Origin of the sequence: Marinobacter sp. F3R11 (assembly GCF_003318275.1) — a bacterium.
GTDB lineage: Bacteria > Pseudomonadota > Gammaproteobacteria > Pseudomonadales > Oleiphilaceae > Marinobacter.
Genome location: NZ_QOCH01000010.1, coordinates 115,344 through 173,014, shown reverse-complemented (window position 1 = coordinate 173,014; position 57,671 = coordinate 115,344). Strand labels below are relative to the sequence as shown.

Annotated in this window: 49 protein-coding genes (1 of these 49 only partly in view); 14 read left to right on the top strand and 35 right to left on the bottom strand. The window is 52.7% G+C overall.

The features are described 5' to 3' along the window. The first annotated feature begins 141 nt into the window (after positions 1-141). Positions 142-348, top strand: a complete 207-nt coding sequence (locus tag DS878_RS04790) for a cold-shock protein (protein WP_071266268.1) — start codon at positions 142-144, stop codon at positions 346-348. Positions 349-405: 57 nt separating this feature from the next. Here the strand turns inward: DS878_RS04790 and DS878_RS04785 are convergent, their stop codons facing one another. Further along, complete coding sequence (locus DS878_RS04785) at positions 406-1,464, bottom strand: GGDEF domain-containing protein (protein ID WP_113814838.1); 1,059 nt, start codon at positions 1,462-1,464, stop codon at positions 406-408. A 289-nt stretch (positions 1,465-1,753) separates the two neighbouring features. Between DS878_RS04785 and DS878_RS04780 the strand changes: the two genes are divergently transcribed. Then, positions 1,754-1,930 (top strand): CCGSCS motif protein, encoded by a 177-nt coding sequence (locus tag DS878_RS04780; RefSeq protein ID WP_113814837.1) that lies wholly within the window; start codon positions 1,754-1,756, stop codon positions 1,928-1,930. Between the two features lie 87 nt (positions 1,931-2,017). Here DS878_RS04780 and DS878_RS04775 read toward each other — a convergent pair whose 3' ends face one another. Further along, positions 2,018-2,527 (bottom strand): copper chaperone PCu(A)C, encoded by a 510-nt coding sequence (locus DS878_RS04775; RefSeq protein WP_113814877.1) that lies wholly within the window; start codon positions 2,525-2,527, stop codon positions 2,018-2,020. A 154-nt stretch (positions 2,528-2,681) separates the two neighbouring features. After that, positions 2,682-3,020 (bottom strand): zinc ribbon domain-containing protein YjdM, encoded by a 339-nt coding sequence (locus tag DS878_RS04770; RefSeq protein ID WP_113814836.1) that lies wholly within the window; start codon positions 3,018-3,020, stop codon positions 2,682-2,684. A gap of 129 nt (positions 3,021-3,149) precedes the next feature. Between DS878_RS04770 and DS878_RS04765 the strand changes: the two genes are divergently transcribed. Together DS878_RS04765 and DS878_RS04760 are read left to right on the top strand one after the other, a co-directional pair. Next, entirely contained in the window at positions 3,150-3,596 is a 447-nt protein-coding gene (locus DS878_RS04765; RefSeq protein WP_113814835.1) for a YaiI/YqxD family protein, read from the top strand. Between the two features lie 250 nt (positions 3,597-3,846). Next, on the top strand, positions 3,847-4,938 hold the full coding sequence (locus DS878_RS04760) for a PQQ-dependent sugar dehydrogenase (protein WP_113814876.1): 1,092 nt from the start codon (positions 3,847-3,849) through the stop codon (positions 4,936-4,938). Here DS878_RS04760 and DS878_RS04755 read toward each other — a convergent pair. Next, the gene (locus DS878_RS04755; protein ID WP_113814834.1) at positions 4,932-5,345 is read right to left on the bottom strand and encodes a GFA family protein; all 414 of its coding nucleotides are present in this window, start codon (positions 5,343-5,345) and stop codon (positions 4,932-4,934) included. The genes DS878_RS04760 and DS878_RS04755 overlap by 7 nt on opposite strands. 297 nt (positions 5,346-5,642) lie before the next feature. Here DS878_RS04755 and dacB point away from each other — a divergent pair, with 297 nt between their 5' ends. Beyond that, positions 5,643-7,211: a D-alanyl-D-alanine carboxypeptidase/D-alanyl-D-alanine-endopeptidase gene (dacB, locus tag DS878_RS04750; RefSeq protein WP_113814875.1), complete on the top strand. Its 1,569-nt coding sequence runs from the start codon at positions 5,643-5,645 to the stop codon at positions 7,209-7,211. Positions 7,212-7,230: 19 nt separating this feature from the next. Here dacB and DS878_RS04745 read toward each other — a convergent pair whose 3' ends face one another. The 6 genes from DS878_RS04745 to DS878_RS04720 all read right to left on the bottom strand — a co-directional run bounded on the left by DS878_RS04745 (position 7,231) and on the right by DS878_RS04720 (position 12,337). Further along, the gene (locus DS878_RS04745) at positions 7,231-7,497 is read right to left on the bottom strand and encodes a DUF2798 domain-containing protein (protein ID WP_113814833.1); all 267 of its coding nucleotides are present in this window, start codon (positions 7,495-7,497) and stop codon (positions 7,231-7,233) included. Positions 7,498-7,714: 217 nt separating this feature from the next. Further along, on the bottom strand, positions 7,715-8,485 hold the full coding sequence (locus tag DS878_RS04740; RefSeq protein ID WP_113814832.1) for an SDR family oxidoreductase: 771 nt from the start codon (positions 8,483-8,485) through the stop codon (positions 7,715-7,717). 17 nt (positions 8,486-8,502) lie between these two features. Further along, a complete protein-coding gene (locus DS878_RS04735) occupies positions 8,503-9,192 on the bottom strand; it encodes a histidine phosphatase family protein (protein ID WP_113814831.1) in 690 nt (229 codons plus the stop codon). Then, on the bottom strand, positions 9,192-10,256 hold the full coding sequence (locus DS878_RS04730) for a phosphotransferase family protein (protein ID WP_113814830.1): 1,065 nt from the start codon (positions 10,254-10,256) through the stop codon (positions 9,192-9,194). The genes DS878_RS04735 and DS878_RS04730 overlap by 1 nt, the downstream gene beginning before the upstream one ends. Before the next feature lie 31 nt (positions 10,257-10,287). Further along, on the bottom strand, positions 10,288-11,109 hold the full coding sequence (locus DS878_RS04725) for an SDR family oxidoreductase (protein ID WP_113814829.1): 822 nt from the start codon (positions 11,107-11,109) through the stop codon (positions 10,288-10,290). 13 nt (positions 11,110-11,122) lie between these two features. Beyond that, a complete protein-coding gene (locus tag DS878_RS04720) occupies positions 11,123-12,337 on the bottom strand; it encodes an acyl-CoA dehydrogenase family protein (RefSeq protein WP_113814828.1) in 1,215 nt (404 codons plus the stop codon). 147 nt (positions 12,338-12,484) lie between these two features. Here DS878_RS04720 and DS878_RS04715 point away from each other — a divergent pair, with 147 nt between their 5' ends. Then, the gene (locus DS878_RS04715) at positions 12,485-13,378 is read left to right on the top strand and encodes a LysR family transcriptional regulator (protein ID WP_113814827.1); all 894 of its coding nucleotides are present in this window, start codon (positions 12,485-12,487) and stop codon (positions 13,376-13,378) included. Here DS878_RS04715 and DS878_RS04710 read toward each other — a convergent pair. After that, positions 13,372-13,728, bottom strand: coding sequence for a hypothetical protein (locus DS878_RS04710; RefSeq protein WP_113814826.1), 357 nt, complete (start codon positions 13,726-13,728; stop codon positions 13,372-13,374). The genes DS878_RS04715 and DS878_RS04710 overlap by 7 nt on opposite strands. Before the next feature lie 185 nt (positions 13,729-13,913). On the opposite strand from DS878_RS04710, the gene DS878_RS04705 reads away from it, so the two are divergent. Beyond that, positions 13,914-15,080 carry an isocitrate/isopropylmalate dehydrogenase family protein gene (locus DS878_RS04705; protein WP_113814825.1) on the top strand — a complete coding sequence of 389 codons (1,167 nt, stop codon included), beginning with the start codon at positions 13,914-13,916 and terminating at the stop codon, positions 15,078-15,080. A gap of 61 nt (positions 15,081-15,141) precedes the next feature. On the opposite strand, the gene DS878_RS04700 is transcribed toward DS878_RS04705, so the two are convergent. Genes DS878_RS04700 through DS878_RS04690 form a run of 3 tightly spaced genes read right to left on the bottom strand, consistent with a single transcriptional unit; the run spans position 15,142 to position 17,191 of the window. After that, the gene (locus tag DS878_RS04700) at positions 15,142-15,711 is read right to left on the bottom strand and encodes a DUF1439 domain-containing protein (RefSeq protein WP_113814874.1); all 570 of its coding nucleotides are present in this window, start codon (positions 15,709-15,711) and stop codon (positions 15,142-15,144) included. Between the two features lie 52 nt (positions 15,712-15,763). Then, positions 15,764-15,955, bottom strand: coding sequence for a CPXCG motif-containing cysteine-rich protein (locus DS878_RS04695; RefSeq protein ID WP_113814824.1), 192 nt, complete (start codon positions 15,953-15,955; stop codon positions 15,764-15,766). A 9-nt stretch (positions 15,956-15,964) separates the two neighbouring features. Further along, complete coding sequence (locus DS878_RS04690) at positions 15,965-17,191, bottom strand: pyridoxal phosphate-dependent aminotransferase (protein ID WP_113814823.1); 1,227 nt, start codon at positions 17,189-17,191, stop codon at positions 15,965-15,967. A gap of 253 nt (positions 17,192-17,444) precedes the next feature. Between DS878_RS04690 and DS878_RS04685 the strand changes: the two genes are divergently transcribed. The 3 genes from DS878_RS04685 (at position 17,445) to DS878_RS04675 (ending at position 19,442) form a co-directional block, all read left to right on the top strand. Further along, on the top strand, positions 17,445-18,425 hold the full coding sequence (locus DS878_RS04685) for a D-2-hydroxyacid dehydrogenase (protein WP_113814822.1): 981 nt from the start codon (positions 17,445-17,447) through the stop codon (positions 18,423-18,425). A gap of 193 nt (positions 18,426-18,618) precedes the next feature. After that, positions 18,619-19,119, top strand: coding sequence for a hypothetical protein (locus DS878_RS04680; protein WP_113814821.1), 501 nt, complete (start codon positions 18,619-18,621; stop codon positions 19,117-19,119). 2 nt (positions 19,120-19,121) lie between these two features. Further along, complete coding sequence (locus DS878_RS04675) at positions 19,122-19,442, top strand: hypothetical protein (RefSeq protein WP_148707064.1); 321 nt, start codon at positions 19,122-19,124, stop codon at positions 19,440-19,442. Here the strand turns inward: DS878_RS04675 and DS878_RS04670 are convergent. From DS878_RS04670 to DS878_RS04615, 12 genes are all read right to left on the bottom strand, one after another. Beyond that, a complete protein-coding gene (locus DS878_RS04670) occupies positions 19,430-20,644 on the bottom strand; it encodes a DUF3322 domain-containing protein (RefSeq protein ID WP_113814819.1) in 1,215 nt (404 codons plus the stop codon). The two genes, DS878_RS04675 and DS878_RS04670, sit on opposite strands and share 13 nt — an antisense overlap. Further along, positions 20,637-24,014: an ATP-binding protein gene (locus DS878_RS04665; protein ID WP_222837438.1), complete on the bottom strand. Its 3,378-nt coding sequence runs from the start codon at positions 24,012-24,014 to the stop codon at positions 20,637-20,639. The genes DS878_RS04670 and DS878_RS04665 overlap by 8 nt, the downstream gene beginning before the upstream one ends. A 3-nt stretch (positions 24,015-24,017) precedes the next feature. After that, entirely contained in the window at positions 24,018-24,917 is a 900-nt protein-coding gene (locus DS878_RS04660) for a DUF4194 domain-containing protein (RefSeq protein WP_113814818.1), read from the bottom strand. A gap of 13 nt (positions 24,918-24,930) precedes the next feature. Beyond that, positions 24,931-26,391 (bottom strand): DUF3375 domain-containing protein, encoded by a 1,461-nt coding sequence (locus tag DS878_RS04655; RefSeq protein ID WP_113814817.1) that lies wholly within the window; start codon positions 26,389-26,391, stop codon positions 24,931-24,933. Positions 26,392-26,400: 9 nt separating this feature from the next. After that, positions 26,401-29,364, bottom strand: coding sequence for a DEAD/DEAH box helicase family protein (locus DS878_RS04650; protein ID WP_113814816.1), 2,964 nt, complete (start codon positions 29,362-29,364; stop codon positions 26,401-26,403). 11 nt (positions 29,365-29,375) lie between these two features. Further along, the gene (locus tag DS878_RS04645; protein ID WP_113814815.1) at positions 29,376-31,289 is read right to left on the bottom strand and encodes a site-specific DNA-methyltransferase; all 1,914 of its coding nucleotides are present in this window, start codon (positions 31,287-31,289) and stop codon (positions 29,376-29,378) included. Further along, positions 31,286-32,533, bottom strand: a complete 1,248-nt coding sequence (locus DS878_RS04640) for an RNA-binding domain-containing protein (protein WP_113814814.1) — start codon at positions 32,531-32,533, stop codon at positions 31,286-31,288. Before DS878_RS04640 ends, DS878_RS04645 begins: the two co-directional genes overlap by 4 nt. Positions 32,534-32,551: 18 nt before the next feature. Next, complete coding sequence (locus DS878_RS04635) at positions 32,552-35,392, bottom strand: SNF2-related protein (protein ID WP_113814813.1); 2,841 nt, start codon at positions 35,390-35,392, stop codon at positions 32,552-32,554. A gap of 153 nt (positions 35,393-35,545) precedes the next feature. Next, positions 35,546-36,211, bottom strand: coding sequence for a response regulator transcription factor (locus DS878_RS04630; protein WP_113814812.1), 666 nt, complete (start codon positions 36,209-36,211; stop codon positions 35,546-35,548). Between the two features lie 40 nt (positions 36,212-36,251). Then, positions 36,252-38,201, bottom strand: a complete 1,950-nt coding sequence (acs, locus tag DS878_RS04625; RefSeq protein WP_113814811.1) for an acetate--CoA ligase — start codon at positions 38,199-38,201, stop codon at positions 36,252-36,254. Positions 38,202-38,364: 163 nt separating this feature from the next. Beyond that, on the bottom strand, positions 38,365-39,903 hold the full coding sequence (locus tag DS878_RS04620; RefSeq protein ID WP_113814810.1) for a fatty acyl-CoA reductase: 1,539 nt from the start codon (positions 39,901-39,903) through the stop codon (positions 38,365-38,367). 103 nt (positions 39,904-40,006) lie between these two features. Further along, positions 40,007-41,305, bottom strand: coding sequence for a MinD/ParA family protein (locus DS878_RS04615; RefSeq protein ID WP_113814809.1), 1,299 nt, complete (start codon positions 41,303-41,305; stop codon positions 40,007-40,009). A gap of 207 nt (positions 41,306-41,512) precedes the next feature. Here DS878_RS04615 and DS878_RS04610 point away from each other — a divergent pair, with 207 nt between their 5' ends. Both DS878_RS04610 and DS878_RS04605 read left to right on the top strand, forming a co-directional pair. Next, complete coding sequence (locus tag DS878_RS04610; RefSeq protein ID WP_113814808.1) at positions 41,513-43,495, top strand: HDOD domain-containing protein; 1,983 nt, start codon at positions 41,513-41,515, stop codon at positions 43,493-43,495. A 19-nt stretch (positions 43,496-43,514) separates the two neighbouring features. Further along, positions 43,515-45,692, top strand: a complete 2,178-nt coding sequence (locus tag DS878_RS04605; RefSeq protein WP_113814807.1) for an EAL domain-containing protein — start codon at positions 43,515-43,517, stop codon at positions 45,690-45,692. Between the two features lie 98 nt (positions 45,693-45,790). Here DS878_RS04605 and murI read toward each other — a convergent pair whose 3' ends face one another. Then, positions 45,791-46,633, bottom strand: coding sequence for a glutamate racemase (murI, locus tag DS878_RS04600; protein WP_113814806.1), 843 nt, complete (start codon positions 46,631-46,633; stop codon positions 45,791-45,793). Further along, positions 46,630-47,457, bottom strand: coding sequence for an NAD(+) diphosphatase (gene nudC, locus DS878_RS04595; RefSeq protein WP_113814805.1), 828 nt, complete (start codon positions 47,455-47,457; stop codon positions 46,630-46,632). The genes murI and nudC overlap by 4 nt, the downstream gene beginning before the upstream one ends. Before the next feature lie 139 nt (positions 47,458-47,596). On the opposite strand from nudC, the gene plsB reads away from it, so the two are divergent. Next, positions 47,597-50,065 carry a glycerol-3-phosphate 1-O-acyltransferase PlsB gene (plsB, locus tag DS878_RS04590; protein WP_113814804.1) on the top strand — a complete coding sequence of 823 codons (2,469 nt, stop codon included), beginning with the start codon at positions 47,597-47,599 and terminating at the stop codon, positions 50,063-50,065. 32 nt (positions 50,066-50,097) lie between these two features. Here the strand turns inward: plsB and DS878_RS04585 are convergent, their stop codons facing one another. The 6 genes from DS878_RS04585 to ppc all read right to left on the bottom strand — a co-directional run bounded on the left by DS878_RS04585 (position 50,098) and on the right by ppc (position 57,057). Continuing rightward, the gene (locus DS878_RS04585; RefSeq protein WP_113814803.1) at positions 50,098-50,955 is read right to left on the bottom strand and encodes a class I SAM-dependent methyltransferase; all 858 of its coding nucleotides are present in this window, start codon (positions 50,953-50,955) and stop codon (positions 50,098-50,100) included. Continuing rightward, entirely contained in the window at positions 50,955-51,314 is a 360-nt protein-coding gene (locus tag DS878_RS04580) for a UDP pyrophosphate phosphatase (RefSeq protein ID WP_113814802.1), read from the bottom strand. Before DS878_RS04580 ends, DS878_RS04585 begins: the two co-directional genes overlap by 1 nt. A 78-nt stretch (positions 51,315-51,392) precedes the next feature. Continuing rightward, entirely contained in the window at positions 51,393-52,091 is a 699-nt protein-coding gene (gene tsaB, locus DS878_RS04575) for a tRNA (adenosine(37)-N6)-threonylcarbamoyltransferase complex dimerization subunit type 1 TsaB (RefSeq protein WP_113814801.1), read from the bottom strand. Between the two features lie 33 nt (positions 52,092-52,124). Beyond that, positions 52,125-52,778: an adenylate kinase gene (adk, locus tag DS878_RS04570; protein WP_113814800.1), complete on the bottom strand. Its 654-nt coding sequence runs from the start codon at positions 52,776-52,778 to the stop codon at positions 52,125-52,127. Positions 52,779-52,980: 202 nt separating this feature from the next. Beyond that, a complete protein-coding gene (locus DS878_RS04565) occupies positions 52,981-54,354 on the bottom strand; it encodes an HDOD domain-containing protein (RefSeq protein WP_113814799.1) in 1,374 nt (457 codons plus the stop codon). A gap of 57 nt (positions 54,355-54,411) precedes the next feature. Beyond that, the gene (gene ppc, locus DS878_RS04560) at positions 54,412-57,057 is read right to left on the bottom strand and encodes a phosphoenolpyruvate carboxylase (protein ID WP_113814798.1); all 2,646 of its coding nucleotides are present in this window, start codon (positions 57,055-57,057) and stop codon (positions 54,412-54,414) included. 103 nt (positions 57,058-57,160) lie between these two features. On the opposite strand from ppc, the gene DS878_RS04555 reads away from it, so the two are divergent. Then, the gene (locus DS878_RS04555) at positions 57,161-57,394 is read left to right on the top strand and encodes a hypothetical protein (protein ID WP_113814797.1); all 234 of its coding nucleotides are present in this window, start codon (positions 57,161-57,163) and stop codon (positions 57,392-57,394) included. A gap of 30 nt (positions 57,395-57,424) precedes the next feature. On the opposite strand, the gene DS878_RS04550 is transcribed toward DS878_RS04555, so the two are convergent. Continuing rightward, positions 57,425-57,671, bottom strand: partial view of a pilin assembly protein gene (locus DS878_RS04550; RefSeq protein WP_113814796.1) — the 3' portion only. Its footprint extends 98 nt past the window's final position; the window shows 247 of its 345 coding nt (coding positions 99-345); its start codon lies off the right edge, out of view; its stop codon occupies positions 57,425-57,427.

Genomic DNA, 57,671 nt, shown 5'->3' with positions numbered 1-57,671 from the left:
CAATAAGACGCATTTTTGTACCCGCAAGTAGTGCATCGTCCTGTTTTTGATCACGCCAGTTTTTTGTTTCCGCATATCGCTGACCAGCCATCAACATGATGAACTGGCGGCACATTAAATGATTGAACTCAGGATTATATTATGTCTACTGTTACCGGTACTGTTAAGTTTTTCAATGAAGCAAAAGGTTTTGGCTTTATCACTCGCGAAGGCGGCCCCGACGTATTCGTTCACTACAGCGCTATTCAAGGTGGCGGTTTCAAGACTCTGGCTGAAGGCCAGCAAGTCGATTTCACCGTGACCCAAGGTCAGAAAGGCCCTCAGGCCGAGAACGTTGTTGCTGTTTAATTAACAGACGACGTTTAAAAAAAGGCAGCTCCGGCTGCCTTTTTTATTACATCAGATTTACGCCCGCTCCACTCGATCCCTGCCCCCGGCTTTACCGCAATACAGCGCCTGATCTGCACGGCTGACGACAGACGCCATGTCATCACCTTCACGAAGTTCGCTGACACCCGCACTTACAGTGACATTCAACACTCTGCCAGTGACGCTTTCCCAGTTGTGATTCCGAAGTGCATCCCCTACTCTTTCTGCGCTTACCATAGCACTATCAATTCCTGTCCCCGGAAGAATAATCAAAAACTCCTCACCACCCCAGCGGGCAACAATGTCCTGGGTTCGCAGCTGAGCCGGAATCAAATTCCCGATTTCAGCAAGGACTCTGTCACCAGTCTCATGGCCATAACGGTCATTGATTGATTTGAAATGATCCACATCAACCAGCATAAATGACACTGGATGCCCGGTTCGACGGAAACGCGCGATTTCATTTTCCGCGAGATAACTCCCATGGCGACGATTGAACAGCCCTGTCAGCGAATCGACAGTAGCCAATCTTCGAAGCTTGCGTTGCGCCGAAACAACCATATTCATGTAGAAGAATGACAGGTAACTGAACATCGCAAACACAACGCTCAGATTGAACAAATGAACTCCCAGCAGAGCCGAGGACGAAATTGGCTGAATGGGCTCGATGAACCACATGAGGATATCAAGGGTTACGTAATATCCCCAGAGTGCCACAACCGACAACAGAATAACGTCGCGACGTACCGAACTGACACACAGGGCCGGGATGAACAACAGCAGATAATAGTGAAAACCGCTGTCCCACCCAATCACCAGGGTCCCGAGCGCAGAGTGAATAATGGCCTCAAGCCAGATCAGAGTAATGGCCAAACGGTTATGTCTGCGTTTAAGCGCATAATAAGCGCCCACATACATCGTAACGCTGCCAATGTTTATCCACGCCAGAATCGGCGATCCAAGAATATGGAACAGGAAAAAAAAGGAAATATCGACGGCCACCGCGAGCTGACATACCCGGAGAGTAACCTGCCAGAATTGCGCCCCGCTCTCACGCCGTGATACGGGCGTTACAGCCCTTTTATTGTTATTCATTTACGGCAAAGCCCCCTACAGCAGCACGGTTTGAGCGGCCTCACATACTGTATCGAAAATCCAGGACGAAAGCCCAACACGCTCGGTTGGCACACAAATACCCGTACAATGAGTACTATTACCTGTGACTTTAGCACAAAAGGCCCGTCCGGATTGCTTTTCGGAGAACCCTGGATTTTCTCCGGCAGCAACTCTCACTGCTCACCACAACACCCGTTGACTAATCTATAAACAGACAATAAGATCTATTTTAAATGAATCTTATCGAAAGAAAACAGGTCGGCTTATTATGATGAATCTATTTAAAGAAGTGAGCAGTGCGAAAAGTGCCGAAAAGACAGAAACAGCAAAACCTGAAGACGAGACTATGGAGCAAAATGGCAAGGCCCCTGATAGCGTTGGGAAAGGCACGATAAAGGAAGATAAACATGGAGACCCGGGCACCTGTTGCGGCGGGTGCTCATGACCGGAGGCCCCGGACACACTGCCAGTGGCACTTTCAGCACATCCAGCTAAAGCACCGGAAGCGCACTGGCGGCCCAGGCTGAAACGATCAATGATCCATCTTGTGCCCGGAGTGGTCCATTTCCGGCATTTCCATATCCGCATCCAGAGACTGGACGCTTAACTCTACGTCAATAGCTTCCGCGCCTTCAAACTCCAAAGTCACAGGAATCAACTCACCCTCTTTCAGCGGCGAAACAAGCTCTTCCAGCATTAAATGGTAACTATGGGGCTTAAGCTCAACAGCTCCACCCGCCGGCACTGCCAGGCCATTTTTAACTGGCTGCATACGCATGACCCCATCTTTCATAAGCGTTTCATGAATCGAAACATGATCTGCTCTGGGCGTACTTGCGCTAACCAGTATCACATCCTTGTTGCCATGATTTCTGATAACCAGATAACCCACTCCCATAGGCGTGCCAGGTGGCGTTGGCCGGCTCCATGGGTGATCGATTTCAATATCCCCGTGGGAGTATTCATGGGCCATCGCAGTATTTGCAAAAGCCAATGCGATCAATGCGCTACTGGCGAACAGCAGTGTGGTTAGTTTTTTCATGGTGTCTCGCGTCGCTACGGTTGAACCGAAAATGATTGATATCACGCTTTATGCGTCGTAACGCCCACAGTGTTGCTTTCAGGCCAGCCCTGCGCAAGAAAAGGCATGCGACCAATAGTCGCATGGGGCCAGCCTGAGCTCTGCATTCGGGATATCAGATTTTTTTCACGAACTCGGACTTAAGCTTCATGGCACCAATGCCGTCAATCTTGCAATCAATATCGTGGTCGCCATCAACCAGACGAATACTCTTCACCTTAGTACCCACCTTAACCACAGAACTGGAACCTTTTACTTTCAGATCCTTGATTACAGAAACACTATCTCCGTCCTGAAGTTCATTACCGTTGGCATCGCGCACCACTTTACCCGCCTCTTCTGCGGCAGCTTCTGCTTCTGTCCATTCGTGGGCGCACTCCGGACAAACAAGCTGAATACCATCCTCATAGGTATATTCAGAACCGCACTTGGGGCAAGGTGGAAGTTGGGACATTGGCGTTTCCTCATAGTTGAATTTACGGGGATTATACCACCAACATTCCAGCAATGGCCGCCAAGTGGAAGGCAAGGGCCAACAACAGGTAAACTGCGCCACGAAACCAAACTGCCTGAGGAAACCGCCATGCCAATCTGGGTCGACGCCGACGCCTGCCCCGTTCCCATTCGGGAGATTCTCTGCCGGGCAGCCACGCGCTGGCAGATCCAGACCACATTTATTGCCAACCATGTCATAAAACTGCCACCCAGCCCCTATATCAAGGCCAGACAAGTTATGCAGGGTTTCGACGTAGCAGACAACGAGATCATGGACCAACTGAACCCCGGCGACCTTGTCATCACTCAGGATATTCCTCTGGCGGCAGAAGCCATTGAGAAAGGAGCTGACGTATTTAATCCAAGGGGACAGGCTTTCACCCGGGAAAATATCCGCCAGCGACTTGCCATGAGAAATTTCATGGAAGAAATGCGTAACGCCGGGCAGGTTACCGGCGGTCTGGCTCCGTTCAGCCAGACCGACAGAAAAGAATTTGCTGACAAACTGGACCGCTGGTTACAGCGCAATCGTTAACCCGACTACAACCAAAGCAATAAAGAGACCGGCGCCCGCCGCGATCTTCAGACCCTCAATCATTTCCTGTTCTGCCGTCATGATGGCGTCTTCCCTGGTCTATGATGTAAACAGTTCTGATGAAGAACTCCCAGCCTGCATACCTCTTAAGTCAGGCTTATAGGATATACTAATAGAATTGATTATCATTTGCAATAACTGGAGGAAGACAACCGTGTTCCCGTTCCGCGCTCTGCTTTTAATACTTTGCATGCTGCCACTACCGGGACTATCCCTCGCCGCAGAAACACAAACATTCAGCTCCGGAACAGGTCAGTTCAAATTGCAAACCGTTGCGGACAACCTTGAGCACCCATGGAGTCTTGCCTTTCTGCCTGATGGTTCGATACTCGTTACGGAGCGAGCCGGCAGGCTACGCGTCATTCAGAACGGAAACTTGTTACCCCAGGCTGTACCCGGCCTTCCCTCACTCGCTGTATCAGGCCAGGGAGGGCTATTCGACGTTGTTCTGCATCCGGACTTTGAAGAAAACCGCACCCTGTTCCTTAGCTACGCACATAGTTCCAGTGAAGGCATGACAACCCGGGTTGCCCGCGCCTCATTTGAGAACGGGCAGCTAAAAAATGTAAACACCATATTTGAAGCGCTCCCGCGTTCACGCACATCAAGGCACTTCGGCGGAAGAATGGCATTCGACACCTCCGGCTACCTTTATATTTCCGTAGGCGATCGCGGTGATATGGACAGAGCTCAGGACACAAAAGACGATGCCGGAGGAGTTCATCGTATTACGGTTGATGGCAAGCCGGCACCGGGTAATCCGGGCCTGGATGACCCAAACATCAATAACACCCTGTTTACCTGGGGAAACCGCAACATTCAGGGCATGGTTCTTCACCCCACCACCGGTGATATATGGACCCATGAACACGGCCCTCGGGGCGGAGATGAAATAAACATTCTGGAAGCCGGCACTAACTATGGCTGGCCTGTAATAACCTATGGCATTGACTACTCCGGACTCCCGATCTCTCTGAAGACTGAAATGAAAGGGATGGCGCAACCCCTTCATTACTGGGATCCGTCCATAGCGCCTTCGGGAATGGCATTTTACACGGGCTCCGACTTCTCTGAATGGCAAGACAACTTGTTTGTAGGTGCGCTGAAACTGCGAAAACTGGTTCGTATGGCAATAACAAACGGACAGGTAACCGAGGAAGAGGATTTACTTACCGGCCTGGGAGAACGCATACGTGATGTGAGAGTTGGTCCCGGCGGAAACTTGTGGCTACTGACAGACTCCCCCAGAGGGAGAGTCTATCAGGTTGTGCCAGTTCAGTGAGGGTCGCCCGTACGTTCAGTTTTTTCGTACTGGGGTACTGAGTCAGTGATTTCATACCAGTCTGACTTCGAACCTGTGTAAATGTGCTGTGCAGGCCCCCTGCCCAACGGTTCGTTGATAACGCCGATCCGCAACCGGAGAATACCCGGAATCGCGTCCACGCGACTGTATAGCTGGCTCCCGCAGCGACTACAGAAGGCCCGGTATTTGCCCGGGCGCGATTCGTATTCAGACACCTGATCTTGCCCCGACAGAAACCGGAAGCGTACTTTCTGCACAGGGGAACTGGCAGAAAATGCACTGCCATGGGCACGGCGGCACTGGCTGCAATGGCACAGCGAGATTGGCCCCAAAGGTCCTTCATATTCAAATGTTACGTCACCACACAGACACTGGCCGGTATACATAGACTTCCTGCTTATCATTTCATGTTCCGAGTGCTCAAAAATACACTCAACCGGGCTTCAGGATACCCATCAGGGTGCCCGTAAAACCAGAGCACTATAACGCATGGCTTATAATTCCCGTCTCCACCGCCTTACACTCCCTCACAAAACCCCAATACAAACAAGCAGTCTACTGGCATTTTTTAACGTCATGTAGAGGTTTTCTGCATAGTACAAACCCCAAAGATGAGCTATTGTTAATCAAGCAGGTTTTCTTCGCACACCTTATATCAAGCAACCATCATGGTGATTCCGGGCATGCCGTATTCTAACAGCGCAGGAAAAGTCACTTTTCGACAAAGGCGCCCAGCGCTGGCTTTCGCAGCAGCTCTTGCATTGTCCCCTGCCCTGGCCAACCTGCCACCCGCAATGGCGGCCGATGAGCATGGCTCGGGCTACACCGACAGCCACCTCTGGTCCAGCCAGATGCGCGACTACGCCCTGAAATCGCTTAAAAGTGAAGAAGCGCTTAGCATGGCTGCAGTACCGCTGAACGGGCCGGGGATTGATCAGAGCATCAATGCCGACGTACCCATGAGCCCGGGCTCGATAATGAAGGTGCTCACCACCTACGCAGCTCTCGAAATTCTTGGCCCCACCCACCACTGGGACACAGATTTTCTGACCGATGGTGAAATGGTAGGCGACACACTCAAAGGCAATCTCTACGTGCGCTTTGGTGGTGACCCCAAACTTACGTTTGAAAGACTCTGGACAACGCTGCGGGAACTCCGTGACATGGGGATTACCCGAATTGATGGTAACCTCGTACTTGATGGAAGTTATTTTGAAATAGACGGTGGTTTCCCGGAATTTAAAGATAACGGGAACAATCCATATGCACCGTTTCTGGTTGAGCCATCAGCCTACCTCACCAACCTCAACCTCATACATTTCCAGGTTCGGGCAGATGAACGCGGGACCCAGGCCTGGAGTACCCCGGCGCTGAATGAAATTGTTATTGATAACCGGGTAACGGCAGTGGCCGAAGGATCCTGTCCGTCACGCCGCAGTTTTGAGTGGGAACCGGTATTTCAGGAAGGAGGAAGAGTAACCGTCCGTGTAACCGGCGAGTTACCACAAGGCTGTCGCACTACGGCCTACCTCTCTTTGCTGCCCCACGAGCAATACACTGGTTCAGTGATTCGTTCCCTGCTTGGAGAAATGGGGGTCATCGTTTCCGGTGGAAATCTGAAGGGCTTGACTCCGGAAGATGCCCGGCTGGTGATGAAAACCACATCACCAGACCTGGTGACCATGGTGCGGGATATTAATAAGTGGAGCAGTAACGTAATGGCGCGGCAGTTGTTGCTGACCATCGGCGCTCAAAACCGCCTGGACAATGAGAACGACGACCGGGTTGCCGGCATCCGCGTTATTTATGAATGGCTGGAGCAAAAGGGAATCGATACCACCGGAATGGTCATCGACAACGGCGCGGGCCTGACCCGCCACGGCAGAATCACTGCCCGGCAAGGCACAAAGATTTTGCAACACGCGTGGAATAGCCCCTATGCGTCTGACCTTATGGCCTCCATGCCGATTATCGCCATGGACGGAACCATGGCCCGCCGGCTGCGCAATTCAGGTATGGATGGAGAGGGTCGGATCAAGACCGGCTATCTGGAAAACGTGCGCTCTATTGCTGGTTTTACAAGAGATGAGAACAACACAACCTGGGCAGTAGTAGGCATGGTGAACAATGATCCTGCCTGGAATGGCCAGGCTGTTCTGGACCGGATTCTTTACTCGCTGCATTTCCGGCCGCCTACGGGCACCGCGCTGTCTCAAGCGGACTCTGGCTCTTCCGGCAGAGCCATCCAATAGTAACGGAGTCGTATGTCGTTCAGTTTGTGGGGGTTGGTTTATCTTCCTTGTCCAGCCGCCCCACGGTCATTTCAGTGAGCTTGACGGCGATGGGAGCAATGAAGGTAATCAATGGAAAAGCGACCGCCCACGCAACAAGGAACGCGGCCATCCAGCGAGAAAAGAATTCACTGTCAAACCCCGTACTGACCAGCGTAATTACTCCTGACATCAGCAGCGACATCATCCCGGACATGTAAAATCCGAACACAAACTGGCGCACGCGTGCAGGTTTAATTCGGCTCATGTGCTCTCTTCCTCCGGTTGCAGGTCTTCGAATAGCCACAGCTGAAAACCCCAGGGCGATCGCAGACTGTCAAAGTACAAGCTCGCTATGATAATGAGCTTGCAAACTTTATTCGATAGGTTTTTTACCGGGGCCGGTTCGATATGAACACAAAAGAACTGAGCGGTGACTTCAAAGCCCTAACCTTTCACCAGAGCTCCGAAGTCACCTCAGACAATTAAATCGTGAGATAGCCACCATCTGCATTAATGCACGCACCGGTGGTGTAACTGGAAGCCTCAGAAGCCAGATACAGTACTGTACCAGCCATTTCACTCGGATCGGCAACGCGCTTCATGGGAATGTGCGCCATAGCCTGCTTCTTGATCGATTCGTTGGTGGTGAGGGCGCTGGCAAACTTGGTGTCCGTCAGGCCTGGCAGCAACGCATTTACACGAACATTCTGCTGGCCCAGTTCCATGGCAAAGGATTTAGTCATGGAAATCACGGCAGCTTTGGTGACGGAGTAAATACCCTGGAAGTGCCCCGGGTTTACACCATTAACCGATGCCACATTGATGATTGAACCTCCGCCATTTTTCTTCATCAACTGCGCTCCACGGGCACACATGAAGAAATACCCACGAATATTCACATCGACAGTTTTCTGGAATGCACCGGGATCAGTGTCCTCAATCGGGCCAAAATACGGATTGGCTGCTGCATTGTTAACAAGAATATCCAGCCTGCCATGCTCTTTTTCAATATGAGCCCAGATAGCTTCGATCTGCTCCATTTCGCCAATATGGCAGGCATAGGCCTCGGCGCTACCCCCGGCATCACGGATGCTGCTGGCCACAGCTTCACAAGCATCAATCTTGCGACTGGTTACAATTACATGAGCACCATAGTCCGCCAGCGTCCGGGCAATGCTCTCGCCAATGCCCCGGCTGGCACCGGTAATCAGGGCAATCCTGCCCGTCAGATCAAACAGGTTTTTCTTGCTCATTCGTTTACCTCAATTCGTTATCGAAACGTCACCAGAGCGGGATCTTCCGCTTCCAGATGGCTGTAATTATTAAAAACAGAAAGGCTGCGACGGCCAGCGGAGTATAAAACCCGCGTAACGCTGGTGTTGGCAATGACTTCATTCAGCCCCAACGTGCGCTCATCTTCCAGACCAAGAAGTTGCTGACACACAACCGCGACAGGGCCACCGGAAGTCGACACCAGTACATCACCACCATCTGCGTACTCGATCATTTCATCAAATGCAGCAAGCACCCGGGTTTTAAAGCCTGTCCATGTCTCGTCATATTCTGAGTCATAGTCCCCTGAAGCCCATCGACGCACTGCATTGACGAAAGCCTGCTGGAACGCTGCCGCTGGTTTAGGAACCGCCGCCAGATCTCTTGCCATAACCTGGCGGTCACTCCACTCGGGCCGGTAACGGTTAACGACAGAAATGTGGTCGAACTCATTGAAGCCGGGAGTTACCTGCATATCCGGTAACTTTGTACCGTAGCCGGTCGTAATAGCTTCAACGGTTTCACGGTGCCGCTGCAGGTTGCCACCAAAAACAGCCGCCAGCCTTACCTTATCGGCCATCCAGCGACCAAGAACCTTACCCTGCTCCCACCCCCGCGGAGATAGCTGGTCATAGTTTTCTTTTCCAAAGCTCGCCTGGCCGTGCCGCACAAGGTAAACAGTAGCCATTACAGGGAACTCGCGGCAATCAGGCGCTGACAGCGCTTTTCAAGATAGTTGGCTGCATGGCCGAAGGCAGCAAAACGCTTGTCACTGGTCTGACCGTGATAGAAGCGGTAATAGATCTGCTGGACAATGACTGCCAGACGGAACAACCCGTATATCTCATAAAAATCGAAATTATCTGCCCGAAAACCGGACTTATCCATGTAGTAGGCCACCACTTCCTTGCGTGTCAGCATGCCGGGGCGGTGAGTAGGCTGGCGGCGCAGCATCTGGAACGGACCTTCGTCACCGGCTTCGATCCAGTATGCAAGCGTGTTGCCCAGATCCATCAGAGGGTCGCCGATTGTAGCCATTTCCCAGTCCAGCACCCCGATTACCTCAAAAGGGTTGTCCGGATTCAGCACAACATTGTCAAAGCGAAAATCGTTATGGATAACAACCTGTGCAATGTCCCCCGGCATCTTGTTGCTCAGCCAGGACATAACAGTCTCGAAATCGCCAACATCGTCTGTATGGGCCTTACGAAAACGATCGCTCCAACCGCCAATCTGACGCTGAACATAACCCGCTCCTTTGCCCAGATGATCCAGCCCCGCCGATTTGGCATCGACACGATGTAACTCCACGAGTTTATCGATCACATTCAGGCAAAGTTTGCGTGTATCGGCCTCATTCAGATCCAGATCTTTGGGGAAATCCTGACGCAGGATGATGCCCTTCAGTCGTTCCATCACATAAAAATCGCATCCCAATACATTGTGATCATCACAAATAGCAATAATATCGGGCACATATGGATATACCGGCTTCAACGCCTGCATCACCTTTGCTTCGCGCAGCATGTCGTGCGCAGACTTTGCAATTTTGCCAAAAGGTGGTCGACGCAAAACAAACGAACGGTCTCCGTAGTCCACCTGATACGTCAGGTTGGACGCGCCACCAGGATACTGGCGGATCTCCGGCTCACCAGTAAGGGCCGGGATAGCGCCTTTCATAAACCGGTCGACCGCCGAAAGATCCAGTTCCTCACCTGCGCGGATGTCTTCCGCCTGATCAATCTGGGTCATTCATGGCTCTCCTTTTATTCCAGCGTTCCGGTCAGGCCTTAGCCTTACCGCCCATTTTCTTCATCCAGCGCTTGCTCTCTTCAAACATAAGTTTGTCAAAAGCCCAGGGAGCGTAACGCTTGAGTATCCACAAGCGGCGCTCTTTCACATGGGGCAGCACCCAGAAATTCCTGTTCTTGACCGAACGCACAATGTCTTCTGCAACATGATCTGCAGAGATATTGGAGCGTTTCATCAATTTACCCACGTTCTGCTGAATACCCGGTATATCCGAACGCATGCTGCTGGCAAGGTTAGTCTGAAAAAATGCCGGGCACACGCAGCTAACGTGAATACCGTCGCCCCGTAATTCCTGGCTCAAGGTTTCCGACAAAGCAATGACACCCGCCTTGGACACGTTGTAGCTATCCATAAGCGGCGCCAGCATCAGGCCTGCCATGGAGGCAATATTCACAAACGCGCCCGAACCCTGCTTCTTGAACAGAGGTGTAAACGCTTTACAGCCTCTGACAACACCCAGGACATTGATATCAATAATCCATTCCCAGTCTGCCATGGTGGTATCTTCTATCGAGCCGGCAGATGCAACACCGGCATTATTCACCACCACATCCACTCCACCCCACTTCCGGGTGAGATCCGCACAAACCTTTTCCAGATCCGTCAGCCGTCGGACATCGCACTCAACAAAATACCCTTCGCCACCGGCACTGTTGATTTCCTGCTCAACGCCAACACCCTGCTCCGGATTGATGTCACCAATGCAAACCCTGGCGCCTTCTCTGGCATAACGCAGTGCAATAGCCCGACCAAGGCCGCTTGCGCCGCCTGTTACGAATACTCGTTGTGTCATAGTGATTTCCGTTTTATTGGTTTTTATATTTACGCAACTCGAGTCGGGCAACGGTGGCACGATGCACCTCGTCCGGGCCATCTGCCAGACGCAGCACACGAGCATAGGCAAACAGCTGCGTCAGTGGGAAGTCATCATCGCTTACACCAGCGCCGCCATGAATCTGAATAGCCTGATCAACAATGGTTTGCAGCATCGAAGGGACAACAGCCTTGATCATGGCAACCTCCTGAATTGCACCTGCAATACCCTTGGTATCCAGAGCCCATGCGCACTTGAGCGTCAACAACCGGGCCTGCTCAATCGACATACGGGCATTGGCAATAATATCCGGGTTACCACCAAGCTTGGCCAGCGGGCGACCAAATGCCTCGCGGCTCGTGGCCCGTTTGATCAGCAGCTCAAGCGTACGCTCAGCTGCCCCGATAGCTCGCATACAGTGGTGCACCCGACCAGGACCAAGGCGCCCCTGCGCGATCTCGAAGCCGCGCCCCGGACCGGCAATAAACGCACTCTTCGGTAAGCGAACGTTGTCAAACAGCACTTCGCCATGACCATATGGCTCATCATACTCACCAAACACCGGGAGCATGCGCTCAATTTTCACGCCCTGTGTATCCAGCGGTACCAGAACCATCGAGTGGCGTCGGTGTTTATGGGCATCCGGGTCAGAAAGACCCATAAAAATCGCAACCTTACAGTCAGGATGGCCAATACCGGTGCTCCACCATTTACGGCCATTTAACACCACTTCATCACCGTCAAGCATCGCGGTTGCTTCCATAGTAGTTGCATCCGATGATGCTACCGCCGGCTCAGTCATACAGAATGCTGACCGGATTTCACCACTAAGAAGGCGGGGGAGCCACTCAGTCTTCTGCTCCTCGGAGCCATAATGAATCAGTACTTCCATGTTGCCGGTGTCCGGCGCATTGCAGTTAAAAATCTCGGGCGCAATAAAGCTGCGACCGGTCTCTTCTGCAATCAGGGCATAATCTGAGTTAAGCAGACCACAACCATGCTTCTCATCCGGAAAGAACATATTCCAGAGCCCTTGAGCTTTTGCCTTCGCTTTCAGCTCTTTGATGACAGGCAACACAACCCAGCGGTTTTCAAGAGAAGCCAGTTCCTTGTGGTATTGAGCCTCAACCGGGAATATCTCTTCTGCCATAAACGCTTTTACACGCCGGAGATAATCCTGACCTTTCTCGGAGATACTGAAATCCATTGCCTGACCCTCATAGAAATTGCACATACTGGTGCCACGAACATAAGCACATTGATGCCAGTCTATGATTACACCCACTATTACGCGACTGAATTATTCTTATCGTTTACTATTAGAATTACTTATTCATATCAGGGCACCGTTACTATGGCCGGGAGTCGACTGGACCTCAACCTTCTGCATGTCTTTGACACCATTTACCGGGAAGGCAGCCTTACCCGGGCAGCAAAGGCACTACACCTGACACAGCCGGCAGTCAGCCACTCCCTGGCACGCCTGCGGGATCATTTCGACGACCCTTTGTTTACGCGGCAAGGCAATCAGATGATGCCAACACCGCTGGCCCGCCGCTTTCTTGAGTCAATGAAACCCGGGCTTACCCAGATCCAGGGCGCTGTTAACCAGTTCCATGCATTTGATCCGGCCAATCAGCGAAAAACCTATTCGCTGGGCCTCAGGGATGTTCTGGAATCAACCTTTCTGCCTCAGCTTATGCAGCGACTGGATCCTTATCCGGAACTGGAAATTGTCAGTAAACGCATTCCCCGACGGGATATGGAAACGCAGCTTGCGGCCGGCAAGCTGGACTTCGCTGTTGATGTCCTGCTTCCAGTCAGCAGCCAGACATCTCATGAATTGCTGAGACAGGACAGGCTTGTGGTTCTTGCCAGGGAAGGTCATCCCCTGACTTTACAGACGCTGGACATGGACAGGTACCTTTCAGCACGTCACATACTGGTTTCATCACGTACGGAAGGCCCGGGGATTGAAGATTTTGAATTATCACGACTGGGGGTTCAGCGCAGCATCCGTCTGCGCTGTCAGCACTATTACGCGGCCTGCCGGGTTGTGGAATCAACAGATCTTCTGCTGACCATGCCGGAAACCTACGCCAGGATTATTTCTGAACGCGCCAGCATCACAATAATGGAACCACCGGCCGATCTGCCGTCACTCGATGTGCATTTATACTGGCATAAAGCCTATAGCCAGGAGCCGGCATTGATCTGGTTCAGAGAGCAGCTTAAGGCAATTCAGTAAGCGCCGACGGCGACAAGGAAACCAAAAAGCCCCATAGCCGTGATGCCGAGTGAGGCGACCACAATGCCAAATCCCCACCAGACGGCTGCACCATCAGAGATATCAACTCCGTGACCACGCAGCGTACGGTAAAACGCCCAGGGCCCAAGCACAAACGAACCGACTACAGCAAAAACCAACCCGACACTGATACCGGCAAATGTCCAGGTCGCAAGCACTGTGGCACGGTCGGATACGCCTTCCCGAACTCCATGATGTTCAAGAAACTTTTTGCAGAAAAACCAGACCAGTGCATACAGGATAGCAACAAAAACAAGGGCGCCAATGATGGTAATAAGTCGATAGAGCAACGGGACCGTCCTGTGAGTTCGTTAAACCAATTTCAGGCGTTAGCACGCCGGCTAGCGGACACTATAAACGCTGTGCCACATACGGGTAAAACGGCTTTATTGGCCTGCATGCTGGCGCCTCGTGTGCAGAGGACTAAACTGGGCTTGTTATCTATACGAGCCAACTTGAAAAAGGAGTCGCCGACATGGCCCATACTACCCGCATAGCTGTAACGCCGGGAGACGGCATTGGCCCTGAAGTCATAGGGGAAGCGATACGCTGCCTGGAAACCCTGCGTACCAGGCATGGCCTGGCACTTGAATGGACCCGATTCCCCTGGCCCTCCCACGCCTGGCACCAGGAGCACGGCGAATCCATGCCTGACGACGCGCTGACGCAGCTCAAAGCCTACGATGCCATACTGCTTGGCGCCCTGGGAGATCCGGGCCCCCTGGACGATCCTAACCGTTATCTTTTGACTGATAGTGTTTCGCTGGCACCCTTGCTGGAAATGCGTAAGGGCTTTGATCAGTGGGTGTGCGAACGCCCTGCCCGTTTGCTACCCGGCGCTCGCCAGTATCTTGCCGATGAGCGGGCGAAAGACATTGATATGCTCGTTATCAGGGAAAACTCCGAGGGTGAATATGTCAGTCAGGGCGGGCGCCTGCGTATGGGAACCGAGGATGAGATCGCAACCCAGATGGAGGTATTCACCCGTAAGGCTACCAATCGCATCATCCGCTATGGTTTTGAACAGGCTCGTGCCAGGGCTGCAGAGCGCGTACTGGAAAGCCGTACCAGAACCTTCTATAGCCTTGACGGCTCTCATGACGGGCGCCCCTGCGAAAGTCAGGTGTGTCTGATCACCAAGCGTAACGCACTGCGTTACTGGGGCGATATGTACACTGAGGCCTTCGAGGAAATCAGCAAAGAGTATCCGGATGTCGCCACGCACCATGAGCTGGTCGATGCAGCCTGCATGAAGTTCGTACAAAGCCCGTGGGCATTCGACGTGGTTGTAGCCAGCAACCTTCAGGGAGATATTCTTACGGATCTTGCCGCAGTGCTCTCTGGTGGCATGGGTGTGGCCCCTTCCTGCAATCTCAACCCCACGGATCCGGATATGCCCTCCATGTTCGAGCCGACTCACGGCAGTGCTCCGGATATTGCCGGCAAAGGTCTTGCTGATCCAACTGCAATGCTGTTTACGACTGCCCGAATGCTGGAATGGCTGGGACGGAAAGACCCTGCCATGGCGACTGCAGGCAAGGAATTATTTGATGCAGTAGCGGCGGATCTCGCGGAAAATGCCGGCGTACCGCGGAGGACACAGGAAATCGGTCAGGCGATCTGCCAACGGCTATCAGCCTGAAAGGCAATGAAAGCAGGGCCAGAAATTACATGCTGACCCTGCTTTATTAAAAACCTGGCATTTACTCAGCCATCACAAATTCAAGACGACCTGGTGCCACTCTGATATCCATGGGCACCATTCCGAACATCCGCTGGGCAAGGTTAGTATCATCCAGACGGTAAACCGGCATGGTTTCCAGCATCTGAGCCACAACCCGCATCACGCTGTCCGTCACTGGCGCAAGATCACCCTTGAAAAAACCGGAATCAACGCTGCTTTCAAGCAACTTTATCCTGCGAATATATATGGCCTTTTCCTGGCTGTCATAAACCGGGGCACCTTCAACTTTCAAGGCAATATCAACCGGGAGTTTGGCCAGAAATGCATTCAGTGCTACCTGCCCTCTGACATCGATAACTGCCACATCACGGCCATCCGGCCCCAGGGTAATATCGGCATCATCAAGGCTCAGGCTGAGTGGCGATCCGTTCTTCAGCTGCGTGCGGTCGTAATCACGAACAGCATCCTGCAGGTGACTTTCGAGCTCCCCTTCCGAGATTGAATAGGGAGAAAGACTGGCACAGCCACTGGACAGTACAAGCACCAATAAAATCATGCCCCAAAGGCCACTCAGGCACAGTTTATTCATCATTCGATCTCCATGGATTAGGCACCTCCCGACGGCAGGCTGCCCGGGGCATTTACTCATTCTCGGCCCTCGCCTCTACGTGAGGGGTAAGATTATCATCGAAAACAACATGCAATAGAATGGGTTGACAGCATACCTGGCAGTCTTCCACGTATTCCTGCTCCGCCACTGACGGATCGACGCTGATTTCCAGCGCCTCCCAACAATAGGGGCACTGGATAAGCACAGAATCCAGGGCTGACATAGCTCCCCCTCAGAACTGTTGTTTTGCCATCCATGGAATGATGCGATCAAACGCTGCATCGAGCTTCTCGCAGCTGGTCGAGAAACTGATACGAACTGCGTTCGTAGAGCCTTCGCCAAAGGCATCCCCGGGCACCATGCACACCCCGGTTTCCTTAAGCATACGCAGCGCCAGATCAGAACCGTCAACATGGGGAGGCAAGGCCGGGAACGCGAAAAATGCGCCGCCAGGTTTGTATCCGGTCATGTAGGGGGTCTGATCTATCAGTTCCACGACTTTGTCCCGGCGCTCCCGATAGATATCTACCATGTCTTTTACACACTGCTGGTCACCTGTCAGCGCCGCAACACCAGCGAACTGAGACGGTGTATTTGCAACGGACGTAGTGAACATATGATAGCGGCGCAGAGACTTGATTGCGGCCTGGCTGGAAATCACCCAGCCGACACGTAACCCGGCCATACTGTAGGTTTTTGAAAAACTGCTGATGCACATGATGTTATCCAGGTCCATAGAGCAATTCAGGACACTGGCAAAATCCTCGTCATCAAAAATCAGGTGGTCATAGACCTCATCGGCATAGACCTGAATACCCCTGTATGCGCACTCTTCCAGAATGGTTTCAACCGTGCTGCGGGGATATACCGCTCCCGTCGGGTTATTCGGGTTATTAAGTATCAGGGCGAAGGTGCGTGGCCCCATTGCCTTGATGACTTCATCCGGATCAAGCTGATGATTATTCTCCGCATGGGTTGATACAAACTTGACCTCGCCCCCATTCATGCGGATCAAAGGTGCATACAGCAGGAAAGAAGGGTCGGTCACAATAAACTGACGCCCCGGCGCAGCGGTTGCAGAAATCGCCAGATACATGGCTTCTGTAGCACCACTTGTAACCAGAATGTTGTCTCTGGTGAGTTTGCGGTTATAGCGCTTGCCGTAGTAATCCCTGAGCGCTACCAACAACTCCGGCAACCCGGCATCCATGGTGTATCCGGTCTGCCCTGCATTCAGAGCATCAATATACGCATCAATAATATGCCGGGGTGTCGGCAGATCCGGCTGGCCGATGGAAAGATGAATCACATCTTTCATCGTGGCCGCCATATTGACCATGCGCCGGATACCCGGCACCGGAACTGCCTGCATGGCTGGGTTCCAGCTGGCCTTGGTTTTCCGGTACTTCACTTTCCGCACTGTGTCCTGGCCGGCATCTCTGTTGGCGGCGTTTGCCATAACAACCTCCTGAAACGGGAACGAAAGCAAAAATCAACTACCTTGCAGGTTAGCCAGTAAGATCAGGGCATACAAGGCAAAAACTTACAAACATCGTGCAGACATACATACCTGCCCGTAAAACCTTTTGCCGGAAATACCGGGTTGACCCGATCGCATCCGCCTACCAGACTGTGTCGAGAGACTGAGAGTGTGAAAGAAAACCTCAGAAAAACTTAACCCGAAATCAGCCATTTAATCAGGCGGAGGTTCAATGACTCAGCGCGACAAGCTTGTGGTAACCGTTCTTACTGCGCCAGGAGAGCCAGAGCCGCCGGGCATGGACTCACTCAGGGCACGCGCAGAAGTACGCTTCGCCAGTGACGAAGCCACTCTGCGGAGCACCCTTCCTGGTACCCATGTGATGATGGTGACAGATTTTCGCACCGAAGCGCTGGAAGCCGCCTGGAACTGTGCAGACAAGCTGAGATGGATACATGCTACCAGCGCAGGGGTGGACGCATTGATGTTCCCCGCCCTCACCAAAGGCAGTGTTGTGGTCACTAATGCCAGAGGCATATTTGACAGAACCATCGCCGAATACGTGCTGTGTACTATTCTGATGTTCGCCAAGGACTTCCCCGGCTCTATCCGTTTGCAGATGAAACATCAGTGGAAGCACAGGGACACAGAAAGAGCCTCAGGAAAACAGGTTCTGGTGGTCGGTGCTGGATCCATTGGTCGGCAGATTGGCCGCCTTGTTGCCGCTGCCGGACTGAAACCCCACGGTATTGCCAGAACAGCTCGTACTGACGATCCGGATTTTGTTGCAGTGCACGGGAATGACGATCTGTACGAACAGCTGGGCCAGGCCGATTATGTAGTCATAGCAGCACCGCTTACTCCTCAGACGGAAGGGTTATTTGACGAAAAAGCCTTCAAGGCCATGAAGAGCTCGGCTCGTCTGATTAATATCGGCCGCGGCCCTATTGTAAAAACCGACGACCTGATCGCTGCACTCAAGGCTGGAGAAATCGCCGGTGCTGGGCTTGATGTATTTGAAGAAGAGCCACTACCCGAGGACCATCCGTTGTGGGATATGGAAAATGTGATCATGACAGCCCACATGGCCGGTGATTTCATTGGCTGGAAGGGTGCACTTACCGACCAGTTTCTTGAAAACCTGGACCGCTGGATCAACGGTGAGGGGCTGTTCAATATAGTGGATAAGAAACTGGGGTACGCCAGCAAGTAAGCTGCAGGATCAAGCGAACCTATAACCCGAAAAACCAACAGCGATAGATAAACAGCGGAATCATACAGTACAAGATTCCCGTTTTATATATTCATTATAATATGCGGCCCTACTCCACCAGATTTGACACATTCTAACGACTCGATAAGAATGCGAAGACTTTGCAATGGACGTGCAACTACATGGAGGTTTTATGGCTTTATCCCGCATGGCGGCGGTTGTGCTGCTGCTTTTTACTGTTCACACTCAGGCTGGTGAGTTGGTTCTATCCCAGAACCTGAAGCTACAATATTCACAACCAAACTTGATATCTCACTCCAGCAACACCCTAATCCTGAAGTACGACGACTGGGTGGTCTCTCATCAGCTAGTAGATCCAAAAACTGTTTATACGAGGATCGATCTGTCAGGTATTGAGGAACAGTACATAAAGTCACTGTTTTTACCTGAAATTCGCAATACCTTTCCTGAGTGGCTCCAGTCCCTTTCAGAGGAACAAGCGCTGCAATTTGATCTGCCATTAGCCGCAGTTACCCAAAAACAGGTTGGAAACGCCAAGCTGATTGGAACCTACAGCAAGAAAAATGGAGAGGGCTATCTCTATATTTTTGACAAAACCGCCATTCACCAATTCAGGGTCATCGGAAGCGAACAGCAATACCAGCAGATCATTGAAAATGTCAAGGAACGATGACAGTGGATATTTACGACAGAGAACACCTGAAGCAATTTCTGGTAACGCTGTTCGGCCAACAGGCAGCAAGCTGGCACCCAAACGAGCAACTTTTCAACCTGACCTATGAACTGGTTGAAGAATCAGGCAGCTGCAGTGAAGCGATCAAGTATGTCCCCGGACCACTTGGACCAGCGAGAAATGCATATAAATGGATGGCTCGGGAGGCAAGAAGCAAGTTTCTGCAGGCTCTTTCCGAAAACAGGGACCATTACACGATATGCATTGGCGCCGCAGCTTATCGGATGGTTCATCGTTTTCAATTGGCGGCTCAGGGCGTTTGAGCCCACCTAGCCAAATTCAGAAGTATATAATCGGAAGATAGCCTCTCCTGCTCAAGGCGAGGCTTGCCGAAATATCCTTCGCGCAATTTACAGAACAGATCGAACTCATGGTCTTTCAGGTTACCAGGAAGCGCTCTCACGAAGTCCGGCTCCTCCACCATCCGGCTTGAAAATCTATCAACAGTTTTCTCGTCCATCATCAGAGCGTTGATGATGGGGCAGCGGCCACGAGCATCGCTCAGAATACTAAGGCCTTCTGAATCTATATCCCCCCAATAGGCCACTTGTTTGGAAACAAGCCAAGTAGCCGATAACCATGAGGTATTCCTGCCCCCTCCAAACACGGCAATCGTATTATTCAGTGGAGGCAGTGCCAACCCAGACTGAACATTCTCCACAACCAGAATATTACTGGCTGGCAACTCATAATTTTTCAGGGTAGCTGTATCCATCTGCAGTATTGGCAAACCACCTAGTGCGGCTTGACTGCTCTCACACAAGGGGCGGACGAATAGCCAGCCCTTGGGGTTTTCTAGGCAGTTCAGCCAAGCCAGCAACCCGCCTGCTATCGTTACACTTCCCTGATACTGAACGTCTAACAGACGCTCTACGAATCGTAAATTTTGCTCAATGAATTTTGTATCCACGTATATCACGGGCAAAGCACGAAGGTAACAACCTGCCCCCAGACCCGGCTTGAGTTGTGGGATCAGCTTAACCAGCAGCTCCAGTTCATTTTCGGAAAATCCGTTGAGAACCTCCAGATGGTCCACCAAAACATCAAATAGCTCCTTCTGAGCCGTCCGTTCTTGAGCAAATGGTTCCGCAAGAATACGTGATATCCTTGCCTCCCAAACAGCCAATGCCGAACGCTCCTCCTTACCCAACAACTCTGCCAAAGTTTCAATATCATTTACCAAGAAACGAGCCGGCAGGGTCTGATCAGATAATTGGCGGAAAGTACGGCTTTCCCAGACAACACATGACTGTTTCGGGAAAGCCCTCCAGGCTTCTACGAAATGCTGATATTGCCTCAATCCCACGGCAGCCTCCTGACCACGAGGTGGCTTAAGGCTAATGGATATGGGAAATGTCTTTTGCCCTTTGAGCCTCGCCTTTAAAGCACGGGGGTTGCGCCATTCTTTCTCCCGAAGTCGCTCAATCACCTCCTCTGGCAACAACCCCCAATTACGATCACTCATCAACGCCAATTTCCAAAGACTCGGCATCGCTCATTACCGAACTGTGTTTTGCATTTGCCAGTTTCTGGTCAATTTCCTCCCAGGTCAGCTCACAAAGCTGGCTTTCATGGGTTTCGGCATCACGTTCGGCAATCAATAACGAACGTGCGGATTCACGGGCCAGGTTGAGGTTCTTGTAGGGCGTAATCAGGTTTACATGGATATGAAGTTCCTTGAAAACCTTGAGCACTCGACGGCTTACAGACTCAGCCGTATTGGAGAAGGCTTCATCAAGGAATACCGTACTGTAAACAGGCTGATCGCATCCATCTGGCGTAAGGACATACGCCAAGCTTGCCGCCACGACCATTCCGGCAAATGACTCTTTCTCTCCCCCCGACTTTCCGCTGGACGAGTCGAGAACATCGCGAATGTTGAGGGTATTGGCGTCCACTTCCTCGGCATAGAATGTCATTTGATAACGGGGGTCCAGCAAACGCATGCTTTCCAGCGAGCTTGAAGTTCCGGATGAACTGGCCTTATCAAGCACTGTGACCACTTCAGATAAGGCATTGAACCGGCCTTCGTGGTCATCACTGGTGACTTGGCCCAAAACTCCCCGTAGTTTGCGATCAAATTCAAATACATGGGGGAACTTCTCCCTGCGCGTACCCAACTTCAGATAACTGCCTACACGAAATTCTGTTCTACGAAGCACATTGTTAATGATACCGATACGCTCAAGGATATCTTCGCGCTCCGAATCCAGCTTGCTCTTGATACTTGCAAGCGACTGGGTGGCGTGCTTGTTCAGCCGTTCCCTGAACTGGTCAACCAGCGAGGGAAGGCCTTCACTCTGCAACTGGTTCAGATGCTCAAGAAAATCATCAAGGGCCGCAAGGCCTGTCGGCCAATCCAGCACTATAGGGCGCCACTGATCCTTGCCACGAAACGAACCCATAATGCCGTTGGCCCTACTCTCCGCCGTGCTTTGGCTACTGCGCTTGGCGTCGATAAGTGCATCCAGCTCTTTCTCAACCTCAGCGTAACGGTGTGTCTCATCTAACGTTACGGCGCCCACCCGCTGAGTCAGCAAGGCCCGGCATTCATCCGTGAGTCCTGGAGCAGCAGCCTCAAGGTTTTTACTGAGCGCCTGATTAGCACTTTCCAGCTGGTTAGCGACGCTGCCTTTCTGAACCTTGACCTCACCAGCGTCTTGCTGAATTTTCTGCCTCTCCAGCTTGGCCTCTTCCCATTGTTTTTTGGCTTCCGCCAGATCTCCCTGCGAAGCCTCAAGCGTGTGAAGATCTGACTGCAATCCCTCTAATTTCTCCTGCCAGTGAGGTACATCGATATCTTCCCAGTGAATACCTGTTACTCGTTCCAGTATTGTTTTGCGCGTACCCACCTCATCCATGGCCTTTCGGGCTTCAATAACCGCGTCTTCAAAATCTTTAACCTGCTGCAGAAGCTCCTTCATGTCGTTGCTCAGTAATGCCAACCTGCCTTTATTGGAAAAGCCCAGGTTCCAACGACGACGATCATCAATTTTAAACTGATCTTTTTTCTCGAATCGCCCCTTCTCTTTATGAATCAACCCTTCCCTGGTCATAGAGAAGGGCGTTATATCCAGATCTTCCGTGGTGTTCACGCAGGCGAGATCGAACTTACTCAAATGGTGCTTGAGCCAATCGCGATAGGGGTGCTGACGCCAGTCCAGCTTTCTGAGAAAGCCACGTTCCATAAACTCCGGCGATTTCCATCCCCCATTGCTGTCACGCACCACCTGGACCCGAACATGGAGACCGGTATGACGGGCATTGAGCCAGCGAGTCACCATTGAGTAGCTAGCGGCAGGAACGAGCAATGTTGTTGGCAAGCCACCCAGTGCCCGCTCAATAGCGCCCTGCCACGGGCGTTCCTCTTCCCGCACATCTATCAACTCACCAATAAACACCAAATCCTCAGCGGGCAAATTGAGCGATTGCACCAACTCCTCCCGCAGCCGCTGAAACGCAGGTGCAATATTGGAATCGGGCCGAGCCTCAATTTCACAGATTTCTTTTTTCAGATCACCAAGGGCGTTCTGTGCCTTGCTCAATTCACCACTTGCCGCACCAAACTGGTCCTGACTGGCTTCCGTATCTTCGTCGATACGCTCAAGCCAACCCGCCACGACCTGTTGGTTATCCTGAAACGAGCGCTTTTCCAGTGTCTTTTGCAAACCAAGGCGGGCCATATCCTTCTGATACGCTGAGGCCTTCTGGCTGGCATCAGAGAGCTTGTTGCGGCCAAGCTCGATATCCTTTCTCAAGGATTCGATCTTGTCTCCACCATGTTGTAGATACTCGCCATGGCGGCGTTCAACCAATGCCTCTGCATCCAATTCCTTTCTTGCCAGCTCTTCGAGTTTACCCTCTAACCGCTCTACCTCTGCGTTAAGCTCTTTTGCCCGAGCAGACCAGAGTGCAGCCAGCATTTCACCGAAGTAAATTCCCAAGTGATCTTTCTCCAACCGAAGCTGACCGAGGTCCAGTTCCGCCTGTCGAAGATCGTCTGCCAGACCAGGTAAAGGGCTCAGGTGATCGACCTGAGCTCTCGTATCCACCAGCCTGTCGTGGGTCGCAACCAGATCACCAAACTCCTCCACAGCTTTTCTGGCATCGTCGCGGATGGTGCTGGGCTCAAGCACCAACTCCCGGATCAGCCTGGTCAAGTCATCAATCTTTTTGAGCCCCAGCGCCCGTGATAACAAGGCAGGGGCATTTTTGTTCTCCATATACAGAGATCTTCGGTAAAGCTCCTGGTAGTCAGAGAAGCGGTCGTCGCAACATGTAATCAACGCATCATTACGCAACCATTGCTTAAGCGATGTGGAGCTCCCCTCCCCGAACGCATCCAGCATTTCTTTCAGTTCGAGGTTACGGCGAGCGACCACGTAAATACGCTTTACGTCAGTCAGCGCATTGGAAGCCTGTGTGGTCCAGAATAATGCCGCCAGCGTTATCTCGGATTCATCATCGGCCCGGTACAGCGCTCTCAGCCCTGTCACAACGGATTTTTCCCGCTTGCTCTTTACCCGGGTGCTCGAACCCTCATGGGTAGCTCCATAACTACCACGCATATAAGAGAGCAAGGAGCGATCTGTCCGGTCTCCCTGAGCGGCAGCAACATTAAAAGTCGCCCGCCCAGCGGGTAACAGCAGGGCCATCAGGCCATCCACCAACGTCGACTTTCCAGAACCATTGTCCCCTGTAATCAGTGTGCCCTCAGGGTCTATTCTGGCAGTATGCAATCCCTCAAAGGATCCCCAGTTGTATACACTTAACTCTGCCAGACGAATCTGCCCTTGCTGGAAAAAGGTATCGCTGTAATGCTCCATGCTGGTCATGCCCTATAGCCCTTCCAGCAAATCGTCTTGATCTACACGCGTCGGGCTCGATACCGGGTCGTTGGCAAATCTTGGGTCGATCGCAATATTCGCCTCCCGCGCAAGCCGAAGATATTCCTCCAGCATGGATTCAAGAAACGCTGCGTCCACCACATAGCGAATAATGGGGGTAATTTCATAGCGATCTTCTGACCCACGGGCTGCGGCCAACACTTTTTTCTGTATCAATTTTTGCACCGCACTGTTGAGTTTTTTGCGGTCTGATTTTGCGTGATTGGTTAATGGTAGAAAAGGCGTGAGGTAAGATTCCATGCGTTCCATATCGACGGTAATTTTCTGTTCGCCTGCCGATTCCCTATCCTGGTAATGGCGGCGAAGAACCAAAAGCAGCAGAGTGTCATACAGCGACAGGGTGCGTTTTGAAATCAACGACACTGGTGTTTCATCCGCCGGGTTGTCGTCACCGTCGGTTTCTGTGTCACTCAGGGCGACAAATGCAACACCGGCCCTCTCATCCAGAACCAGGCGCAGGTATACCTCAGACAGGTGACGACGGATCATAATCTCATGCCTGCACAGGGTCTCAAAAACCTTGGGCTTCTGGGCGCTAATAACCGCTCCCTGCCGCATCAGGTAAACCAGCACCCGCCGTGCCTCGTGAGGTAAATCGGATGTGCCGTCAGGAGTCTCATCTACAACATCGTCAGCCAAGCTGGCCGTCTCAGCCCCCTCAGAATGATCCTCAAGTGTGCCGGCTTTTATATCTGAGCTCGGCTCGGCACTATCCGGGATATCATTATGGCTCCGCACTCTGTCGAAGAAACTCGTCCTCGCTGCTGAGCGCTCATGTGATGGCTGTTTTTCATTGTCCGGGCCCTTCGAATTTTCGCTATTACTGGGCATATCTGCTCCTTCCTTAAAGCACCAGTTCATCCAGGTCGGCGGGGAATAGCTCTGCGCTCAACATATAAGTGGGCAATGTAGCGTGAAACTGCACACCGTTTTTGTCAGAAAGCTGCACTCGTTCCACATCTTCCAATTTCGCAGCACTAACAGACTTAGCCACTCGCACATAGGCAACAAGTTCTTCAAGCCCCGCAGTTACAGGGTGGTGCGTCACAAGCCCTGCAATCGTCATGGGGCCCTTTGCGGTCAGCGTTCTGAAGGTGTTTTCAGCAACTTCCCGAACCTGCACCGTTTCCAGGCTTTCCAGAACATGCTCACTCAGTTCTCGCGTATTTTTCTTTACTTCTACACCGCGAGTGTCGAGTTTTTCGTCCGGGCTACGAAGGCGCAGAGTCTCAGGGGATGAGAGTTCCAGTGGCCCAACCGGCAAGGACAACGCTGTGTCTGCACGCAGATCGATGCCACCATCCCTCAAGGCTACGGCAACCCTTTCGAGCTTGGCCAACAATTGGTCAACCGCGCGATTTTCACTGGCGGCGCCGCTCTCAACATAGGCTCTCAGGCTTTCTTCAGTTCGCCGTCGCACCTGGAAAACACGTTCACTTTCACGGCCCAGTTCGCGCATAAGGTGGGCAAGAAACTGTTGCTGGGTGCGAGATAACTGCTGCGCAATGGGCTGGCTCAGAATGCCACGAAGCTGATCTCGGAGCTCAGTCTGACGGTTCTGGTCACACAACAACTGAAAGAAGCCCTCAAAGGCGCTGCCTGCGTCGGTTGAAGACAACAACGCCTCTTTCTCCATGACTGACAGCAACACATCGCCCCGGGTTGCGCCGCCTTCTATAAGCTGGATTCGCAGTGCCTTGTCCAATTGTCGTATGTCATCCTCGACCCGCCGGAAATCGCCTGTTAGTACCGACGCAAGCTGGTATACCTCGCGGATACGCTCGCGCTTTTGTTGCTCGCTGAGTTCACTCACTACGCCCGCCCTAAGAGCAGCGATTTGCCGTTCGAGTTCTGCTTTCTTGTGCTCAAGCAGCGCCACTCGCTCATCAACATTCGGGCTAATGGCGACAGCAAGGTCCCGCACGGCTTCCTGCACTATTCTCAAGTGAGAGGCGGTCGTTCCGGCTGTTCGCTCTTCCAGTGAACGGCAAAACCGTAAAGCGGTTTCGCTGGCGTCGGTTTTGGTGAGCGTATCATCCATCTCACGCAGCCAGCCCGAGGCAATCCACTGATTCAGGTATGTGTTGGCTGTCGTCTCCGTTTGCCAGACACCCAATTCCCGCGAACGGTCTATCTCGGCATCCAGGCGAACGCGGGCCTGTCCAAAAAGTACTTCACTCTCTTCAGAGAACAAGTCGGCGATAAAGGCAAGAATATACGGGGCATTATCCGCTCGCAGCAGCTTCCATGCCGCGCTCTCACCAAGAAGGCGATTGAATTTTGCCTGCAATCCGTGAAAGCTCATTGCGCCCTCCTAAACTGCGGTCACCTCAGCCACCGTCGTCGCCACTTTATAATCAACACCCCCCAACGCCGCAAAATGCGCTTCGCCACACAGAATCTTGAGGTTTTCATCCAACCGACGTTTGTCGCTATCGTGAGTGGTTTTGGTTTCCCGAATCAAATACACCTTGCTATCTTCTTCCAACACCACCGCCCAATCCGGATTGTAGTCGCCAACCGGGGTGGGAATGGTGAACCAGCGGGGTAACTTACAAAAAAACTTAATGTTATCCGCTCCGTCGAGCGCCTGCGCAGTTATACGCTCGATGTGAGAGTCACATTCAATGTAGTCGTAAGGGGTCTGTACCTGGTCGCCCTGGTTACCGTGCTGCACCTGGTAAGAGCGATCCAGATAGGTCTCCAGTTCCGGCTGGTTGAACAGTTCCATCTTGTAGTGTTCGCCTGCCAGCTTTTCATAGCGAATGCCATCCACCAGCAGTTCATCCAGGGCTTTTTGTATCTGCCGGGCAGCTTCGGTAATGAAGCCCTGCGGATTAGCCTTGAACTCTCCCAACCGTTTGCTATTTCTGATGATGGTCAGCACGGTCCCCCGAGTCAGATGGGTGCGCTCCTGCAGAGCGCCTATCAGATCTGGCAACACTTCGTGGGAGCTGACATACCGTTCTTTGGTCGTCGATATTTGGCGGTCGCTGCCAAACCCGGCATCCGTCAGTTTGGCCTGAGTGTGATCAATGGTGAGGGTTACCGGCTTGACCACTGGCATGTTCTGGAGTTTGTGGCTGGCCAGGTCGATCAGCTGCTGTGTATCAAAACGAATAGAGTAGCGGGTTTTCTGGCTGATTTTATCCCACAGCGCCTTGAAGTCCGGGTTCAGCTCAACCCGCTTGTTGTAGGTAACTGCCGTGCGCTTGCGAGCATCCTGAACCCGACCTGCAAACATGAAGCTGCGCAGGCGGTCTATGATCTCGTTTTCCAGCGGCTGATATTCCTGGGGCACCTGCAACTGAAAGTACATATCGTCGGGCTGGAATCTGGCGGTAAGGTCCCCCTTCCCGTCCAGATAGCCCTCTGCTTTCAATGCCTGCCACAGGTGCCGGGATTTTTCCTGACCCAGGGTGTCAGTATCGTTTATCGCCAGAGGAGCAAATGCGATGGAAGGTACCCTGCCAAACTTGAACCCGCCGCCGATGTCTTTTTCCATCTCCGTTTGCAGGTTCTTGGCGTAGACTTCGAAGGATTCGCTGGCCACCACGGTCAAGCGGTTTACTTGCGGGTCATAGACCCGGTCGCCATTGGCATCCACCGACAAACGAAGGCCACGGCCCAGAGTCTGGCGACGTTCCTTTTCACTACCAAATTCCCGCAGGGTGCATATCTGAAACACATTCGGGTTGTCCCAACCCTCTTTAAGAGCGGAATGGCTAAAAATGAAGCGCAATGGCTCGGCATCATCCAACAGCCGCTCCTTGTATTCCATGATTAACTTGTAGACTTCAGCATCGCTGGCAGTGGTGCCACTGGTATCCTTCAGCTCTACAACTTTGCCCCGCTTTTTCACCTCTGCAAAATAACCGTTGTGCACCTGTTCAACGTCTCGCTTGGGCAAATCACTAAACAATGGGCTAGCGGCCAGCTCGCAATAGGCTTCCTCAAACCATCGGGCAATCTTGCCTTTTTGAACAGCCCCATGCTCATCGTAATAACGATAATTCGCCACCTTGTCGATAAAGAACAGCGACAACACCTTTACATTCAGCCCCTGCTTCTGAAGGTTTCGCTCTTTCTTGAAGTGTTCTTCCACAGTTTGTCGAATCTGCTCTTTGAGCACATCGTCGTGAATACCGTCTTTTTCCTGCTCTGGTTCCAGAACCACGTTATTGGAGAAGCGCACGTACTCCGCACCCGGCTCGGCATAGATCTCATCCACCACATAACCCTCGTAACCCGGCCGGTTAGTGTGGTCGGACAAATCCGTACCCTGTTTGAGCTTAACGGTTTTCTCTTTGGTGCCATTGGGCGTGTCTTCAAAAATAACCACCGAAGCAGACGGCGTTTTTGCCTTGCCGGTGTAGCCAATTTTCGCCAGTTTCAGGTAAGTTTGATTAACGTTGCTTTGGGACTGGATAGACGCCACTGAAATCTGTTTAACCAGCTTCATGTCGTAGGCCTTTACGGGGCCAAGCTGGTATACCACGTTATAGGGATTTCTGTGCGTAGCGGAATAGCGCAGTGCAAACAATGGATTGAGATGATTGATGGCGCGTCGGGCTTTGGCGGTATTATCCACAGATTGGGGCTCATCAATAATCAGCACGGGCCGCACATCCTGAATGAACTCGATGGGTTTGACCCCGGACATACGATCCTGCTCCCGGTGGATCACCGAGAGCTTCTTGATCTGTTCTGGCGTCAGGCTGTCGTAACTCTCCACATCCCCGGCATCCCGCTGGAAGGCCTGAATGTTGATCACCATAATTTGCAGGGTATTGGCAGTGGCGAACTGGCGCACCTTGGACAAATCTTTGGCGCTATACACGTAGTGGTCATATGGCACCTTGTTGTACAAACTGCGGAAGTGTTCTTTCATCATGGCCAGCGAGGACAACACGCCTTCCCGGATGGCCACCGACGGCACCACAATGATGAACTTTCGCAGCCCCAAACGCTTCTGCAGCTCGAAAATGCTGCGCAGGTACACGTAGGTTTTGCCCGTGCCAGTCTCCATTTCCACCGAAAAATTCGGAAACGGATAGTCATCCCCCGCCTCGAACAAACTCGCAGACTTCTCGATAAAGTTCTGCTCCTGCACCCGGTGCAGGTTATCCAGCAACTTGTCAGGGTCCAGCGTCAGCGTGTTGGCGATGCCGAGCTTACGGTATGGTTCGCCAGCAGTAGACAGACCATCGAACACCGAAAGCGTAGATTCGATGGCATCCTGCTGGTAATCCAGATTGGGGTTGAACTTCAGTTTCATGCCAGCGCCCCTTAAACCGTTTTGAAATCGATCTGGTCGATTTTTTCCTTGCCCTGATTAAAGGCCTCGAAGGTTTTTACAGCGTTGGTCTTGAGTTGATCGTTACCATGGAAAGCTTTGTCCAGACAGATAAACTGGCCGGGGGCTTTGGCCAATACGGCATCCATCAGGGCCTGGTCGGTATCGTCTTCAAGATGCACTAGCAAGGTGCCCTCTGCCACGGAAAACAGTGTGCGGCCGGCCAGCTCTACCTGCTCCACTTTTTCGGTGGGCATTACACCGGCCTTGATCAGCAGTTCGTAGAGTAGATCTTCCTGGCTGGCATTGGGGTCGACGTGATCGACGTTGAGCTCCATTTGTTGCAAGAGCTCTTCGTCGGAGATATTGCTATCTGGAGACTGCCATTGTTTGAAGTTACTTTGTGCCAATTGTAAGGTTCGAAAACCAGTGTGCGTCCTATCTTCAATATCATCTACAGCGGAAAATCTCTCCCCTGCTTTCTTGATTCTCTTCCGAGCCATTTCAGAAACAGTTGCGCCCTTAGACACGACTTCTGGAAGCTGAACACCGATTACCCTCCTATAGCCACCATCTTCAGCATTAAGCGCAAACGTAGCCTCAAATATGGTTCCTGACCCTGCAAAAAAATCCAACACAATGTCACTGGAATCCGGAGCAGTAGCTACTTGCAGCATTCTTTTCACAAGACCAACAGGTTTAGGAGTAATGAAAACTTCATCTCCGGATGAAGCCCCCATCAGTCGACTAAGCTCCTGCTTCGCATTTCTCGTGCTTCCAACATCTTTCCAATTCCAGTACGTTTGCGGAATCACGCCCTGTCGAACCTCAGACAAAAACTTCTTAACGCCTGGTCGATTATCTTTATTCTCGCCCCACCAGATTCTGTTATCTTTCTCCAGTTCCCAGAACTTCTGTTCACTTACTCTCCAGTAACTGCCTGCAGGAGGACCGGGGATGACTTTTCCAGATGGAGTCTGAATCTTATATGTGCCTTTGCCATAATAATTTCGGGCGGCCAAATCTCCAAGCAGCCACGGCCCCCGAGGATCATTATCTGGATTTTTGTAACGCTCTATCATTTTCTCGGATCGCGGAAGGAGATTAGGACGCCAAATCTCGGAATTCCTTGCATACAAAAGAATGTAATCATGGTCTTCAGAAAAGTACTTTGCGGAGTTCTTAGGGCTATCCATCTTGTGCCAAATAATTGTTGCAATAAAATTCTCTTCCCCAAAAATCTCATCACACATCCGCCGCAGGTTTTCCACCTCATTGTCGTCGATGGAAATAAAGATCACCCCGTCCTCCCGCAGCAGGTTGCGGGCCAGATACAGGCGGGGGTACATCATGTTCAGCCACTTGGTGTGGAAGCGGCCCTCGTTGGCGGTGTTGGTAGAGAAGGTTCGGCCCTCACTGTCTTTCAGGCCGGCGTATTGTAGATAGGTGTCCAGGCTTTCGCTGAAGTTGTCCGGATAGATGAACTCCTTGCCGGTATTGTACGGTGGGTCAATGTAGATCATCTTAACCTTACCGTAGTAGCTCTTTTGCAGGAGCTTGAGCACTTCCAGGTTGTCGCCCTCAATAAACAGGTTCTCGGTGGTATCAAAATCCACCGACTCCTCCCGGCAGGGTTTGAGGGTCGCAGTGGAGGGCTGCTGGATCAGCCGCAGGCAGTCCCGTTTGCCGGGCCAATCCATGCCGTAGCGTTCACGGCGACTGTCGTAAATGTCCGTGAATTCACCCAGTTCTGCTTTCAGGCGCTCCAGATCAATGGTCACCTTCAGCTCGCCCTTATCATTGCGGGTTTCGGTAAAAATACCTGGGAACAGTTGTTCGAGTTCCTTTCGGCGTTGCTCGGCAACATCCAGGGACTGGCCGTTCATCTGAGTGTCTGCGGTGGTCATGTTACTGGGTTGTCCTTACTGGCGGCATAGATGGTCAATAACAGTTCGCTGTCGTCAATCATGCGGTATTGCGGCTCTTTGCCACTTAATTCGCGGCTTCGGCTGACGATTTTCGGTACGCCCTCACCTCGCCGTTCTATCAAGGCCTGACGACCGGCTTCTTCCCGGGCCTGGTAGTAGCGGCTAAGCAGGTTCACCAAAGCTTCATTGCGGGTAACGGTATTTTCTATCATGCCATCAATGGTGAGGCTGTTAGACAGTTGCCCGGGGGAATATAGCTCAAGACGATCTGCAAACATGTGCAGGCGAATTCGGCGGCCAGTCATTGAGTAATCACGGTGAGCCACAGCATTAACCACGGCCTCAAAAACAGCGCCCAGGTCGTACTGTGGAATGTCGATACGGCCCAATTCTTTTTTTGCTTCTACGCGCATATTACGCTTAACAAAATCGAGCGCGCCGTTGATTTGCTGATCCACAGGGCCAGTGTGATCCTGCGCATCCAACTGGTCTTTGGCGTCACGCTCAGTTCCGCTGTAGAACACACATTGTACGTAGGCATTGGTGAGCCATTGTGTGGGATCTGATGTAAGCAACAACACACCACAAACGGACAACCCCACATCGTAGTCGTCCCTTGCTGTCAGGTGTAGTTTGAAAAGCTGTTCTCGTTCCGGGGTAGCGGGTTTCAGAAATCTTTGTTTGAGGGTTTTATCGACATCATCCAGCGTTGTACCTGGAACCAGAGATTCATCGAACCGAATCAATCTGGCTTGGGAGCGTTGCTGAAACAGTCGAGCCAGTACCTCGGGTTTCATTTCCTGTTTAGTTGAGCCTACACGCTGGTAGTAGCGTCCTGCACTTTGATGAACCGAAATGCTGCGTGGAACGTCAACGCAGATGACGGTTTTCAGGTCGCCCTGCTGATTAGGCAACTGAAGCAGGCGAGTATCCAGACGAACCGGCGGGTTGATGCTGCTTTGGCTAATGTTAACCACCCATTCCTCAGTTTTAGCGACCTTGTCGTCGTCAATTCCGACTACATCGCGGGTTCGATCTGTTACACCCAGAATCAGCCTGCCGCCCTGCCCGTTGGCAAAGGCTGCAATTTCATGAGCTATCTTTTCGCGATTGGGCTCTTTGAGGCGGTCATTTTCAAAGACAACCTCTTTGAATTCGATACTGGAGTCTTCTCCCAGGCGAATATGGAACAAAAGGTCTTTAACGAGTTTTTCCCGATCCATGCGTTATCTCGTAGAGGCTTAGTGGGTAAGTGTCCAGCGGGCAGTAAAGAGCTCTTTGATTTCGGAGGTCAATTCCAATTTCTCACTGACTTCATCCAGCAGACGATCCTCTTCCCGTTCAATCTGTTTTTTGGACTCGTGGTATTCTGCCAGAGCATCGTCCCGCTTTCGCTCCAGCCTTCGTAACGCCTTCTTGGCTTGAATTTTTTCTGCCGTAGAGGCCAACTGGCGCGCCTCTTTCTTGTAAACGCGAATCTGTTCATCCAGTTCATCAACGGTGGCCATGAGTGCCTTACGGCGATCCTGAGCCCAGCGTTCCAGCTTTGCAGACTCCTGTTCCAGGTAGTTATCCAGTTCGGCCTCTGTTTCGGCCTCGGCTTCTTTTGCAATCTGGGACTGCCAGGCTTCAAACGTTCCCGACGGGATGGCATCGGTGGGTCGCTCTTTCTTAGCCGGTACGCTCATGAGGTGGTCAGCGTTCTCCAGCGTCAGTTTCTGGCCATCATCCGTTTGGGCCAGTACCACCAGGCGGGTATTTTGAGTTTTCCCCCGGTTATAGGTGAACTGGATTTGCAGCGCAGTCAACACACCAGACTGGCCAATATATTCCTTCAGGGCAGCATACTGACCTTGGAGCTGGTCGTACTGAAAAACAAGGTGCGCAGGTTCAAGTGCACGATCTTTGGCCCTATGTACTAAATCCCAAGCCAGATAATGCTCAGTGGCCTGTAAACGGAAAAACTCGGAATCATTCTGTTGCGCCAACGGCCAACTCAAGTCGTAGCGCTGGCCATCGATGTAGAAATGGTTGTTCTTAAACTCTGCACCCGGCAGTTCAGCTCGGGCCAGATCCAGAAGGACTTGTTCGTATTCCTGCAAGAAATCGTTACTTTGATCCCGGCGAGTCTTGAGTGCCGCCACCACATCCCGGTCAAAATTGTCTAATAGTGCCTCTCGGGCGGCAATCTCGCGCGCTGCCAGAGTTTCCTCCAGAGCTTGCTGAAGCTGATCGAACTCGTACTCAATTTCCTGATCGGTACGGCATTTCTGGTAAATCTCGTAAATACGCCGTTCAATATCGATGCTGCCTTCGATGGCTCCAAGCACTTCGTCTGAGGCGCCAAATACACCCTCAAAGAGCTTTAACTTTTCATTCAGCAACTGGAACACCCTACGGTCTGCCGGATTCTTGCGGTTTACAAAGTTCACCACCACGACATCGTTCTTTTGGCCATAGCGATGCACCCGGCCGATTCGCTGTTCGATCTTTTGAGGGTTCCACGGTAAGTCATAGTTGATAAGCACAGAACAAAACTGCAGGTTAATACCTTCGCCGCCGGCTTCGGTAGAGATGAGGATGTCGGCGTTTTCACTTCGAAACTGATCCACCAGCGCTGCTTTCATATCGGAGGCTTTTGAACCGCTGATGCGGGCAGAACCTTTGTGCTCCTCAAGCCATTCCTGATAAATGGCCTTGGAGCGAGCGTCATTGTTGGAACCGTTCAGCAAGACGGTTCTTCCGGCGTACCCGTTGGTTTCCAAAAGGTCATGCAAGTATTTCTGTGTTCGGCAAGACTCTGTGAACACCACCGCTTTGCGTTGGCCACCCAGGTTCTCCGTCATAGCAAGAGCCTTTTCCAACACTGTGAGCAGGGCTAAGCCTTTAGAGTTGCTGGATATGCTCTGGGCAAGATCCCGAAACTCGGTAAGTTGTACAATTTCCTGGCTCAGCTTACCCAAGGAGCCAGCCTGCTTATCACTGTCGCTTTCGCTGCTGCTTTCCTCGTCTTCAGATTCCAGCCAATCGTCCACTTCTTCAATATCAGAGAGTGCACCCTCGTCAAGACGCTGCTGTATTTCAAGTCGCTCAATCATACCCTTGAGAGTCTCGGCAACGGCAAACGATGAGGATGCAAGGATCTTGCGTAAGCCCATACTGACCAAATGCCGGGCACGGGGGTTGATCGCTTCGTTATCAGGGCGCTGCAGGTAATGGGAAAGCTTCTGGTACAGTTCCCATTCTTCAGGCAGCGGAGTAAAGTCCTGAGTGATGGAGTAGCGGTTGGTGAAGTTGATGCCGCCCTCTTCCTGAACCTGCCGACGCAAGGTTCTATGGCAGAGCGGGCGAATACGGCGCTTCAAATCCTCCAGCGACTTTTGATCCCTCTGGCGATTTACGTAAAGCGCACGGAAGGATTTTTCATCACCGAAAAAATGAGGGTCAATTACCTGACTCAGACCATAAAGCTCCATCAGGTTGTTCTGAATCGGTGTAGCCGATAGCAATACACGGCTGTCAGCGCACGCGGTAGCTTCAACAAGTGCCTTAGCCCTCTTACTACCATTATTCTGATAGAGGTTTCGTAATTTATGAGCCTCATCGAACACAACTAGATTCCAGCTCACCAAGCGTACGTAATCCCTCTGGCGTGCCGCATACTCATAAGAGCAGATAACAATCTGTTCGTCTTGGTCGAATGGGTTGGTTTTACCTTCTTTTTTTAGACGCGCAGCAACTTTGCCGTCAATAATGGTTGATGGCAGTTCGAACTTGTCAATCAGCTCTTGGCTCCATTGCTTCCGCAATGAGGCCGGAACAACCAAAAGAATATTACGTTTGCCCTCGGCCCACTTCTGAGCCATCACCAAACTGGCTTCAATGGTTTTACCCAAGCCCACTTCATCAGCCAACAGCACCCCTTTCTCCAGCGGAGATTTCAGAGCAAAACAGGCAGCGTCAACCTGGTGTGGGTTCATATCCACACGAGCAGAGGCCATGGCCCGGGAGACCTGGTTTTCAATTTTGCCAGACTGAGTCAGCCAGTGAGCAAAATAAGTGCTTTGGTGAGGGGTGAACATCTCCGGTTTCTCTTATAAATAATACGCCAATATAGTTGTCACCCTACTCACTCTCAAGGGTTATGGGCTTTAAATCAACAGGGGCTATCTATCTGAACAAAAATGGGAGCCTAAAGGCTCCCATTTTTGTATTCAAACTGGATAATTGCGAGTTCAGCTTCCAGACAACGACTGATCCGAAGGATCTATTTCCATCTGCTGTATCGCAATCACTGCCTGGGTGCGGTTACGCACTCCAAGCTTACGGAAAACAGCCGTAATATGTGCCTTGATAGTAGCTTCGGAAACATCCAGATCATATGCAATCTGTTTGTTCAACAGCCCTTCTGCCAACATCCCCAACACCCGGAACTGTTGCGGGGTCAGCGATGCAAGCTTTTCAGAAAAATCAGTGGTATCTGAATGCATGCGCTCAAGCTTGTCTGCCACACCTTCCGGCAGCCATACATCGCCCTCCAGTACAGCACAGATCGCCTCTGTAATGGTAGGCAGAGGCGCCGACTTTGGAATAAAGCCAGACGCCCCGTAATCAATTGAGCGACGCATTACCTGCAATTCTTCGGAGCCTGACACAACCACCACCGGCAATCCGGGATACTGTCCACGCATGAACACCAGCCCGGAGAAACCGTGGGCACCCGGCATATTGAGATCAAGCAGAACCAGATCTGCATCCGGGTGCGAATCTACCGACGCCTGCAACGACTTGATGCTGTCAACTTCTACGGTTTCCGCATCAGGCACTGCTTGATTGACCGCCTGTTTCAGAGCTGCCCGAAACAGTGGGTGATCATCAGCGACGATAATTGTTTGTGTCATTCAACCATTTCCTCACAGGTTTGTGGCCTGCCCTCAGACCTTATTTGAACTCGCGACTACCGATGAGCTCATCCACCACGCTAGGATCCGCCAGAGTAGACGTATCTCCCAGCTGATCATGCTCATTAGCTGCAATCTTACGCAAAATCCGACGCATAATCTTGCCTGATCGCGTTTTGGGCAAGCCCGGTGCCCACTGAATCACATCCGGAGACGCAATCGGGCCGATTTCCTTGCGCACCCACTGCACCAGTTCTTTTTTAAGCTCGTCTGAAGGCTCTTCGCCCTGCATCAAGGTCACATAAACATAAATGCCTTGCCCTTTGATGTCATGGGGGAAACCAACAACCGCTGCCTCGGCAACCTTATCGTGGGCTACCAGCGCGCTTTCAACCTCTGCAGTACCCAGGCGGTGGCCAGATACGTTGAGCACGTCATCAACGCGGCCCGTAATCCAGTAATACCCGTCTTCATCGCGACGAGCACCATCACCGGTAAAGTACATACCTTTGTAGGCGCTGAAATAGGTCTGGGCAAAACGTTCATGATCGCCATAAATCGTCCGCATCTGACCAGGCCAGCTATCCAGAATCACAAGGTTACCGTCGGACTTGCCTTCCAGCACGTTACCTTCGCTGTCCACCAATGCCGGCTGTACACCAAAGAACGGAACCGTTGCAGACCCCGGCTTAAGATCTATCGCACCGGGTAATGGTGCAATCAGAATACCGCCGGTTTCTGTTTGCCACCAGGTATCCACAATCGGGCACCTGCTGTCACCGACAACACGATAATACCACTCCCAGGCCTCCGGATTGATCGGCTCACCTACTGAACCAAGCAATTTCAGGCTCTTACGGGAAGTGCCGCTCATGCAGGCTTCGCCTTCAGCCATCAGCGCCCGGATTGCAGTAGGCGCAGTATAAAGCGTATTAACCTGATGCTTATCAACAATCTGACCCATACGGGAGCTATCAGGATAGTTTGGCACACCCTCAAACAGTACAGAGATCGCACCATTACACAGCGGCCCGTACAGAATGTAGCTATGCCCGGTAACCCAGCCAAAATCCGCTGTACACCAGTAAACATCACCATCGTGATAGTCGAACACATACTGGTGCGTCATGGAGGCGTAAACCATATAGCCGCCAGTCGTATGCAAAACACCTTTGGGCGCACCGGTTGAACCCGATGTATAGAGCATGAACAGAGGGTCTTCCGCATTCATGGGCTCTGGCGGGCAATCTGCAGAGGCCGTCGCCATAAGGTCTTCATAGCGGGCGTCGCGGCCCTCATTCCAGGGCACATCCTTGTTACCTGTACGGCTGACAACGATAACTTTCTCGACGCCGGCGCCGTCTTCATTTTTGAGTGCCGCATCCACATTCTTTTTCAGAGGAATCTTGCGGCCGCCACGGAGGCCTTCATCAGACGTAATTACAAACCGGGACTTGCCATTAACAACACGGGCCCCCAGTGCTTCGGGAGAGAAACCACCGAAAACAACAGAGTGGATTGCGCCAATGCGTGCACAGGCCAGCATGGCTACAGCGGTTTCAACAATCATTGGCATGTAGATGGTGACCACATCACCCTTCTTCACACCCAGTCCTTTCAGAACATTGGCAAATTTGCTGGTTTCTTCGTGCAGTTCACGGTAGGTAACGTGACGGGAGTCAGACGGATCGTCGCCTTCAAAAATAATGGCTGTCTGGTCGCCCCGGGTTGCGAGATGGCGATCCAGGCAGTTAGCAGACGCGTTCAGTTGCCCGTCTTCAAACCACTTGATGGACAGGTTGTTGTAATCGAAGGTGGTGTTTTTTACCTTGGAATATGGCTTGATCCAATCGAGACGCTTACCATGCTCTCCCCAGAACGTGTCTGGATCCTCGATGGACTGACGATACATTTCATCATACTGTTCCCGATTCACAAATGCCCGTTCGGCCACATCCTGGCTTACCGGATAAAGGTTTTTATCAGTCATTGTGCTCCCCCTAGATCAGAGTCTATTGTAATTATCAATTTTGTTTGTTCAGAGCGATAGGGCGCATTGCCCTGTGGACACATGCCTGTAGTTCACCATGCGAACCACCAAACATTGAATTAGACTAACGTCCTAACGCACCTGAACTTTAAGCCCGGCATGGTCAGGCTACCTGCTCGCGAGCCTTTGGGGAGCGGGGGCGGAGCTTGCTTTTCGCCTTGAGCGCGTATCGGTTCAGACCAGCAAGGTGAACCTTGCGCAGGTACACTGCCCAATCGATCCTGCGTGCATCTACCGGAAACAGCTCTTTATCTGCCTCACCCATGCGTGATGCAAGGGCGAGCAATTCATCATTATGGAAAATATAATCCGGGGCCGTATAAAAACCAAAGATCGTGGCCAGTGAGCGGGTCGTATCGAGGTTCCGCAACATTTTGAGATCCTGTTTGTGCCCCAGCATCCGCTTCGTTCGCCTGGCCAGACTAAGGGGAATTCGGGCACCACTCATCATGGCATCAAACAAGGCCCGGTTTACCGCAATAAAGGGCCTGACTGGCTGACGGCAGAAAAGCAGATCGTACTCTGCGTAGTTGCTTTTGGCTTCCGCCATCAGATGATCAATAAACTCGCCCAGAGTCAATGGATTGGAGCTTCCGCTGCAGCATTGGTAGATCCGCTGCCGGGCGGGTTCACCAAGAGCCTCGGCGGCCGCCAGGATAATAGCGTTCGCTACAAGATCAACGGGAATGACATCTATAACCCCGGAGCGCTTACCGGGAAATACCGTAACCTTTCCTTTGGCATAGGCAAGGATGATCGCATCAGCGACTTTCACTCCTTCAATCCACCCAGGCGCAGGTTCCTCCAGAGCACTTTCAATAATAGACGGGCGTACAATTGTAAGAGCACGGCCTTCCAGAGCTTTGATCAGTACCTGTTCGCCCAGCCACTTGGTAAACGTATAGGTATCACTCCAGCCATAGCGGTTGGCCTCTTGTATTCCAAGGCTCACGAGTTCACGTTCAAGCATTTTGCCCGAATAGCGCGAACGCAAGTCTGCAACGCTGTCGTCAAGCCGGCGGAGCAACTCTTCAATTTCATAATAACCCGAAGGGCTGCGGGGAATTGCCTCACCAGCGGGCTTTATCACTGATTCAGTAATCTGCCCTGAATTCATACCATTTACGTAGCAGGTTGAAACCTGAACAACCGCAAGAGCCGGGTTCAGCCGGGCCAGGCCGGCGATATTTTCCAGGCTCAAGGTGTTTATGGCCAGAGCTTTGTCCAGTTCTTCCCGGAAATTAACACTCGCGGCGGAGTTGATAATGACATCGATATTGCCCGCCAGATTCCGGAACGCGTCGGGCTGCAGGCCAAGCCGGGGCTGGGTTACCTCTCCGGTAATAAAATGCAGTTGCTCATCCAGGAAAACCTCGAAAGCCTTGCCATTCTCCTGACGCAGACGATCAAATACTGAAGATGTCGCAATTTCCTCAAGAAAACGAGTCTGAGCGTCATTACGACGCGAATTTCCTCTTATCAACAGGTGTATTCCACCAATGTCCGGCACCGCCCGGATCAGCTTCTCCAGAATCACCTTGCCAAGAAAACCCGTGGTACCAGTGATCAGGACATGCTTGCCGCTAAGCTGCTCAAGCACCTTTGACGAAGACTCCTCCGCCCACTTTTGCTGCTCTGCCATGATGAAAACTCCTTTTACGGGCCTCTTACACTCCTTGATCCTTGCACAATTTTTATGTCAATGCAGTTACAAACTAAATTGAAAACTCTCTGGTGTCGTAATTTTATTTATTGGCAAGCGACTTAAGGAACTGATCCAGGGGAATATCGGAAGACTGTTCCTTCAGCGCCCTTACAAGAGCCTCCTGATCACCGAAACTGGCACGATCATAAAACGGCCGGGAGAGCGCTTGCTGCGGGGGATCCTGCTCAGGTTTCTGTTCGTACTCACGGATATTCGATGATATCGAAAGCCCATCAGCAAGGTGCCGAAGATGAGTCGCCAGATTTTTACGCTCTTGAGGAACCAGCTGGCTCCAGTCAATGGCATCAAGTCCTGCCTGAATGATTTTAACGGTACCACTGTCCGGCGACTGCCCCAACAGTGCGAACAAGCGGCTGAACACATCACTGCGCAGTTCCCCATTTTCCGGCATCCGGGTGATTACAGACTCCAGTTCACCTACAGCCTGCAGGCAGCGTTCGCGGGGAGTGGCAGATGAATCGGTCCTGGACCTGCGACCGGGTTGCCGTTTTGAAACTGAATGCCAGTAGGCCGCAATGCCTGCTTTACGGGCGGGCAATTGCGATAAACGTACGTCGAGCATGTCTGCCAATGTGCTGAACTGGCGACAAGAAGGATCTGAAGATGGCAACAATGCAACCGGCCGCTGCTGCAGGACTGACTGGCGCAGGGTCTCATCACGCCATACACCGCCCATGTAATGAAGAGAACATTGCAGATGGCGCCGTGCTGCCGAATCGAGGCGCTGAAAAACCGAGCGGGCCTGACTTGCACCCTGCGCCATATTAATCAGCACACTGGGTGTTCTGCGATAGCCCCGGCGCTTCAGAACTTTAATCAGCGAAAACGCATCCGTAAGCGAGGCGGGGTCTGGCGTAACAACAACACACGCCAGCTCAGCCGCCGCAATCATGTGCAGACCCGCAGGCTGAAGGCCTGCCGCAGTATCCGTTATGACGTAGTCATACCGGTTCTCAAGCCTTGAGAGGGCTCGTAATATACGAAAACTCTCCTCGGGATCCATTTCCATACATTCCTGAACACCGGATGCACCAGGAACAATGTGCAGGCCGTAATCTGCCTCCAGGAGTATGTCCTCAAGACTGCACTCACCAGCAACAACATTTGCCAGGGTTCGCTCGGGGTAAAGGCCCAACATAATACTGACGTTAGCAAGGTCAGTATCGCCATCCAGCAATAACACGCGCTTTTCGTAGCGGGCCAGTGTAAGCGCCAGGTTAAGGGCGACTGATGTTTTACCTACGCCTCCTTTACCGCCAGTTATCGCAATGGTCCGGGGCGGGGTCGCCCGGTGTTCTTGGTGTTCCTGAGCACTCATGACGGGAGATATTACATCCTTGAAATGACGACAAAAGACACTTTAGTCTGTAAAAATTGTACACATATCGTGTTACTGTGAACACACTGTTCAAATAAAGAGCAGCAGTTGTTTGAAATTCGCGTGTTTTTGTCTAAGATCCTTCACTGTACCCGGGAAAGTTAACGAAATTTCAGGAACTTTTCTCCTCGCGCGGCAGGCAAAATTATGAATACAGTTTCCGACCTCCAACTTCCAAGTCTTCCGGAGGTCACACTGCGTGCGCTTGAGGTCTGCAACCAAGACAAAAGCTATCGCGAGATCAGCGAAATCATAGCGTCGGATACAGCGCTCGTGGTTCGGATCCTGGCGTTAGCCAACTCGTCGCTGTATGGCCCTGCGCCGGGCGTTCGCTCAATAGAGCAGGCCTTGATGCGCCTTGGAAACAAACGATTCAAGACATTGATACTCACTGCAGCGCTGCGCCAGGTCATGTTTGATCTGGGCGACGGCGCCTGGCAACAGTTACGGGATTTCTGGAGGCATGCGCTGACCACTGCCCTGACCGCCAGAGCTCTTGCAACCCTGACGCGTTATCCTGAAGCCGACGAAGCCTTTATGTTAGGCATGCTTCATAACATCGGTGAGCTCATTGCCATTAAAAACCCGGACCTGGAAGCCGGACAACAATATATGAACCGGCAATCAGACATTGCCGCCGAACTGGTTACTTTATGGGGACTGGGGCCTCTGGCAGCTGACGCCATGCGTTATCAGCAGGCCCTGCCTTCAGAGCTAAGGGATGCCGCTCACCTGGTCAAGGTCATCAGTCTTTCTACTCGCCTTGCACTGTCTGATTCCGCTGGCATTGCGGCTGCAGGTACCATGTTCGGACTCAGTGAAGAGCTGACCCGGGAAATCAATCGGCGGATCAGCCACGACGTGTCCGTGATGGCCGATTCGCTGGGAATACCGCTTATCAACAGTTACAGCGCCGAATCCGCGTCGCAAGAACTCCGGCAAGCCGTATTACGCCATGCCATCGCCCGGCAAGCCATAGGCTTTGCCGACCTTACCGGCAAGAGTAGCACCATTCTTGCTGAGACAGTCGACAGCCTGACGCTGATTACCGGGCTTCCCGCATTATATTTCGGACACGATGACAGCAGCCTTGTTCTGCTTTCCGGCACTACCGGGGTGTACCCGCATCTGGCCGTAACCGCCAAGGCCGGTGGCAGCGCACTCACAGAGGCCTTCGCCTCGAGAAAACCTGTCAATCTCAACGAGCAGGCACCAGCAGTTCTCGACCGCCAGATTCTGTCGCTACTGAGAACCCGCTCTCTGACTGCAATTCCGGTAGTCACAGGCGACCACTGCCCCGGTGTGTTTGTGCTGGGTACCGATGGCAACACTCAGGAATCAACCACTGAACTCTTACGCCTGTTTATGCATCAGCTTTCCACTGTTCTTATGGAAAAAAGCACGGCCTTCGAGACGACAAAAGAAAGCGCAGAAAGACACCACGAGATAGCCATAGAAAAACTGCGCGAACAGGTGCATGAGATCAGCAACCCTCTCACCATAATCCGACAGTATCTCCACCAGCTACGAAACCGGCTGGATGACCCTGATGCAAGGGAAGATCTGGATGTGGTGCGGGATGAACTGGACCGCGCGGCAAACCTTTTATTGCAGATGAGCAATAACACCGGCGGAGACTACGGCGAAAAAACCTTCGACCTCAATACTGAAATACGAAGCCTCGCCCGGATACTTGAAACCAGTCTTTTCAGCGACAGTAACCTACAATTTAATATGCTAATGTGTAATGCTTCTACACCTGTTATAGCTAACTCGTCGGCTATCCATCAGGTATTGATCAACCTGGTCAGAAACGCTGCCGAAAGCCTGCCAGATTCAGGTGGTGAAGTTACGATAAAGACATCAGCTCCAGTGTGGCAAGGTCATCGCAACTGGGTAGAGATGGAAGTTACTGATACCGGCACAGGCATTCCCGAGGCTATACGGGAATCTCTGTTTACACCGGGAGAAACCACAAAGGGAAAAGGCCACAGCGGGATTGGCCTGAGTATTGTGAAGCAACTTGTTGATGACATGGAGGGAATCATCGCCTGCCATACCGGGCAGAAAGGCACAACTTTCCGGGTTTTACTGCCGGCGGCCAGCCAGGTAAAAAAAACATCCGACTGACATAAACGGATACACACAGATGGCACCAGGACAGACCAACGGGCACTTCTCGCAAGAGGCTACAGCGCGCATTCTGGTGGTGGACGACGAGCCACGTTTGGTGAGCGCGCTGGCCTCCTTACTTCGCAGCTGCGGTTACGAGGTCACTGAGGCCAATGGCGGAAAGCACGCCTGTGAACTCATAGATACCCGGGACTTTGATTTCGCCATGCTGGATTTACGCATGCCGGAGGTCGATGGCTTTGCCGTTATGACGCACCTTGGGCGCAAGCAACCCGAATGCGGAATCATTGTCATCAGTGGAGAAAGCTCGTTTACTGCGGTCAGCCGGGCACTCCGGCGCGGAGCTCTGGATTATATTCGCAAGCCTTTTGACCCGGAAGAATTGATTGCCACGGTAAAACGCGTCATTGGCAAGCAAATGCTCGTCAAGGCCCATGAGGACGTACAGGTTCGCCTTGAAAAATCTGAGGCCCTGCACCGCTACATTGTAAACAGTTCACCCGATATCGTTTTCATGCTCGATGCTAATGGTCGCTTCTGCTTTATTAACAGCAAAGTTGAAAGCATGCTGGGCTATAAACCAAATGAACTTTGCGGGCGGAATTTCCGATGCATTCTGGATGATCGTGATGTTGCCAGAGGTATCTATGCATTCAATGCGCCGGATATCAGCGCAGACAACCCCCGCACTCTGGAGGTTCGCCTTAAAACCCGCGGCAGCCGACAGGCCACGCGGCATTTTGAGGTAACTGCATTTCCGGTCGACCCTCAAACCTGGACCCACAATCACCGTGCTCAGGGTGGCGGAAGCGGCCAGAACGCGTGCTATTACGGGACCGCGAGGGACGTCACCGAACGTAAGGAAGCTGAAGCGTTTATTAACTTCCAGGCTTATCACGACCTGCTCACACGCTTGCCCAACCGGGCCCTGTTCAAAGACCGCCTGGAGCTTGCAATCACTCATGCCCGCCGGGAGGAACAGACCCTGGCGGTGATGTTTCTTGATCTTGACCGTTTCAAGATTATTAACGACACCCTTGGCCACGCCATGGGTGACCGGCTGCTGCAAGCCGTAACCCAGCGCCTGGAAAGCTGCCTGCGCAAGGGCGACACGCTCTCACGCTTTGGTGGTGACGAGTTCACCTTGCTGCTACCTTCAATTCGCAGCCCTGAAGACGCCAGCCAGATTGCCAGAAAACTCATCAAAACCCTCAAGACCCCCTTCCTGCTGGGTGAGCATGAAGTGTTTGTGGGCGTCAGCATCGGAATCGCCATATACCCGGATGCCGGCGACAGCATGGACCAACTGATCCAGAACGCTGATATTGCCATGTATCACGTTAAAGCCAAGGGCAAAGACAGCTACAGTTTCTTCTCCGAGAGCATGAGCGTAGACAGCACACACCGCCTGCACCTGGAAAGGGATCTGCGCCAGGCGCTCGAGAAGAATGAGCTACGGGTATTTTACCAGCCCCAGGTGTGTGCAGGTACAAACCAGATCCTGGGGCTGGAAGCACTTGTGCGCTGGCAGCACCCTGAACGAGGTTTACTTTATCCCGGAGACTTTCTGGGGCTCGCAGAAGAGACCAATTTGATCAGTCATTTGAGCGAGCAGGTTCTGGATCAGGCTTGTCGTGATGTCGGCCAGTGGATACGGGCAGGTCATCAGAATCTGCGCCTGGCGGTCAACCTCTCGCCGGTTGAAGTAGAGCATCCCAGATTTGTAGAAACCCTGATCGAACGGGTGAAAAGCAACGAGTTCCCTCCCGGCAATCTGGAAATTGAAATAACTGAAAATGTGATCATGAATGACCTGGAACAAATCAGCCAGAAGCTCCGCGAACTGGCTGGTCTGGGCGTCCGTATTGCCATTGATGACTTTGGCACAGGCTATTCGTCACTTAACTATCTGCACCGATTACCCATCCACACCCTGAAAATAGACCAGTCATTTGTTCAGGGGATTCACAGCGGCGTCGATGATGTCTGCATTGTGAACGCCATTATTGCAATGGCGCACGGCCTGAAACTGGAAATTGTTGCCGAGGGGGTAGAGACAGAGAAACAGCTTGAGTACTTACGCACCCTCCGCTGCCATCAGGTGCAGGGTTTCTTCTATGGGCCGGCACAACCCGCAGAAGATATCAGCAAACTACTGGTTCAAAAGCCGGCTTGCGTTGCCGTCTCCAGTTAACACTCTCATCGCCATATATCGCCGCCTGGATTCCAGGCCTGAAGCGCAATCCCGCCTGCGAAGTCATGCACTGCCTTCAGGTAACTGCCCCGAAATAATCAAATATCTCCCCTGTCCGGCAAGCTTCCGGGCCAGTTCCCTTTGGCCTCCGGCTGAGGCAAACCCTGAGTCATCATGAAATCAACAATGCCCTCCGGGACGTTTCCTGAAAACAACGCGGCAACCTCAGATGCGTGGCCGCACCCGGATGATTTCCCGGCCAGGCCTGCTTCCACCAACAGGGAACTGACACGACGGGCAATAGCCTCTCCGGAATCCACCCAGAACTTTACGTCGGGCAGACTCTGCCTGAGACTATCCAGCAAAAGCGGATAGTGGGTACATCCGAGAACAACAGTGTCAACTCCGGCATCACGCAGACTGGCAACAGCCACATCAAGCTCGTCCTGCGGCACGGACACGCCTCGCACCAGGTTTTCCGCCCACTGTACAAGACCGGGGTGGCCAACGCGCTCAACCTGGCACCCAGTGGCAAACTCCCGGACCAGCTGATCAAGATACAGCCTGCGCACGGTCGCTGGAGTTGCCAGAAGGCCTATGCGGTGATTCAACGTTTGTGCAGCTGCCGGCTTCACCGCAGGTACCACTCCAACCACCGGGACATCCACCAGAGATCGCAAGCTTGGCAAAACGACGGTACTGGCAGTATTGCAGGCTATGACAACAACATCGCAAGGAAATTGTTCAAGGGCAGTCACAATGAGTGCGCAGCAACGCTCGATTACCACAGATTCGGGCTGACCACCGTATGGAAATGCTGCGTTATCCGCAAGATATATAATTGAAGCGTCCGGCAGCTTTTCGTGAACACGGGCAGCAACGCTCAATCCGCCAACACCCGAGTCAAAAACAAGAATCCGGGGCACAACAGTCTCACTCAAGACCCGAGACCTCCAGTCGTAAGCACCTTTTCCATTTCGCGTATCAGGCGCCCGGAAATGGTGGTCTCGGGGGGGACCGGGGGTCTGTTTTCAGGTAAGTACCAGCCCGCGTCTGCAATTTCATCCTCCTGCAACACCAACTCGCCCCCGGCATAATCTGCAAAAAATCCTGCCATCAACTGATGCGGAAATGGCCAGGGCTCAGACCCCTGATAACGGATATTGGTTACATCCAGCCCCGTTTCCTCTTTCACTTCTCTGGCAACCGCACCTTCCAGGCTTTCTCCAGGCTCTACAAAGCCTGCTATCAGGCTGTAAAAATGACGCTTAACCCTGGACGACTTTGCCAGAAGATATCGATCTTCCCGGCGTATCACTACAATCACACAGGGTGCCAGCCGCGGATACCAGGGAATGTTGCAGTTACTGCACCACTTTGCCCGCTCCCGCGGATGGAAGTCTGTACCACCGCCACAGCGCCCGCAGTACTTATGATCCTGAAACCACTGCCACACCTGAAAGCCAGTACTGAGCATAGCTGCCGGCGCATCACTGATCGTCAGAAGCGCATCGCGCAAGGTAACGAGTTCACGGCCTGAAGCCAGAGATTCCGGAACCTCCGTCACAAAAACAGGACGACCGCCGACTTTTCCCAGAGATACAAACTCTGCGTCTCCGGGGTTCCCGGATATGTTTTCCAGGGGTCGCAGCCAGCCGTCAGCCGGCTTGAGCACACCGGATCCGGACAACTCCAGCACGAGGTCCCCCTGCTCTGGTGCCTGCGTGCTCCAGCCGGGGCTCCAGTGAATCGTTGGTGTCGCCATCTGCCAAGGTACCTTAGTGAGAAACGTGCCAGACTGAAATGTATCACAGAGCCAGGGGCATCAAGAATGCATCCGTGACTTTCCGGCCCGTTCGCAACCAAGTAAACTTGGCGCCTGTTTTTCATCGGAGTGACATTTTATGCGTCTTTACCAGGGTATTCGAAGCCTGATTCTGACCTTTTTCCGGAAGATACTATTTTTATGGGTCCGGACAGATGTCAGCGGCAATAGCATCGAGGCTCTGGGATTGTCTCCTGAAAAACCGGTTTGTTACGTGCTGCCGTACAGCTCGCTATCCAGCCGTCTGGTACTTGAGCAGGAAGTGATACGGGCACAACTGCCCGGAGCAACCACCACACTTCCCGTCAAGAACGGCCCTTCACACTCATTTTTCTTCCTCTACCGGCGCGTTGGTGGCTTGTTCCGCAGAAGGCAGACGCCGGTTCCTACGGCTGAATTCCAGGCTCTGGTGCGCTACGGGCTCGATAATCCGGAGGAGGATGTTCAGATTGTTCCCGTATCCCTGTTCTGGGGCCGCTCCCCGGACAAAGAGAAATCGCTGGTAAAACTGCTGCTATCTGATACCTGGTCCGTTGCCGGCCGGCTCCAGAAGTTCCTGATCATTCTGGTGCACGGGCGTAACACCTATGTACAGTTCAACAAACCGCTGTCACTGAAACAGGTCATTGATGAGCATCGGGACAACGAAGAGCGTGCCAATCGCAAGCTTGCCAGAATCCTGCGCACCCACTTCCGCAAGGTGCGACAAGCGGTTCTGGGGCCAGACCTGTCTCACAGAAGAACCCTCGTGCAAGGGTTACTGAGAACCCAGGCGGTAAAAGAAGCTATCAGGGAAACCGCAGCAAAAGAAGGTATAGCACCAGAGAAAGTCCGTGCCCGAGCCTACAAATATGCCGATGAAATCGCTGCAAGCATGTCTGTTGTCACCATCCGCGTTTTCGAAGTAGCGCTCGCCTGGCTTTGGAACCGGCTCTACAAAGGTGTTGCCGTTAACAACATCAAAGTGGTGAAAGAGAGCGCTCAGAGCAGCGCTGTGGTTTACGTACCCTGCCACCGATCTCATATCGACTATCTTCTGCTGTCGTATGTGCTCTATAAAAACGGCCTTATGCCTCCACATATAGCCGCCGGCATCAACCTGAACATGCCGATTGTAGGTTCAATCCTGCGCCGGGGCGGGGCTTTTTTCATGCGCCGGAGCTTCCGTGACAATCCGCTCTACTCAACGGTTTTCAATGAGTACATGCATGTTATGTTCACCCGTGGTTACTCGGTTGAGTATTTTGTAGAAGGCGGTCGCAGCCGCACCGGACGGATGCTGCAGCCCCGCCCCGGCATGCTCTCCATGACCGTACGCAGTTTTCTGCGCGATCACCGCAAACCGATTGTCTTTGTGCCGGTTTATATCGGGTACGAAAAAGTAATGGAAGGTCGCTCTTACCTCGGAGAACTCAGAGGTAAGAAAAAACAGAAAGAGAGTGTGCTTGGCCTGGCAAAAACAGCCCGTAAACTCAACAACTCCTTTGGCCGGGTTTCGGTTAACTTCGGTGAAGCCATCCACCTGTCAGACGTGCTGGACGATGTTCATAGCAGCTGGAGAGACGAGGCCTACGATTCCGCATGTCGCCCCCCGTGGCTTAATGACACCGTCTCCGAGCTGGCCTTGCGAGTCGCATCCAATATCAATGCATCTGTTGCCGTCAATCCAATCGGCATGATTGCAACCGTGCTTCTGGGCGCCGAAAGGCTGGCCATGGATGAGGGGCAGCTTATCCGCCTGGCGGATCAATACGCGGATCTTTTGAAAGCCTACCCTTATGCCGAAACAGTAACCATGCCAGAAGGCTCAGGCAAAGACTGGGTGGCCTATTGCGAATCCATGGGACTGGTATCACGTCAACCCCAGAAACTTGGCGACATTATCGGTCTGGAGGGTAGTAATGCCATCCTGATGACATACTATCGCAACAACATTCAGCATCTTTTTGCGCTGCCCTCTCTGATCGCCAGTCTGTTCGAGAACAAAAGCTCTCTGACCCGGAGCAAGATCGTTTATCTGGCTGGCGTTGCCTATCCTTACCTGCAATCAGAACTGTTTCTCAAATACCAGCCTGACGAAGCCGAAGATGTGATTAACCGGTGGATTGACGAACTGATAAATCAGGGCCTGCTGGAAACTGCAGAGAATAATCGAATCGCCAGCCCTGAAGAAGGTACCGAAGCCATGCTGCGTCTCAGGATACTGTCACGGTTCATCATCCAGACCGTAGAGCGCTACCACATCGCTGTGGGCACCCTGCGCAAGTATGGCCCGGGGAAAATCACCGCAGAGGAACTGGAAGAACAAAGCACACTGCTGGCCGAACGCATGTCCATACTGTTCGGCCAGAATGCCCCCGAGTTCTTCGACAAAAGCCTGTTCCGGAATTTTATCGCCAACATGCAGAAGAACGGCGTCATCACGACCGATGACAACGGTTTACTCTGTTACGGTAAAGGACTCGACGAGGTGGCAGATGATGCCAGACTGGTGTTGAGCGTAGAAAAACGCCAGGCCATTCAGCAAGTGACAATGCTGGGCATCTGACGTGTGGGCGGAAGCCTCGGGCACACCGAACTTTACCGCGGAGGCAAGGCCCGGATCGGATAAACGTCGTACCGGCTACTCTTGCCCTCAATACGTGTCCCCGGCTCCGGCCCGCTAATCGCCGGGGCTTTGCGTGGGCGCTTGACCACCACCCGATACTTCGCGGTACTCAATGCGGCGGCAAGCAGTGCGTCCGAATCGTCGTCATCACCCACAATCGTTCTGAACACCTGCATTTCTTTCTTTACCAGCGCAGATTTGTCCCTGTGAGGGAACATGGGGTCCAGATAGACCACATCTGCAGCCTTGTCTTCAACCCCCTCTTCACAACGCTCAGCAACACGATCCAGCCAGCCGATACTACTACCGGAGTGAAGAGTCATTCGGGCGACGATTGGCGCGCACTCCGCATTCAGCGCTGCCCGGGCCAGTCCATCGGACAGCAGCGCATGAATCACCGGGTTTCGCTCGAACAAACTTACCCTGCAACCCAGACTGGCAAGCACAAAAGCGTCCTGCCCCAGGCCGGCAGTGGCATCCAGGACATGCAGGTCAGCCTTGGTTTTCTGCAAACCTACAGCACGCGCTACAAGCTGGCCCGAACCACCACCATGCTCACGACGATAACCCATCTTGCCAGTTACAAACTCTGCTCTCACCGGCCCCGGCGCGCCCTTTCCGGCCACCTGAAGACACAACCCGTTTTCATCCAGAAATAGCAAAGCGCTGGCATGTCTTACGTCTTTCGGAGAGACAACCCCCAGATACGGCAATGAAAGGTCAAGACTTAATGCCTGAGCCTGGTGTTCATCACCGAGCGGGCCTCTGGCAACCGCCAGAGGAAGTGTTTCGTTTACGGAAGCGGCCTTAGAAGCTTTGGAAAGTGACATCAGACCAGAATATCGATCCCGGCGAGTGCTGAACCCTCGGTTTCCTGCCCGGCTGCAGCAACGCTGGCAAAGGTAGACAATGCCTGGGCCGCGGGGAGCGGCACTTCATCCGCGCGGAATCGCTCCAGCTGCACATCCTCCGATGCACGCCGAGCCTCTACGCGACGCTCCGGGTAGTCACTGTCGCTTCGTTCAGATGCTGTTGAGCGGGGGCTGTCGCCAAGATCGCGACGCGCTGTTTCGGCTGTCTTCTCGGGAGCTGAGGCCGGGGAACGGGCAACGTCACTGCGTTCCCGTACTGGGCTGTTGGAGCCCGACTGATAGGAAAGTGAACTGCCTGGATTAATACCACTAATCATCGTCAGGATGCCGTTCGCTCAGGAAGAAATAATTGTGCCTGGCTGAAGTATGAAAGAAGTCTGCACCGATTAAAAGGCCTAGTCGCGGCCAGGCAGTTTCTTCCAGGTAACTTCATCCCGAACGTACACCGGCTGCGCCTGCTCTGCGGGAACAGCCAGGCCCTGATTAAACTTCACAGCGGCCAGACGAGCGACCCAGCCTGCACGGGGAACGAGAGTTTCATCCACTGAATTAATCCGGCCTGATACATCATCAGGCATGCTGCCCCGGAAAACCCAGCCCTGACCTGCACCAACCCAATCTGCAATACCGGACACCAGAGCAACTCCTGACGGAGGGCAAACCCGCTCTTCACCCAAGAGCTCCGGCAGCCCTGAACGATTGCTGAAACAGGCCCAGTAAAGCTCGCTCATACGGGCATCAAACGCTACTGCAACACCCTCACCGTCGCTTACCTGCATGGTCTCAATAGCCCCCAGAGCAACTGTTTCAAGGGAAGAAACGGAGATAACCGGCAGATCCAGCCCCCATGCCAACCCCTGAACAACCCCTGTGGCAATACGAACTCCGGTAAAGGAGCCGGGGCCACAAGCAAAAGCCAATGCATCAAGATCCTCTGGCTTATAGCCCGACTCCGCCAGCAACGTCCGAATCATCGGCATCAGCAGACGGGTATGGCCCCGGGGCGCAATCTCAAATTTTTCGATCACTTCCCCATCAACAAAAAGGGCTGCGGAGCAGCCCTCTGAGGAAGTGTCCAGTGCCAAAAGTTTCACAGGCGTGACTGGCCTCTTCAGAACGTGAGTAGATTACTTGAGCTTGGAATGAATCTGCTCGCGGATACTTTCCAGGCTACCAACACCTTCTACGCGTACATGTTCAGGCGCCACTTCCGGCTGTTCTTTGGCCAGCTGCTGATAATAGCCGATCAAAGGTGCCGTTTGATCGTGATGGATGCTCAGGCGTTTACGAACGGTTTCTTCCTTGTCGTCTGCACGCTGCACCAGAGGCTCACCGGTTTCGTCATCCAGGCCTTCAACTTTTGGCGGATCATATTTAACGTGGTAGATACGACCACTGCCTTCATGAACCCGGCGACCAGACAGGCGATTGACAATCTCTTCGTCATCCACCGCTATCTCAACAACGTAATCAATCACTATTCCCTGATCTTTCAGAGCTTCCGCTTGCGGGATAGTACGAGGAAAACCATCCAGCAAAAAACCATTCTGGCAGTCTGGCTGTTGAATCCGCTCCTTGATCAGCGCAATGATAATATCGTCAGACACCAGGCCACCAGTTGCCATAACTTCCTTGACCTGCTTACCGAGCTCGGATCCTGCCTTCACCGCCGCCCGAAGCATGTCACCAGTGGAAATCTGAGGAATACCAAAACGTTCAGTAATGAACTGGGCCTGAGTCCCCTTTCCTGCGCCTGGTGCGCCTAACATGATGATTCGCATAACGCTGTGCTCCCGTTTTCGTCATTATCGTTTTGAAAAGTTGCGGCAAAAATCTGTGCCTTTGCGACAACCTCTCCCTTCGGAACAGGTATCAGCCGAATACGGCGATGGCGCATTATACGAAGTCAGGCACCCCAGAGAAAGTCGACCTCCGTAGCATCTTAAAAAAACCAGACATACACCGGAAATCTTGAGACAGATTTCAGGAGATGAGGGAGAGAGCCAGTGCGTCCAACTCCGGGGCAACCCGGCCGACTTCAGCCACCAGTTCATCCATGACAGCAGGTTCCAGTTCCAGGCCTTGTAGCAATTCCGGAATATCATCAGGGTTGAACTCATCGCCGATACCACGTTTCTTTAACAGGGCATTGGCAAGCTGAACCATCATGACATAGTTCTCATGTTCACCATGGTAACCTGGCTGCTGATGAACACCGGCCGCCTTGACCACAGGATCAGGCAATTCCCACAACCGGTGTAAAATGCCACCGATCGCCCCGTGCCCGACAGCAATGATTTCCTGCTCGCTTCCCTGGCCAAATACCTGTTGCTCAAGGGATTGCATGCTGGTCTCCGGATTAACTTCCCGCAGCCGGTTAAGCTCTTTGAACTCCTGAGGGAAAAGGTGCCCTACCAGTAATAATCCAAAGTTGTGCAAGAGACCACAGAGGTATGCAAGACCTTTATCGGCCCCGCAATGCGGCGCCATACGCTGGCACAGGAAAGCGCAGTATAGTGAATGGCGCCAGAAATTATCCATGCCAAGAATACCCGCCCTCGGCACATCGAAGGCACGAACAGAAGCGATACCCAAAGCAATATGGGCAACCCGGTCAAACCCAAGTACCCGGGTCACAGCCTCCTGGACAGAGTTAATCTGTCCTGGGTAGTGGAACAGCGCTGAACGCGCATAACGCATAACCTGCGCTGTCAGGCTGGGATCAAACTCGATCAGCTCCGCCAGTTCCCGGGCCGTCGCTTCTGTGTTGGAGGTCAGTCGCAAAATGCGCAAAGCCAGGGCTGGCATCGGTGGCAGCCGGTACAACTTTTTCAGTTTGCTGGCCACTTCCTCCAACGTCAGAGCCTCCCGGGCACCATCATCGCCAGGGCCGCGGATTGCCAGATGCCCTTCCCGCGAGCCAGCCATCGCAAGGCGCAAAGAACGGCCATCTACTTCAACCATAGAATGATCCGTACCGCTGGAAAACAAAACCTGCTCTGCCCGGGCAATACCTTGATCCAGCAGCACTGGCAGGTCATACGCATTGCCTATCGGAGGTATGAATCCCGGGTCACAGTCACTGAACAAACGCCCGATCTGCTGCGCTGTAAGTGGCTGCAAATGACGGCCAGTCATACACTGAAGCGCTTCTATATCAAGCGCGCTGTCATAGCGGTGAACTACCATCACTATGCCGGCAATATCAATCAGAAGCGTTGCCTTGATAACGCATTCCCTTGATTGCCCCAATGCGGAAACCGCTGCATCCAGATTTGGAGCCCGGTCAATAGATCGTTCTGTGTATGCGATACCCTGTTGATCGAAAAACCGCGCCAGTCGCACTGCGAGAGCCACTGAAATACTCCTGTTGTCCGTATCGGGGGCCGCGCCCCCTATCCGTTCCCGATTGCATTAACCGGTATTACGCATACCGGCGGAAATTCCTGCCATTGTAACCTTAAGCGCACGTTCTACCAGCTCTGGCACCTCGCCCTTGCCTTCGCTCTCACGGTCACGCTTCAGCAGTTCCGCCTGAAGATAATGCAAGGGGTCAGTATAGGGATTCCGTACCCGCATGGAGTGCGCGAACACCGGCTCGCCTTCCAGTAATTCACTTTGTTCCTTCAGCTCCAGAAGGCGCTGGACGCAGCCCTCAAGCCGTTTACCAAGACTGATGCCCAGTTCTCTTAACCTGTCGTCATCCAGCAGGGTTTTTTCATAATAACCGGCAATACGCAGATCAGCTTTGGCCAGCACCATTTCGAGCATATCGACGTAGGTGCGGAAAAATGGCCAGCCCTGCATCATCTCACGCAATACGGGCAAGCGTCCTTCGTTGGCCGCATCTTCAAGCGCTACATCACTACCCAGCCAGCTCGGCAGCATCAGCCGCATCTGAGTCCAGGCAAAAATCCAGGGAATTGCCCGCAGGCTCTCAACGCCACCGGAAGCCTTGCGGCGCGCAGGCCGGCTACCCAGGGCCAGCTTACCCAGTGCCTGCTCAGGGGTTACCTGGCGGAAATAGGGCACAAAATCCGGGTTATCCCGAACAACTTCCCGGTATGCCTTAAGCGACCGACTGGTCAGCCAGTCCATGGTTTCACGCCAGTTATCTTCAGGCTCGGGGGGTGGCGCCAGAGTTGCTTCAATCACCGCTGAGGTGTAAAGCGTCAGACTTTGCACCGCCAACTGAGGCAAACCAAACTTGAAGCGAATCATTTCGCCTTGCTCGGTAATACGGAAACTGCCGTTAACCGATCCGGGAGGCTGCGACAGAATTGCACGGTTTGCCGGACCGCCTCCACGGCCCACAGTTCCGCCACGACCGTGAAACAGCGTCAGGTGGACACCGTACTCACCGGCGACCTGAGTAAGCCTTTCCTGTGCCTGATACTGAGCCCAGGCGGCCATGAGCTGGCCGGCATCCTTGGAGGAGTCAGAGTAGCCAATCATGACTTCCTGCTGCCCCTTGCAATAATCCCGGTACCAATCCACCTGGTACAATGCAGCCATGCTCTCGGGTGCACCACGCAGATCATCAAGGGTTTCAAAAAGAGGAACCACTCGCATGGGGAATTTCATGCCTGACTCACGGAGCAACAGGATAACGCTAAGCACATCGGAAGGTTTACTGGCCATGGAAATAACATAGGAACCCAGTGCTTCGGGCGTTTGCTGCGCAACCACTTCACAGGTATCCAGCACCTCGCGTACCTGGGCAGAAGGCTCCCAGTTGCGGGGAACGAGTGGCCGCCGCCCCTGGAGTTCGCGCACCAGAAATGCCTGGCGCTCAGCTTCCGGCCAGGACAGATAGTCACCCAGACCGAGGTAATCCACCATTTCAGCCACAGCCTCGGCGTGGCGGGTGGCCTCTTGTCGAATATCCAGCCGGATCAGGGGCAGTCCGAAGGTATGAGCGCGGCGAATAGTGTCCAGTAAGGCGCCTTTTGCAATATATTCAAGCCCGCATTCAACCAGAGAGCGGTAGCAAAGCTCAAGCGGCGCCGTCAGGTCGTCATTCTCAAACAGTATGCCGGCCGTGTCGGCGGGCTCACCATTGATACTGGCTTCCGCCCAGTCCCGCGTCTTGATAAGCCGATCCCGGAGTTCCGCCAGTACATGCCGGTATGGCTCCCGGGAGTCACCAGCAACGGCGCGAAGCTCATCGCCCGCCTGCCACATGGAGAGTTCCGCCCGAAGCGACTGGATATCCCGCAGAAACAGATCCGCCGCCATCCAGCGCCCAAGCAGGAACACTTTGCGGGTGACCTCATGGGTAACATTCGGGTTACCGTCACGGTCGCCACCCATCCAGGAAGCAATGCGGACTGGCACCGCCTGTAATGGCAACCCCTTTCCCGTCGCTTCCTGAAGCGATTTATCGAGGTTACCCAGAAAACGCGGAAGAGCCTGCCATAGACTGTTTTCTATCACGGCAAAACCCCATTTGGCTTCATCAACCGCCGTCGGGCGCTCATGACGGATTTCATCCGTATGCCAGGCTTCTGCCACAAGGCGCGACAAACGCTCCGTAATCGCTTCCCGCTCCGCCGGCAAAAGGTCATCGTGATCCAGGCTGGCCAGACACTCTGACATTTCGTCGTATTTCATGATCAATGTGCGTCGCGCAACTTCAGTAGGATGTGCAGTCAGCACGAACTCTACGCGCAGGTCCGTCACACACTTATGCAGTATTTCGGCACTGACCCCGCTGTTTTTCAGGCGATCGAATACCCCTGCCAGCGGCTCAACCATAAGATCAGACTCGTGATCGCGCTTACGGCGAATACCATGATATTGCTCAGCCAGGTTGGCAAGATTAAGAAACTGGTTAAACGCCCTGGTAACCGGCAGCAACTCGTCATCACGCAGTTTGCCAAGAAGGTTTACCAGACGCTGGCCTGACCCGCTCTCCTGCCGCCGATCAGACTTTGCAGCTGCCCGGATTTCCTCAATAAGTTCATAGCATTCCCGCCCAGGCTGGCGCTGGATACTCTGCCCCAAAAGTTCGCCCAGCATACGTACGTTTTCACGGAGATCAGGGTGCAGTTCAGTCACATTGGCTTCCTTTTGAATTGACGGAGACAAAGTAAACTAACGATACTAAGGAATTGCCGGAAAAGTCTATTGGCCATTGATGCCATATCTATGAGGAGAGCTCATGAAAGTATCGGACCTGCCTAAACAATGGGAACAAAAGAAAAAGCCAGCAGAGCGAACTCACGACTACAACCTCAGGCTTCCTCTGGAGGACGCCGCAAGGATTTCTGCACTGGCGGAGCTTTATCCTGACAGAAGCGAAAGTGACATTCTCAATGATGTGATTGGAGCAGCTCTGGATGATCTTGCAAACCAGAGTCCGCTAAAAGAACGGTTGAGCAACAAAAAAAATTAAGTCAGCTGGCCCCGTAAGGGGCCGTCCAGGTCACGCAACAGATTCAAGCTGGCGAGCCTTCAGGCGTTTGATGTGCTTCTGGCTCAGACGCACAAACTCCGGCGTCAGCCCCTTATCTTCGTATATTTCAAAGCCGTCCTCATCGTGAGCCACGACTTCGGTACCTTCAACATAGGGGAAGTTGGTTTCTATTTCATCCAGAGCGGCTGAAATCAGATCGCGCATCAGATCTTGCGGAGACTTGAGGGGATACAACGCCGCCAGTTTTTCAAGCTGC

Bases quoted from the DNA above. Each gene is read 5' to 3' on its own strand.
- DS878_RS04790 (WP_071266268.1), top strand. From the start codon at position 142: ATGTCTACTGTTACCGGTACTGTTAAGTTTTTCAATGAAGCAAAAGGT.
- DS878_RS04785 (WP_113814838.1), bottom strand. From the start codon at position 1,464: ATGAATAACAATAAAAGGGCTGTAACGCCCGTATCACGGCGTGAGAGC.
- DS878_RS04780 (WP_113814837.1), top strand. From the start codon at position 1,754: ATGATGAATCTATTTAAAGAAGTGAGCAGTGCGAAAAGTGCCGAAAAG.
- DS878_RS04775 (WP_113814877.1), bottom strand. From the start codon at position 2,527: ATGAAAAAACTAACCACACTGCTGTTCGCCAGTAGCGCATTGATCGCA.
- DS878_RS04770 (WP_113814836.1), bottom strand. From the start codon at position 3,020: ATGTCCCAACTTCCACCTTGCCCCAAGTGCGGTTCTGAATATACCTAT.
- DS878_RS04765 (WP_113814835.1), top strand. From the start codon at position 3,150: ATGCCAATCTGGGTCGACGCCGACGCCTGCCCCGTTCCCATTCGGGAG.
- DS878_RS04760 (WP_113814876.1), top strand. From the start codon at position 3,847: ATGCTGCCACTACCGGGACTATCCCTCGCCGCAGAAACACAAACATTC.
- DS878_RS04755 (WP_113814834.1), bottom strand. From the start codon at position 5,345: ATGTATACCGGCCAGTGTCTGTGTGGTGACGTAACATTTGAATATGAA.
- dacB (WP_113814875.1), top strand. From the start codon at position 5,643: ATGCCGTATTCTAACAGCGCAGGAAAAGTCACTTTTCGACAAAGGCGC.
- DS878_RS04745 (WP_113814833.1), bottom strand. From the start codon at position 7,497: ATGAGCCGAATTAAACCTGCACGCGTGCGCCAGTTTGTGTTCGGATTT.
- DS878_RS04740 (WP_113814832.1), bottom strand. From the start codon at position 8,485: ATGAGCAAGAAAAACCTGTTTGATCTGACGGGCAGGATTGCCCTGATT.
- DS878_RS04735 (WP_113814831.1), bottom strand. From the start codon at position 9,192: ATGGCTACTGTTTACCTTGTGCGGCACGGCCAGGCGAGCTTTGGAAAA.
- DS878_RS04730 (WP_113814830.1), bottom strand. From the start codon at position 10,256: ATGACCCAGATTGATCAGGCGGAAGACATCCGCGCAGGTGAGGAACTG.
- DS878_RS04725 (WP_113814829.1), bottom strand. From the start codon at position 11,109: ATGACACAACGAGTATTCGTAACAGGCGGCGCAAGCGGCCTTGGTCGG.
- DS878_RS04720 (WP_113814828.1), bottom strand. From the start codon at position 12,337: ATGGATTTCAGTATCTCCGAGAAAGGTCAGGATTATCTCCGGCGTGTA.
- DS878_RS04715 (WP_113814827.1), top strand. From the start codon at position 12,485: ATGGCCGGGAGTCGACTGGACCTCAACCTTCTGCATGTCTTTGACACC.
- DS878_RS04705 (WP_113814825.1), top strand. From the start codon at position 13,914: ATGGCCCATACTACCCGCATAGCTGTAACGCCGGGAGACGGCATTGGC.
- DS878_RS04700 (WP_113814874.1), bottom strand. From the start codon at position 15,711: ATGAATAAACTGTGCCTGAGTGGCCTTTGGGGCATGATTTTATTGGTG.
- DS878_RS04695 (WP_113814824.1), bottom strand. From the start codon at position 15,955: ATGTCAGCCCTGGATTCTGTGCTTATCCAGTGCCCCTATTGTTGGGAG.
- DS878_RS04690 (WP_113814823.1), bottom strand. From the start codon at position 17,191: ATGGCAAACGCCGCCAACAGAGATGCCGGCCAGGACACAGTGCGGAAA.
- DS878_RS04685 (WP_113814822.1), top strand. From the start codon at position 17,445: ATGACTCAGCGCGACAAGCTTGTGGTAACCGTTCTTACTGCGCCAGGA.
- DS878_RS04680 (WP_113814821.1), top strand. From the start codon at position 18,619: ATGGCTTTATCCCGCATGGCGGCGGTTGTGCTGCTGCTTTTTACTGTT.
- DS878_RS04670 (WP_113814819.1), bottom strand. From the start codon at position 20,644: ATGAGTGATCGTAATTGGGGGTTGTTGCCAGAGGAGGTGATTGAGCGA.
- DS878_RS04665 (WP_222837438.1), bottom strand. From the start codon at position 24,014: ATGACCAGCATGGAGCATTACAGCGATACCTTTTTCCAGCAAGGGCAG.
- DS878_RS04660 (WP_113814818.1), bottom strand. From the start codon at position 24,917: ATGCCCAGTAATAGCGAAAATTCGAAGGGCCCGGACAATGAAAAACAG.
- DS878_RS04655 (WP_113814817.1), bottom strand. From the start codon at position 26,391: ATGAGCTTTCACGGATTGCAGGCAAAATTCAATCGCCTTCTTGGTGAG.
- DS878_RS04650 (WP_113814816.1), bottom strand. From the start codon at position 29,364: ATGAAACTGAAGTTCAACCCCAATCTGGATTACCAGCAGGATGCCATC.
- DS878_RS04645 (WP_113814815.1), bottom strand. From the start codon at position 31,289: ATGACCACCGCAGACACTCAGATGAACGGCCAGTCCCTGGATGTTGCC.
- DS878_RS04640 (WP_113814814.1), bottom strand. From the start codon at position 32,533: ATGGATCGGGAAAAACTCGTTAAAGACCTTTTGTTCCATATTCGCCTG.
- DS878_RS04635 (WP_113814813.1), bottom strand. From the start codon at position 35,392: ATGTTCACCCCTCACCAAAGCACTTATTTTGCTCACTGGCTGACTCAG.
- DS878_RS04630 (WP_113814812.1), bottom strand. From the start codon at position 36,211: ATGACACAAACAATTATCGTCGCTGATGATCACCCACTGTTTCGGGCA.
- acs (WP_113814811.1), bottom strand. From the start codon at position 38,201: ATGACTGATAAAAACCTTTATCCGGTAAGCCAGGATGTGGCCGAACGG.
- DS878_RS04620 (WP_113814810.1), bottom strand. From the start codon at position 39,903: ATGGCAGAGCAGCAAAAGTGGGCGGAGGAGTCTTCGTCAAAGGTGCTT.
- DS878_RS04615 (WP_113814809.1), bottom strand. From the start codon at position 41,305: ATGAGTGCTCAGGAACACCAAGAACACCGGGCGACCCCGCCCCGGACC.
- DS878_RS04610 (WP_113814808.1), top strand. From the start codon at position 41,513: ATGAATACAGTTTCCGACCTCCAACTTCCAAGTCTTCCGGAGGTCACA.
- DS878_RS04605 (WP_113814807.1), top strand. From the start codon at position 43,515: ATGGCACCAGGACAGACCAACGGGCACTTCTCGCAAGAGGCTACAGCG.
- nudC (WP_113814805.1), bottom strand. From the start codon at position 47,457: ATGGCGACACCAACGATTCACTGGAGCCCCGGCTGGAGCACGCAGGCA.
- plsB (WP_113814804.1), top strand. From the start codon at position 47,597: ATGCGTCTTTACCAGGGTATTCGAAGCCTGATTCTGACCTTTTTCCGG.
- DS878_RS04585 (WP_113814803.1), bottom strand. From the start codon at position 50,955: ATGTCACTTTCCAAAGCTTCTAAGGCCGCTTCCGTAAACGAAACACTT.
- DS878_RS04580 (WP_113814802.1), bottom strand. From the start codon at position 51,314: ATGATTAGTGGTATTAATCCAGGCAGTTCACTTTCCTATCAGTCGGGC.
- adk (WP_113814800.1), bottom strand. From the start codon at position 52,778: ATGCGAATCATCATGTTAGGCGCACCAGGCGCAGGAAAGGGGACTCAG.
- DS878_RS04555 (WP_113814797.1), top strand. From the start codon at position 57,161: ATGAAAGTATCGGACCTGCCTAAACAATGGGAACAAAAGAAAAAGCCA.